General features: G+C 45.1%; 48 protein-coding genes and 2 tRNA genes. 31 read left to right on the top strand and 19 right to left on the bottom strand.

Annotated features, from left to right (window positions below; all coding sequences use genetic code 11):
- Window positions 1-273 precede the first annotated feature (273 nt).
- Window positions 274-660, top strand: coding sequence for an exosortase system-associated protein, TIGR04073 family (locus C7H79_RS09260; protein ID WP_106706997.1), 387 nt, complete (start codon window positions 274-276; stop codon window positions 658-660).
- Window positions 661-762: 102 nt separating this feature from the next.
- Here the strand turns inward: C7H79_RS09260 and C7H79_RS09255 are convergent.
- Window positions 763-838: transfer RNA gene (locus C7H79_RS09255), tRNA-Arg, on the bottom strand.
- 30 nt (window positions 839-868) lie between these two features.
- On the opposite strand from C7H79_RS09255, the gene C7H79_RS09250 reads away from it, so the two are divergent.
- The 3 genes from C7H79_RS09250 (at window position 869) to C7H79_RS09240 (ending at window position 3,125) form a co-directional block, all read left to right on the top strand.
- Entirely contained in the window at window positions 869-2,101 is a 1,233-nt protein-coding gene (locus tag C7H79_RS09250; RefSeq protein ID WP_106706996.1) for an MFS transporter, read from the top strand.
- A 15-nt stretch (window positions 2,102-2,116) separates the two neighbouring features.
- Complete coding sequence (locus C7H79_RS09245) at window positions 2,117-2,650, top strand: peroxiredoxin (protein WP_106706995.1); 534 nt, start codon at window positions 2,117-2,119, stop codon at window positions 2,648-2,650.
- 103 nt (window positions 2,651-2,753) lie between these two features.
- A complete protein-coding gene (locus C7H79_RS09240) occupies window positions 2,754-3,125 on the top strand; it encodes a TraR/DksA family transcriptional regulator (protein WP_106706994.1) in 372 nt (123 codons plus the stop codon).
- Window positions 3,126-3,145: 20 nt separating this feature from the next.
- On the opposite strand, the gene C7H79_RS09235 is transcribed toward C7H79_RS09240, so the two are convergent.
- From C7H79_RS09235 to def, 10 genes are all read right to left on the bottom strand, one after another.
- Window positions 3,146-3,694 (bottom strand): Smr/MutS family protein, encoded by a 549-nt coding sequence (locus C7H79_RS09235; RefSeq protein WP_172592398.1) that lies wholly within the window; start codon window positions 3,692-3,694, stop codon window positions 3,146-3,148.
- Between the two features lie 43 nt (window positions 3,695-3,737).
- A complete protein-coding gene (gene trxB, locus C7H79_RS09230) occupies window positions 3,738-4,688 on the bottom strand; it encodes a thioredoxin-disulfide reductase (protein WP_106706993.1) in 951 nt (316 codons plus the stop codon).
- 4 nt (window positions 4,689-4,692) lie between these two features.
- Entirely contained in the window at window positions 4,693-5,352 is a 660-nt protein-coding gene (locus C7H79_RS09225) for a dioxygenase family protein (RefSeq protein ID WP_106706999.1), read from the bottom strand.
- 351 nt (window positions 5,353-5,703) lie between these two features.
- Window positions 5,704-6,345 carry a DUF4114 domain-containing protein gene (locus tag C7H79_RS09220; RefSeq protein WP_106706992.1) on the bottom strand — a complete coding sequence of 214 codons (642 nt, stop codon included), beginning with the start codon at window positions 6,343-6,345 and terminating at the stop codon, window positions 5,704-5,706.
- A 1,075-nt stretch (window positions 6,346-7,420) separates the two neighbouring features.
- On the bottom strand, window positions 7,421-8,683 hold the full coding sequence (locus tag C7H79_RS09210) for a sigma-54-dependent transcriptional regulator (RefSeq protein WP_106706990.1): 1,263 nt from the start codon (window positions 8,681-8,683) through the stop codon (window positions 7,421-7,423).
- A 147-nt stretch (window positions 8,684-8,830) separates the two neighbouring features.
- Window positions 8,831-11,008, bottom strand: a complete 2,178-nt coding sequence (locus C7H79_RS09205) for an ATP-binding protein (protein WP_106706989.1) — start codon at window positions 11,006-11,008, stop codon at window positions 8,831-8,833.
- Window positions 11,008-11,607 (bottom strand): DUF4390 domain-containing protein, encoded by a 600-nt coding sequence (locus C7H79_RS09200; protein ID WP_242447221.1) that lies wholly within the window; start codon window positions 11,605-11,607, stop codon window positions 11,008-11,010. The genes C7H79_RS09205 and C7H79_RS09200 overlap by 1 nt, the downstream gene beginning before the upstream one ends.
- A gap of 7 nt (window positions 11,608-11,614) precedes the next feature.
- Window positions 11,615-12,892 carry a 16S rRNA (cytosine(967)-C(5))-methyltransferase RsmB gene (gene rsmB / locus C7H79_RS09195; protein ID WP_106706987.1) on the bottom strand — a complete coding sequence of 426 codons (1,278 nt, stop codon included), beginning with the start codon at window positions 12,890-12,892 and terminating at the stop codon, window positions 11,615-11,617.
- A gap of 3 nt (window positions 12,893-12,895) precedes the next feature.
- Window positions 12,896-13,837: a methionyl-tRNA formyltransferase gene (gene fmt, locus C7H79_RS09190; RefSeq protein ID WP_106706986.1), complete on the bottom strand. Its 942-nt coding sequence runs from the start codon at window positions 13,835-13,837 to the stop codon at window positions 12,896-12,898.
- A 111-nt stretch (window positions 13,838-13,948) separates the two neighbouring features.
- On the bottom strand, window positions 13,949-14,452 hold the full coding sequence (gene def, locus C7H79_RS09185) for a peptide deformylase (RefSeq protein WP_106706985.1): 504 nt from the start codon (window positions 14,450-14,452) through the stop codon (window positions 13,949-13,951).
- A gap of 95 nt (window positions 14,453-14,547) precedes the next feature.
- Here def and C7H79_RS09180 point away from each other — a divergent pair, with 95 nt between their 5' ends.
- From C7H79_RS09180 to C7H79_RS09165, 4 genes are all read left to right on the top strand, one after another.
- Window positions 14,548-15,582, top strand: coding sequence for a LysM peptidoglycan-binding domain-containing protein (locus tag C7H79_RS09180; RefSeq protein WP_106706984.1), 1,035 nt, complete (start codon window positions 14,548-14,550; stop codon window positions 15,580-15,582).
- Window positions 15,583-15,600: 18 nt separating this feature from the next.
- The gene (gene dprA / locus C7H79_RS09175) at window positions 15,601-16,698 is read left to right on the top strand and encodes a DNA-processing protein DprA (protein ID WP_106706983.1); all 1,098 of its coding nucleotides are present in this window, start codon (window positions 15,601-15,603) and stop codon (window positions 16,696-16,698) included.
- Window positions 16,699-16,760: 62 nt separating this feature from the next.
- Window positions 16,761-17,219 carry a Smg family protein gene (locus C7H79_RS09170; RefSeq protein WP_106706982.1) on the top strand — a complete coding sequence of 153 codons (459 nt, stop codon included), beginning with the start codon at window positions 16,761-16,763 and terminating at the stop codon, window positions 17,217-17,219.
- Window positions 17,220-17,369: 150 nt separating this feature from the next.
- Window positions 17,370-19,886, top strand: a complete 2,517-nt coding sequence (locus C7H79_RS09165; RefSeq protein ID WP_106706981.1) for a DNA topoisomerase III — start codon at window positions 17,370-17,372, stop codon at window positions 19,884-19,886.
- Window positions 19,887-20,153: 267 nt separating this feature from the next.
- Here the strand turns inward: C7H79_RS09165 and C7H79_RS09160 are convergent, their stop codons facing one another.
- The gene (locus C7H79_RS09160; RefSeq protein WP_106706980.1) at window positions 20,154-20,399 is read right to left on the bottom strand and encodes a hypothetical protein; all 246 of its coding nucleotides are present in this window, start codon (window positions 20,397-20,399) and stop codon (window positions 20,154-20,156) included.
- Window positions 20,400-20,696: 297 nt separating this feature from the next.
- Here C7H79_RS09160 and aroA point away from each other — a divergent pair, with 297 nt between their 5' ends.
- The 6 genes from aroA to pyrF all read left to right on the top strand — a co-directional run bounded on the left by aroA (window position 20,697) and on the right by pyrF (window position 26,016).
- Entirely contained in the window at window positions 20,697-22,019 is a 1,323-nt protein-coding gene (aroA, locus tag C7H79_RS18435; protein ID WP_147383577.1) for a 3-phosphoshikimate 1-carboxyvinyltransferase, read from the top strand.
- Between the two features lie 39 nt (window positions 22,020-22,058).
- A complete protein-coding gene (gene cmk / locus C7H79_RS18430; RefSeq protein WP_147383576.1) occupies window positions 22,059-22,739 on the top strand; it encodes a (d)CMP kinase in 681 nt (226 codons plus the stop codon).
- 130 nt (window positions 22,740-22,869) lie between these two features.
- On the top strand, window positions 22,870-24,582 hold the full coding sequence (gene rpsA / locus C7H79_RS09150) for a 30S ribosomal protein S1 (protein ID WP_106706979.1): 1,713 nt from the start codon (window positions 22,870-22,872) through the stop codon (window positions 24,580-24,582).
- Between the two features lie 9 nt (window positions 24,583-24,591).
- Window positions 24,592-24,885, top strand: a complete 294-nt coding sequence (locus C7H79_RS09145) for an integration host factor subunit beta (RefSeq protein WP_106706978.1) — start codon at window positions 24,592-24,594, stop codon at window positions 24,883-24,885.
- A 204-nt stretch (window positions 24,886-25,089) separates the two neighbouring features.
- On the top strand, window positions 25,090-25,299 hold the full coding sequence (locus C7H79_RS19225) for a LapA family protein (protein WP_106706977.1): 210 nt from the start codon (window positions 25,090-25,092) through the stop codon (window positions 25,297-25,299).
- A gap of 18 nt (window positions 25,300-25,317) precedes the next feature.
- Entirely contained in the window at window positions 25,318-26,016 is a 699-nt protein-coding gene (pyrF, locus tag C7H79_RS09135) for an orotidine-5'-phosphate decarboxylase (protein WP_106706976.1), read from the top strand.
- Between the two features lie 270 nt (window positions 26,017-26,286).
- Here pyrF and C7H79_RS09130 read toward each other — a convergent pair whose 3' ends face one another.
- Window positions 26,287-28,815 (bottom strand): beta strand repeat-containing protein, encoded by a 2,529-nt coding sequence (locus tag C7H79_RS09130; RefSeq protein WP_106706975.1) that lies wholly within the window; start codon window positions 28,813-28,815, stop codon window positions 26,287-26,289.
- Window positions 28,816-29,326: 511 nt separating this feature from the next.
- Here C7H79_RS09130 and C7H79_RS09125 point away from each other — a divergent pair.
- From C7H79_RS09125 to C7H79_RS09100, 6 genes are all read left to right on the top strand, one after another.
- Window positions 29,327-30,157: an ABC transporter permease gene (locus C7H79_RS09125; RefSeq protein ID WP_106706974.1), complete on the top strand. Its 831-nt coding sequence runs from the start codon at window positions 29,327-29,329 to the stop codon at window positions 30,155-30,157.
- Window positions 30,147-31,421, top strand: a complete 1,275-nt coding sequence (locus C7H79_RS09120; RefSeq protein ID WP_106706973.1) for an ABC transporter ATP-binding protein — start codon at window positions 30,147-30,149, stop codon at window positions 31,419-31,421. The genes C7H79_RS09125 and C7H79_RS09120 overlap by 11 nt, the downstream gene beginning before the upstream one ends.
- Window positions 31,414-33,237, top strand: a complete 1,824-nt coding sequence (locus C7H79_RS09115) for a GNAT family N-acetyltransferase (RefSeq protein ID WP_106706972.1) — start codon at window positions 31,414-31,416, stop codon at window positions 33,235-33,237. The genes C7H79_RS09120 and C7H79_RS09115 overlap by 8 nt, the downstream gene beginning before the upstream one ends.
- 128 nt (window positions 33,238-33,365) lie before the next feature.
- Window positions 33,366-34,535, top strand: a complete 1,170-nt coding sequence (locus C7H79_RS09110) for a glycosyltransferase (RefSeq protein WP_172592397.1) — start codon at window positions 33,366-33,368, stop codon at window positions 34,533-34,535.
- Window positions 34,501-35,280 (top strand): PIG-L deacetylase family protein, encoded by a 780-nt coding sequence (locus C7H79_RS09105; protein ID WP_106706970.1) that lies wholly within the window; start codon window positions 34,501-34,503, stop codon window positions 35,278-35,280. Before C7H79_RS09110 ends, C7H79_RS09105 begins: the two co-directional genes overlap by 35 nt.
- A 179-nt stretch (window positions 35,281-35,459) precedes the next feature.
- Entirely contained in the window at window positions 35,460-37,454 is a 1,995-nt protein-coding gene (locus C7H79_RS09100) for an HAD family hydrolase (protein WP_106706969.1), read from the top strand.
- Here the strand turns inward: C7H79_RS09100 and C7H79_RS09095 are convergent.
- The gene (locus C7H79_RS09095; RefSeq protein WP_172592396.1) at window positions 37,448-40,552 is read right to left on the bottom strand and encodes a glycosyltransferase; all 3,105 of its coding nucleotides are present in this window, start codon (window positions 40,550-40,552) and stop codon (window positions 37,448-37,450) included. The two genes, C7H79_RS09100 and C7H79_RS09095, sit on opposite strands and share 7 nt — an antisense overlap.
- 515 nt (window positions 40,553-41,067) lie before the next feature.
- Here C7H79_RS09095 and C7H79_RS09090 point away from each other — a divergent pair.
- On the top strand, window positions 41,068-41,463 hold the full coding sequence (locus tag C7H79_RS09090) for a DUF4398 domain-containing protein (protein WP_106706967.1): 396 nt from the start codon (window positions 41,068-41,070) through the stop codon (window positions 41,461-41,463).
- Window positions 41,460-42,239 carry an OmpA family protein gene (locus tag C7H79_RS09085; protein WP_106706966.1) on the top strand — a complete coding sequence of 260 codons (780 nt, stop codon included), beginning with the start codon at window positions 41,460-41,462 and terminating at the stop codon, window positions 42,237-42,239. The genes C7H79_RS09090 and C7H79_RS09085 overlap by 4 nt, the downstream gene beginning before the upstream one ends.
- A gap of 191 nt (window positions 42,240-42,430) precedes the next feature.
- Here the strand turns inward: C7H79_RS09085 and rsgA are convergent, their stop codons facing one another.
- Genes rsgA through C7H79_RS09070 form a run of 3 tightly spaced genes read right to left on the bottom strand, consistent with a single transcriptional unit; the run spans window position 42,431 to window position 44,915 of the window.
- Window positions 42,431-43,324: a ribosome small subunit-dependent GTPase A gene (rsgA, locus tag C7H79_RS09080; protein WP_106706965.1), complete on the bottom strand. Its 894-nt coding sequence runs from the start codon at window positions 43,322-43,324 to the stop codon at window positions 42,431-42,433.
- Window positions 43,321-43,662: a 4a-hydroxytetrahydrobiopterin dehydratase gene (locus tag C7H79_RS09075; RefSeq protein WP_106706964.1), complete on the bottom strand. Its 342-nt coding sequence runs from the start codon at window positions 43,660-43,662 to the stop codon at window positions 43,321-43,323. Before C7H79_RS09075 ends, rsgA begins: the two co-directional genes overlap by 4 nt.
- Window positions 43,659-44,915: a M48 family metallopeptidase gene (locus C7H79_RS09070; RefSeq protein WP_172592395.1), complete on the bottom strand. Its 1,257-nt coding sequence runs from the start codon at window positions 44,913-44,915 to the stop codon at window positions 43,659-43,661. The genes C7H79_RS09075 and C7H79_RS09070 overlap by 4 nt, the downstream gene beginning before the upstream one ends.
- A gap of 95 nt (window positions 44,916-45,010) precedes the next feature.
- Here C7H79_RS09070 and orn point away from each other — a divergent pair, with 95 nt between their 5' ends.
- Together orn and C7H79_RS09060 are read left to right on the top strand one after the other, a co-directional pair.
- Window positions 45,011-45,556 (top strand): oligoribonuclease, encoded by a 546-nt coding sequence (gene orn / locus C7H79_RS09065; protein ID WP_106706962.1) that lies wholly within the window; start codon window positions 45,011-45,013, stop codon window positions 45,554-45,556.
- Window positions 45,557-45,693: 137 nt separating this feature from the next.
- Entirely contained in the window at window positions 45,694-46,047 is a 354-nt protein-coding gene (locus tag C7H79_RS09060) for an EF-hand domain-containing protein (protein ID WP_106706961.1), read from the top strand.
- A gap of 68 nt (window positions 46,048-46,115) precedes the next feature.
- Here C7H79_RS09060 and C7H79_RS09055 read toward each other — a convergent pair whose 3' ends face one another.
- On the bottom strand, window positions 46,116-47,519 hold the full coding sequence (locus tag C7H79_RS09055; protein WP_106706960.1) for a M16 family metallopeptidase: 1,404 nt from the start codon (window positions 47,517-47,519) through the stop codon (window positions 46,116-46,118).
- 77 nt (window positions 47,520-47,596) lie between these two features.
- Here C7H79_RS09055 and ftsY point away from each other — a divergent pair, with 77 nt between their 5' ends.
- From ftsY to C7H79_RS09030, 5 genes are all read left to right on the top strand, one after another.
- The gene (ftsY, locus tag C7H79_RS09050; RefSeq protein ID WP_106706959.1) at window positions 47,597-48,622 is read left to right on the top strand and encodes a signal recognition particle-docking protein FtsY; all 1,026 of its coding nucleotides are present in this window, start codon (window positions 47,597-47,599) and stop codon (window positions 48,620-48,622) included.
- Between the two features lie 26 nt (window positions 48,623-48,648).
- A complete protein-coding gene (gene ftsE / locus C7H79_RS09045) occupies window positions 48,649-49,302 on the top strand; it encodes a cell division ATP-binding protein FtsE (RefSeq protein ID WP_106706958.1) in 654 nt (217 codons plus the stop codon).
- The gene (ftsX, locus tag C7H79_RS09040) at window positions 49,299-50,210 is read left to right on the top strand and encodes a permease-like cell division protein FtsX (protein ID WP_106706957.1); all 912 of its coding nucleotides are present in this window, start codon (window positions 49,299-49,301) and stop codon (window positions 50,208-50,210) included. The genes ftsE and ftsX overlap by 4 nt, the downstream gene beginning before the upstream one ends.
- A 116-nt stretch (window positions 50,211-50,326) precedes the next feature.
- A complete protein-coding gene (rpoH, locus tag C7H79_RS09035; protein WP_106706998.1) occupies window positions 50,327-51,175 on the top strand; it encodes an RNA polymerase sigma factor RpoH in 849 nt (282 codons plus the stop codon).
- Between the two features lie 77 nt (window positions 51,176-51,252).
- Window positions 51,253-51,345: transfer RNA gene (locus C7H79_RS09030), tRNA-Ser, on the top strand.
- 61 nt (window positions 51,346-51,406) lie between these two features.
- Here C7H79_RS09030 and C7H79_RS17920 read toward each other — a convergent pair.
- Window positions 51,407-51,574 carry a hypothetical protein gene (locus C7H79_RS17920; RefSeq protein ID WP_172592394.1) on the bottom strand — a complete coding sequence of 56 codons (168 nt, stop codon included), beginning with the start codon at window positions 51,572-51,574 and terminating at the stop codon, window positions 51,407-51,409.
- A gap of 79 nt (window positions 51,575-51,653) precedes the next feature.
- Here C7H79_RS17920 and C7H79_RS09025 point away from each other — a divergent pair, with 79 nt between their 5' ends.
- Both C7H79_RS09025 and C7H79_RS09020 read left to right on the top strand, forming a co-directional pair.
- Window positions 51,654-51,914: a type II toxin-antitoxin system ParD family antitoxin gene (locus C7H79_RS09025; protein WP_106706956.1), complete on the top strand. Its 261-nt coding sequence runs from the start codon at window positions 51,654-51,656 to the stop codon at window positions 51,912-51,914.
- Window positions 51,914-52,234 carry a type II toxin-antitoxin system RelE/ParE family toxin gene (locus C7H79_RS09020; protein WP_106706955.1) on the top strand — a complete coding sequence of 107 codons (321 nt, stop codon included), beginning with the start codon at window positions 51,914-51,916 and terminating at the stop codon, window positions 52,232-52,234. Before C7H79_RS09025 ends, C7H79_RS09020 begins: the two co-directional genes overlap by 1 nt.
- Window positions 52,235-52,301: the final 67 nt, after the last annotated feature.

Below are 52,301 nucleotides of genomic sequence, written 5' to 3'. Positions count from 1 at the left end.
ATCAGGAAAATTTTTGCTATTTCAATGAGCTCCGCGTCTCAGATGTATCATATGCTTCGAAGCTAGCTATGGTCTCGTTACAGAGGTATGAGAATTTGTGTAATTATTGATCTACTGATTTAATCATGTTCTGCCAGACACATCACGTTTATGCTTCATGCAGGAAATGGCCACTTAAATAAAAACATTGGACGTTGAGCGTATTCATCGACAATATTTAGGTGAGTGCTGTTAACATTTCTAGAAAATCTTACAATTAAAAGAGGAGTTTTGATGAGATCAATTTCCAAATTAGCTTTAATCGCTTCTATATTTCTTCTTTTCTCATCTCAAGCCATAGCCAATGAAGAAGTAATAGAAAATTCGTACTTCAGCAAGGCGAGCATAAAGCTTCTTGCCGGAGTGGCCAATTTGGCTACCGGATGGGTAGAATTTCCAAAAAACATCATCTTGACCGGGCAAAAAGATACACCAGTTTCTGGCTTGACTATCCTTACTTTAGGGGTATTGCAAGGTGCCTGGTATACCATTAATCGTACTGGATGTGGAGTACTGGATCTGGTGACTTTTATGATTCCAACCGATCCATTGGTTGATCCTGTTTTTGTATGGAATGATTTCTTGCGAGAGACAGAGTTTAAAGGATACCAGTTGAATTGATGGCATCCCTTGAAAACTCGAATATTCACTCTTTAGTCTTACTTAATCGGTTTATTGTCTTTAGCGAGCACCCCAATAAATGGCAAGAAGCTGCTGATTCATTGGTACCCTGAACACGAATCGAACGTGCGACCTACCCCTTAGGAGGGGGTTGCTCTATCCACTGAGCTACCAGGGCGTATATGGTATTTTACGCTAATTTCACAGCATGAATAAACCTGATCAACCGAATCATGTAAATCTATCTGTTGCAAAGAAACTACCCCAAACCGTAGTTGTTCTGGGATTAGTTAGTTTTTTCAATGACTTTGCTTCGGATATAGTAGTGCCGCTGATCCCGATTCTGTTGGCAACCGTGTTTGCGGCGGGGCCAGTTGCATTAGGACTGATCGAGGGTGTGGCGGATGCTCTGGCCAGCTTCCTGAAGTTATGGTCAGGGCGGCATACTGATATGAAGAGCGGAAGGCGCAAAGGCTTGGTATTGACAGGCTACATGCTTTCTAATTTGGCACGTCCACTGCTCGGGTTGGCGGGATCATGGGTGACAGTATTGCTGCTGCGTAGTGTAGACCGTGTCGGTAAAGGATTACGCAGCGCGCCTCGAGATGCGATGGTGGCTGATGCAACCCCCTCGCATATTCGTGGCTATGCATTTGGCTTTCATCGTGCATTGGATAACGCCGGAGCTGTAGCCGGGGGATTAACAGCTGCGGCTGTATTAGCATGGTCTGATTTAAGCTTGAGCGAAGTCATTTTGTGGTCGGCGGTTCCTGGGTTTGCTGCGATAGTGCTTTTGGGAGCGGGAATAAAAGAAAAGAAAGGTGATCGGATTCCACCAGAAAAATTACAACGAACACTTTCACCATTGCGGTGGTCTGCATTGTCGGTACCAATGCAGCATTATTTATGGGTCTTGATGTTGTTCACATTTGCGCGTGCTTCTGAAACTTTTATTTTGCTTTTCGGTCATGAATTAGGCATTAGCGTGGTTGAATTACTACTGCTATGGTCGGCACTGAATCTTGCCAAGGCCATCACTTCCACGCAAGGGGGTCAATTGGCGAATCATTTTGGACGTGGTGCTTTGATTCTGATCGGCTGGTCGGCGCTAGCCATTTCGTTTTTGGCGATAAGCCAGATCACAACCAGCATCGGGTTGTGGATGATAAGTATTTGCTATGGCTTATTCATGGGTATGAGTGAAGGCGCCGAGCGTGCACTGATTAGCGATTATGCATCGCCTGACGAGCGTGGCACTGCTTTTGGCTGGTATCATCTGGTCAGTGGCATCGCCGCCATCCCGTCAGGATTATTGTTTGGAGTCATATGGCATGTATACAATGCAGCAGCTGCATTTATATTTGCCAGCGTATTAGCGTTTTTGGCAATCGTACTGTTACGGGTGTGGGCTTGGCCTGCGCGACAAGGATATAACGAATAAGGATAAATAAATATCATGGAATGGTTAGCTATTACCTTGTCAATAATCACAATGGGAACTATGTTCTGGTTTTTTTCCACCAACAAAAAGGTTTTAAAACTGGGTCAGTCTGCACCTGAATTCAAACTGCCGGATCAATATGGACGAATGCATACTTTGGCAGATTGTCAGGGCAAATGGGTGGCGTTATATTTTTATCCGAAAGACGACACACCCGGGTGCACCAAACAAGCTTGCGCTTTTCGTGATGGCCTTCAACAGTTGACTGATTTGGGTGCCGAAGTAATTGGTGTGAGTGTGGACGACATAAATAGTCACGCCGAGTTTGCCAAGAAATTTCATCTGCAATTTACGCTATTGGCGGATACGACAGCAGAAACAGCAGCACGATATCATTCGCTCATTAATCTCGGCATTATCAAATTTGCCAAGCGCAATACTTTCTTGATCGACCCGCACGGAAAAATTGCACGCATGTATTTATCGGCCAGTGCGGCACGCAATTCCTCCGACGTGATTGCAGATTTGAAGCAGTTGCAAGCGATATAGCTCATGGTAGACTGTCTATGGATTTACGCTCTTTTGATTTTCATCAAAGATTGAAAATTACATCTTAGACAACATGTAAGATATAACAGAAGAAGGAGATAGGATGGCAAATTTTACTGAAGAGCAATTAGTCCAGCTGAAAGCGGCATTACATAAACGATATCTGGATTTGCAAAAGGAAATACGTAACGAGCTCGCTCATACTCAGGATATCAGCGATTCTGAAATGGCGGGGTATTTAAACAATATCCCTGATGACATTGATACGGCATTGGTCGACCGACAGATCATCGAAATGCGCGAACTGGAAATGTCAATGAAGTATCTGAGTGAACTGGAGTTCGGTGACTGTATCGATTGCGGGAACGGGATCGGATTTGAACGGTTGCTAGTATATCCGTCCGCACAGCGTTGTATTGAGTGTCAAACTCGATACGAAAAGGCTTTTCCGCAAGAGCCCAATCCTTCGTTATAACTGTCAATCGTTTTACAGACTCATGCTTTGGCTTTGAGCAAGATGAGAATAGCACCGCCGCCGCCGTCTTCCGGTTTTGCTTGGCAAAAAGCCAAAACGTCAGCACACTGCATCAGCCAATTTCCAACTCTCGTTTTTAAAACCGGCTCACGGTTTTTGGAACTCAAACCCTTGCCGTGAATGACACGAACACAACGAAATTTTTGCTGTACACAGTCATCCAGAAAACCACTTAATGCTTGTCTGGCTTCATCGCGCACATATCCATGCAAGTCGAGATCATCCTGAATCCTCCAGTGACCACGACGTAAACGTCGCAACGTTTGATGAGACATACCTGGCCGCACAAAAGCCCATTCATCGCCTGCCTCCATTTCGATGGAAACATAGTCTGTTAGCGCCTCTTCTGATGTCTCTGTTTCCTGATACTTTTTTTTGCGTGGAAACGGTGAGGCTTTGATACCACCGGAAACTATTTTATCTGAGGCTGGCAATGGAGCAACATCACTCATCGCTGCCTGAAACAGCGACATTTCATCCTCATTCACAACAGAATCATTTTTAGCCATCTAATTTTATCGACGAGCTGGTGCTGGATCTAAGATTCACTCGCTATTTCAAGTTATCCAGATATTTTTCCGCATCCAACGCCGCCATACAGCCGCTGGCAGCGCTGGTTACTGCTTGGCGATAAATGTGATCCTGCACATCACCAGCAGCAAATACGCCTGGAATAGTAGTCGCTGTTGCATTACCTTGAGCACCGCCGCAAGTAACAATATAACCATTTTCCATTTGCAGTTGCCCGGCAAAAATATCGGTATTGGGTTTATGGCCGATGGCGATGAAAACACCTTGCAAATCTATTGTCTGGGCGGAATCATCCTTAGTACTTCTTATGCGCATGCCGGTAACCCCGGATTGATCACCCAACACTTCATCCAGAACGTAATTAAGTGCCAACTTAATATTGCCGCTGCGGGTTTTTTCCATCAATTTATCAATCAGAATTTTTTCCGAGCGAAACTGATCGCGCCGATGCACTAATGTCACGTTGCGTGCAATGTTGGCAAGATATAATGCTTCTTCCACCGCAGTATTGCCGCCACCGATCACTGCAACATCTTGTCCTTTATAGAAGAAGCCATCGCAAGTTGCACACCCTGACACACCGCGTCCCATAAATGCTTCTTCGGATGGTAAACCGATATATTGCGCGGATGCGCCTGTGGCAATGATAAGTGCATCACAGGTGTATGTTCCTTGATCGCCGATCAAGGCAAATGGTTTTTCCGTCAGTTTTGCAGTATGGATATGATCAAAAATGATTTCTGTTTGAAAACGCTCGGCGTGTTTCTGAAATCGCTCCATCAATTCAGGGCCCTGCACACCCATAGCATCGGCTGGCCAGTTGTCTACATCGGTCGTAGTCATCAATTGCCCGCCCTGAGCCAAACCGGTGATCAAAACCGGATGCAGATTGGCACGCGCTGCGTAAACAGCGGCAGTATAACCAGCCGGGCCAGAACCAAGAATAAGCAATGAATTGTGTTTCGTCGTCATAAATTTATTTACGGAGTAAATCGAGGACGATATTGTACTCGTAAATGATTAAATTGCCTTGTTGACCGATCTCTTTGGCCATCATAGCCGATTGTTCAGTGACAGATTTCTGATTCAGTAACAAATCCTTTTTGTTCAATTCCTGATTGGGAAAATACATCTGCGTTGTCAACGGAATATAACCTGGCTTAAATATCTTTAAATGAATATGTGGAGGTCTAACCCAAGTTCCGCTGGCCGGGTAGGCGCCGGGCATTACTGTCTTAAAGCGAAACGAACCCTTGTCATCAGTCTTAATGACCGCCCACCCTTGGAAGTTTTGATCCAGCCTTGCTGGATTGGCATCGCGCGGATGACGGTAACGTCCATTGGCATCTGCTTGCCAGATATCTAGCAGTGCATTCTCAACCGGATTGCCGGATACATCGGTTACTTGTCCGCCAATCACAATATGTTGGCCACCAGCATTACCAACGTATCCATCGATCTGGGTTAAATCATTATCTTTATCTTTCTGTTTTTTTACTGGATAAAACGGCCCTTCTGTTTCGCTGGGCGTAGGTATTAGCGCTAAAACCTTAGCAAAACTACTGTTGCCAAGCGCACCGGCCACGCAACCCAGTAGGCTTAATTTAATCACTTTTCTTCGGGCAATTGTTTTCATGCTGAATGGCTCGGTCGATTTATGAATTCTAGTAAAGCTTTTAGAGCAGTGATATGAATAAAAATTCAGATGATAGAACAGGGTTAATCGACCTCTGACAAATTTAATACATAACGTCATTGCCATCCGTCATCCCTCATTTACTTGAGAACTTGTCTCAAGTTAGAGCACTGAGGCAAAAATGTCAAATGTGAGCTGATTCTACTTTCTTACTATTTTGAGGATTGAGAGAAACAGATATTGTGTTTAACTCTCTTTTCAACTGGATTTTAATGTAATTGAAAAATTCCCCCTGTGTGATGCACAGGGGGAATTGAAGAGGAAGAATGATACTGTTTCAGTTACTATGTACTATGCGTTAGTTTTTCTAGAGCGCACTGTAAAACCAATCAATCCAAGTCCTATCAGTAACATGGCATAAGCTTCTGGCTCAGGTACGGGACTTACGTGATTGGCTAATGATGTACTAACGTTTGTGAATACAAACGCTTCATCATTATAATCAAAATCTCCACCACCATATAAATCTTCAAATCCAACATAGGTACCAGCAGGAATGCCAAGAGCCGTGTCTCCAGAAAATGCGGCTGAGTAGATGTGATTCGTTCCATCAACATTGAATGCAGAATTGGAATTCCAGATATCTCCGGTATCAAGAACATTCAATTGGAATGAAAGAACATCTCCCGCACTGACGTAGCCAAGATTAACATAATCTCCTACGCTTGAAGTTTGATTGTTTAAAACTCCTGCAGATGACTCTGGTGTAACCACACCGTTCACGAGTAATGACAACGTATTGGTATAAGATGCCGAGCTTGATTGAAAGTAAGCGCCAATATAACCGGTTGTTGTTGCTGTAAAGGTGTAAGTATTAAGAACAAGGGTTCCTTCATCCGCATATGGAATCGCAGCCGCTTTTGCATGGGTTATCGAGAACAAGCCAGAACAAAGAACCAAAGACACTGCCATCAATCGTAAAGAATTTTTCATTGTATGCCCCAGAAACTGATTATTAATAAAATTGCACTAGATTAAGAAAATCCAGAAAAAGTTGATTATATTTATGGCTCGGCAATATCACGACAAATGTGATCACTAAGTTACCGTCTTCCAAACTTAACAACAGACTTAGTCAGAATTTCCCTACGTAACGAGATATTAAGCTCAATATTCAGTTTGGAATAGAGATGAATATCCTGAAATCATACTAAAATTAACGGGAAATTGTCCTATAAAAATCCCAACCCGATCGGACTGATTAATATATATTCTATACGATTAATAACTCTTGTCTGTTATCATTTCTCTTTTCGGTATTTAGATTTTACATATTCTTTCTTATCCAAAACACAAGGCATAGTTTAATATGTAATTGTTTTATTGCCATTATTTATTACCTGCCTCGTGAATCGAGGTGACGCTGGGAATGAGAGAAAGTTTAATTACATTCGATTTGATAAGCACCAAAGACAAGAGATTTATTTCATGAATACTAAATAATTAGTCAACTTGTCCTATAAAGCTCCTGGGCGGAGCTAGTAATTTATTGGGAGCTTTTTTTAATTCTTGGGCATAGCTTTGTGTGCAAGTTCTTGTGCGGACACTCCTCCAATTGTTACCTTATACCCAACCGCTCGTGCATGCAAACTGTTCCAGCGCTAGATTCTGTGCAGCGGACTCTATACCCAATACAATGTGTAACGCACTTATTCACGCAAGCGTATTTCTTCTGGATTTTGCTATTGCATATCCAGCAACTCAACTAGAATCAGCTAATCAGACAGAGTTTTTTCAAGCTGAAATCCCCTTGCAGGATATGAAATCAACTCAGTTTCGGTTAAAGTGGATTGGGATCCTGGGGATAAAAATGTCAGAAGCAGAAAGTGTGGTTACGTACTGTTAAGTAAGCTTATAAATAATTTGTGAATACGGCGCGAGTTGTCAAAAGACCGCGTATAAATGTATTCCATCAAACTTTGCAACACCTCATTTCTAGCCCCTTCCACAAGTCTTTTTCCAGCATCCAAGCCAATTCTGTAGAGTAATATCTCACTTACTGACAGAATCAGTTTCCGCGCAATTTAATCCCCAGTAATTTTATTTTGCGATAAAGATGTGTACGTTCTAATCCAGCCCGATCAGCCACGCGCGTCATATTCCCGTTTTCTTGATCAATCAACCTTTCAAAATAAGTTTTTTCGAATAAATCACGTGCTTCACGCAATGAAAGATCAAGGGGAATTTCTGGGGCAACCGATGCAGAAGCAGATTCTGGAAATACCATTGCCTGCTGCACAGCTTCCACTGAAATTTCATCACCGGTGGATGTCAACGCCAAAGAATGGACGACTCCGGTTAGCTGCGTAATATTACCCGGCCAATCATAATTACGCAGGCAATTCAGTGCTGCGGTAGTAAACTGAAGGGTTGATGGGGCCTCACCGGATTCCACAAAGCGCGATAAAATCTGATTGGCTAATTCAGGAATATCTTCCCGATGCGCCCGCAGAGCAGGAATACCAATACTTAAGCCACTTAGCACTTCGTATAACCTGGGATGATAAGCACCTTGCGCAGTCAACTCCGCCAGTGGGTGTGAAGTCGCGCAAACCAGTCGCACATTATATTTTTCAAGTTTGCTCAATAACAGCAACAAACCTTTTTGTGCTAATTTGCTGATTTCACCCACATCCTTAAGAAATAACAAACCATCACGTGCGGGCTCCAATAAATCCAGCGGAGATTCCGCTAATGGAGTCAATGTCTCGGGTTCTACCCACGGTGTATTAGGGCGATGCATGAAACGAGCACATATTTCAGCGCCTGCACCTGGCTCACCCATCAGCAGCACAGGTGCTTTCACATTGACAACTTGCTCCAATCTTTTCCGCAGATCTGCAATCAAGTTACCTTTGCCCAAACTGGCCAGAGAAAGCGCTGATTGCTGTTTACTTTGTCCGCCTCGCAAAGCTTTGCTGACAGTACTTAACAATTTCTGCAATGGTATCGGTTTCTCCAGATAACTAAATGCACCAATGCGCGTCGCTTCAACCGCCGTATCAATGGTGCCGTGCCCTGACATCATAATCACTGGCATTGTCAACATTCCATTACTGACCCATTCTTTTAGCAAAGTAATACCATCGGTATCAGGCATCCAAATATCCAGCAGCACCAAATCCGGGCGCGTCTGATTTCGCCAGAGACGCGCTTGCTCAGCATTTTCTGCCAGTGCCACACGGTACCCTTCATCACGCAAAATTTCAGACAGCAATTCGCGTATACCAATTTCGTCATCAACAATAAGTATTGTATTGTTTGTTATCATCTAGAATTCTCTCCATTACTGGAATCTAATCAGCTTGTTTAAATTGTCAAATTTCATGCTCATTTATGGATTCTCAGTTTTTTGATTGACGAGCACCAGAACATGAATGATTTTACTCGTCTTTTCTTAAATTACAGACTCGATAATTTAATTTAATGCCAATCTGTTATTCTCTGCAGCTTTATTTTTTTCCACCGTGGGTAGGATAATTGAGATTTGCGCGCCATGCGGCTTGATATTCTCGATATGAATAAGCCCATCATGTTCTTCAACAATTTTCTTGACAATCGGCAAGCCCAGGCCCGTACCCTTTAACTTGGTGGTGACATAAGGCTCAAAAACCCGCGCTCTGATCTCCTCCGAAAACCCGCAACCATTATCACGTACACTTAGCTGCACACCTCCATGCACTATTTCAGTTTTCACTTCTATCACGGGGTCCGCAGTATCAAATAATGCATCTTGTGCATTCTGTAATAAATTATGCAGTACTTGGCGCAGCTGTGCAGAGTCTCCTCTAACTCCCGGCAAGCCTTCCGTCAATGACTGTTTGATTTGTATGTATTTACCCTTTTCAGCCGCCATATTTGTAGCCTCGTAGAGCGACAGCACTTCACGAACCAACTGGTTAAAATCAAGCTGCAGCAATTCCAACTCTGGAACACGTGCATATTGATTGAACTCGTTGACCATTCTTTTGAGAGCCTCGACTTGATTAACAATAGTCTCAGTAGAACGCCTTAATATCTTGGCATCTTCTTCGTCGAGTTTTTTGATTAGTTTATGCTGTACCCGCTCCGCAGAAAGCTGAATCGGCGTCAACGGATTTTTAATTTCGTGTGCTAGACGTCGCGCCACTTCACTCCAGGCTACCGCGCGCTGCACCTGCAGTAAATTAGTAATATCGTCAAAGACCACCACACCCCCGCCACCCGATATCTTAGGCAAACGTGTGCCCCGCAACAACAGAACCTGATTGCGACCATCTTCCGGGCGTGTTAATTGACGCTGCCAGACATCCGTTTCTTCCGAATTAAAACCCGTTCTAATTTCAGCAATCAGCGAATTCAAATGCGGCTCATTGGCCACACATCCTTCAATAATTGAACCATCCAAACTGATCAAAGGTATTTGCAGTATCTGTTCTGCACTTCGGTTTGCTTTAGACAAGGCCAATTGATCATCAAATACTAATACACCGGATGAAAGATTTGCCAGAATACTTTCCAGATGCGCCCGAGCACTCTCTACTTCCTGCTGATTATGCTGCGCAATTGCTTGTGCCTCTTGTAATTGCTGCGTCATCAAATTAAAAGATTCTGTCAATACACCCAGCTCGTCGCTACTTTGAACCAGATGACGTCGGCTGTAATCACCTTGCGCAATGGCACGCGTCCCTTCTGCTAACATACCGAGTGGCGCGCTTAACTTCTCACTGAGCAATGATGCTGTTGCCAGCGCTGAAAATAACGATAATAATAATGCCAGAGTCAATGTCACGCTATACAACCGAGTTAAGCCGTGACGAGACAATGAAAGCTCCTGGTAATCTCGATACCCGGCTTGCACCCGCTCTGCGTCTTTGGCCAACTGTACAGGGACTGGCTGCAATAACTGTAAAACCCGGATATCCTCTTTCAAACTCAATACATTGACAGGCACAACCACACGTAAATATAAACCTTTGTCGGCTATCGTTTCAACTGCAGTGTAAGCTTTCTGGATCCTTACATGGCGCATAACCATAGCATTTGGCTTTTCAGGAAATAATGCCAGATTAGTTTCGCTTGAGAATGCAATCACCTTGCCATCTTGGTTGAATAAAGTCGATTCTTCCACCTGAGACTGCAACAATAACTCGTTAAGCACCAGCAAAGGAGGATTCGTAGTTCCTGCTAACATCAGAGCCGTGGCCTGTGCTTTTTTCTGCAATTCCTCCAACAAGTTATCCAGCATAGTATGCCCAAGATTCAATCCACCCTCCAAAGCCCGATCCACTTTCACATCAAACCAGGATTCGATACTTTTCTCAAGGAATTGCACTGATACAGCATAGACCAAAGCACCAGGAAGAATTGCCATCAGCGAGAAAACCAGCATTAATCGCAATGCCAGCTTAGATCCAAATACACCTGATTTAAGTCTGCGCCTGAATCGCCACAACAGGATTGCAACGATTGCCATGAGTAAGAGCACAAAGGCGACATTTATAACCAATAATAAGCGATATTTACGCTCAAAAAACTCCGTATTGGCACCTGCTGTAGCAAGCAAAAACAGCATGACTGCGCCCAACCCCGCACCAATAATGAGTACATACTTCATTACTGGCCTTTCATTTGGAACGGTTGCTCCGGTGTAGGTAATTTCATTCGCCACTCCAACTTGTCTGAACTCAGATCCCATCGACTGGAACCCAATGCCTCGACCTGGAATGGTTTGGGCATACGTGTCAGATCAAGCCATATACGCAGTGACGCGATATAATCAATGTCCCGTTTTAATTCTGATTTAACCGTCAAGGTAAAATCATGCAATCGACCCATAACCTGCAATGCTTCATTGAGCGTGTTAAAACTCTGTGAAAACGAGCCGTGATTTAAATGATACTGCCGCGTAAGTGCATAATACCTCAATCCGACTCTGTATTTACCGCGCACAATTTCTTCATCCAACCAATACCAGCGCACATCAACCAGACTGAATTTGAATACAAAATAAAGTACAATGCCTTTCTCAAGCGCCTGTTCCAAAGTCGGGTTAAGCGAAATTTCAGAATCCACACTGATTTCATAGTTCTCACCCACTGCCACTAAACTGACCGAATTTATCCGGATACCTTCCGCTTTTGCAGTGGCAGCTGGCAACATCAGAATCAACCACCAGAAAAATAAGCTGAAGCAAAGTAGCTTTGTCCGATTCATATGTTGATCAGGTTTTCTGCAGCAAGGTATAAAAGAAGCCGTCATGTTGAGTATCAGGTAACAGTTGCCCATCAACCATAGCTGCCCCGGAAATCGGTAGTCGGCATGCATCAGAATGATGTTTAAGAAATGTCTCAATCTGCATTGTATTTTCTTCTGCGAAGATTGAGCAAGTCACATAAAGCAACTTACCATCCTTATTTAGAATTTTCCACAATGCATCTAGAATTGCTTGCTGACTTGCTGCAAACTTGACCAAATCACTCTCTCGTCGCAGCCATTTAATATCAGGATGTCGACATACCACACCTGATGCAGAACAAGGCACATCAGCTAAAATACGATCATAGAGTTGCTTATCCCACCATTCATCAGGATTCGACGCATCACCGCAAATCAGCCGCTCTGATTCCAAACCCAAGCGCTCCAGGTTTTGCTGCACTTGAATCAGTCTCTTTGAATCATTATCCAATATCGACAGAGAGATATTAGCCAATTCCAACAAATGAGTGCTTTTACCCCCGGGAGCAGCGCAAGCATCCAACACCCGCATGCCATCGTGCACATCCAGCAATGGCGCAGCAAGTTGCGCACCCGCATCTTGTACGGTCACCAGGCCCATTGCAAAACCTGGTAAACACTCCACCCTGATGGGTTGACTCAATTGAAGTGTACCAGACCCTATCCATTCCACTTGAATCTCATTTTCTGCCAGTAAATTACAATAAGCCTCCACGCTGATCTTACGCCGATTAACCCGCAGAGTCATTGGCGGGCGCTTGTTATTCGCTCTCAGTATGGCAGTAAAATTTGTTGGATATTGCCGACGCAGTTTATCAATCCACCACTGCGGATGCGAATAGCGCCCAACTTCTTTTTCAGCGGCTTGCTTCAACAAATTTTCCTGTTGGCGGATAAAATTGCGCAGCACAGCGTTGACCAATCCCTGCATCGCGCTACCCTTCACTAAACAACGCGAAGCGGACACCGCCTGATCAACCACGGTGTGCTGCAACGCCCGGCTGTACTGCAATTGATATAAACTTACCAGCAGCAGATGATACAAACCTTTATCACGCAGCGGCTTCTTCAGCAGGAGCTCTAAAATTGCTTCCAGTTGACCATAAAAACGCAATGCACCGTAACTCAAATCCTGAATAGCGCCTCTTTGTTGCTTCGTAAGCGTGGATTCCACTTGCCAGACATCCTGCAACACTTCGGTTAGGCTTGCCCCAGCTAATACCTTACCCACTACAGAAGCCGCAGCAAGCTGTGTTTTGACCATATTTTATGAATAATTAACGGGTGTGAAACATTCACCTGGTTGAAAATTATTGCCAGCCAAAAAATCCGCTACATACATTTTCTTCCCCCCAGGTTTCTGCAACATTTCCACCTGTAACAAACCAGAGCCGCATGCTATAGATATACCCTCACGATCTGCCGCAACAATTTCACCTGGCTGCCCGGATTCACCTGTGATTGCTTTTGCCTGCCAAATCTTCAAAATCATTCCATGAAAAGACGTATAAGCTCCTGGAGATGGGTTAAATGCACGCACCACCCGATCGATCTGTTTGGCTGGAAGTTGCCAATCAATTTCAGCTTCAGTTTTAGTTATTTTAGCGGCATAACAAGCTTGTGTTTCATTCTGAATAACCGAAACAAGCTTACCCTGCTGTAATTGAACCAGAACTTCGACAATACTCTGGGCACCTAACAGACCCAGCTTATCATGCAATGATTGCGCGGTATCGTTCGACGTAATCTTCATATCGTGATTCAATAGAATGTTGCCCGTATCAAGTCCTGCATCCATTTGCATGATCGTAATGCCGGTTTCATCATCACCCGCAAGTATCGCCCGTTGAATCGGTGCAGCACCACGCCAGCGTGGCAATATCGATGCGTGAATATTCAAGCAACCTAGACCAGGAATATCTAATACTGCTTGCGGCAGAATCAATCCATAGGCCGCAACTATCATCACATCCGCTTGTAACGCCCGTAATTGCGCTTGTATTTCAGGCGTTTTAAGAGTCGGGGGCTGCATTAACGCAAGCTGATGCTGCTGCGCCAGCAACTTGACTGCACTGGCGGCTGTTTTCATCCCTCTTCCGGCCGGCCGGTCCGGCTGGGTTAAAACCATTACAACCTGATGCCCCGCACGGATCAATCCTTCCAATGCAACAGCAGCAAAAACAGGCGTTCCGGCAAAAATGATTTTCATACTAGTGCATTGATGACCATTAATTAAGACTACAGATTTTCAATGCCGTCGATGGAATAAGAAAATCATCCACAAAAAAACAAGTCGCTATTTTCATGCAAGCTCGCGCGGTTACATTGTACTACGCTGTTTTTTCTTTAATCTTGCCAAAGTGCGCGCTTGCTTAAGCCGAGACCAATATTCAACAAATACTTTTCCTGCCAAATGATCCATCTCATGTTGAATACACACCGCCAGCAATCCATCAGCATCCAAAACAAATGACTCGCCTTGTGCATTTAAGGCTTTTACTGTAACAAATTCAGCACGCTGTACTTTTCCATAAATACCTGGCACTGACAGACAGCCTTCTTCATAATCAGACATACCGCTGCTGGCAATGATTTCAGGATTAATCAGAACTAGCAATTGATCTCGCGCTTCAGACGTATCCATAACGATAACACGCTCATGGACATCCACTTGCGTTGCGGCTAACCCTATGCCGGGTGCTGCATACATCGTTTCTGCCATATCATTAATCAATGTACGGATTTTGTCAGTGACTTGCGCAACAGGAACCGCTACAGTATGTAGTTTTTCGTCCGGGTATTGTAGAATTTTTAAAATAGTCATGAAAAAATTATATAGATAAATAAACAAATACTGCATTTAGACCGTATTATTAGCCAATCATTTTGTATGATTAATAACTTGCACAGGAATCGTCCATGCGAAAGCCTATTATAGCTATGATTTTATTCCTGAGTCTGCTTTCTATTCCGCCAGCCAATGCTGAGAATAATATATTGCGGAGCGATACACCCTATCGTCATGTCGTTGTACCAGGCGATACATTATGGGGAATTGCCTCCAGGTTTCTTAACGACCCCTGGCGCTGGCCTGAAATCTGGGGACTCAATCGTGAACAGGTAAAGAATCCTCACAAAATCTACCCCGGCGATGCCGTAATACTGAAAAGAACACCCTACGGATATCGATTAAGCCTTGAGGACCCAGAAGACGGCATTAAAACAGTTAAATTATCTCCAAAAATTCGATCAGAGCTTTCAGATACTGCAGCCATACCCAGTATCCCGGCTGCAGCAATCGAACCTTTTCTCACACAACCCTTAGTTATTGAAAAGGATGGTCTCGACACCGCACCCTATATTTTGGGCTCCAGTGACAACCGAGTCGTTCTGAGCACAGGCAACACAGCTTATATCAGTGGATTACCGAACGACAAAGGCTCGGCATGGCAAATTTTCCGTCCCGGTAACGCATTGAAAGATCCCGACCAAAAAGATCGGATTCTCGGCTATGAGGCAACTTACTTAGGTAATGCCAAAGCCAGTTTATTTGCTGATGTCAGCACAGTAACCATTACTCGGGCCACGGAAGAGATTCTGAACGGAGATCGTTTGGTTCCTTCACCCGATAACATTTTCAATAACTATGCGCCCCATGCGCCGGATTTTCCAATCAATGGACGAATTATCTCAGTCTATGGCGGTGTCACCGAAATTGGCAAAGATTCTATCATTACCTTGAATAAAGGGAAAATGGATGGCCTGGAAATGGGCCATGTGCTTGCTGTTTACCGAAAAAGTCAAGCTAAATCTCTGGACGGGGAAACGGTACAGTTGCCTGAAGAGAGAACGGGATTGGCATTCGTATTTCGCGTTTTTGACAAAATAGCTTACGCTCTCGTTGTACAGAGCACACATTCCATTAAATTACTGGATGCAGTCAAAACACCCTGAAATAGCAGCTGTACATTCATGAAATATGCACCTGATATAGAATCATGGCTAAGTCTTAGTCTAATTGACGGTTTGGGCGGTGAATCTATTCGTCGGCTGCTGATTGCTTTTGGCAATCCTGCAGCAATCTTTTCAGCACACATCACAGCACTCGAGCGCATTGTAAAAAAAACAACGGCACATCGCATCAAGCAAGGTGCGGCTCGGGAAAATATTGTGAATGTACTTAAATGGCTGGAAGATCCCGTTAACGCAGTCATAACATTCGCCGACTCTGATTACCCAGCACAGTTACTCAATATTGCAGATCCACCTCCTCTGCTTTATTTTAAAGGCCGACGGGAACTGCTTCAGCGACCTGCGCTGGCAGTTGTGGGCAGCCGTAACGCTACGCCACAGGGTTTGTCCAATGCAGAAGCCTTTTCTGAATCTGCCAGTAATGCCGGGCTTTGTATTATCAGTGGCATGGCTCTTGGCATAGATACTGCCGCTCACCAGGGCGGCCTGCGTGGTTCTGCTGCCAGCATTGCCATTGTGGGCACAGGGTTAGACATCGTTTACCCGGCAAAAAATCACCCTCTGGCCCATAAACTTGCGAAAGATGGTGCGCTGATCTCAGAATTCCCCCTGGGAACGCCCGCCATAGGCAGGAACTTTCCGCGCAGAAATCGTATCATCAGTGGTATGAGCCAGGGTTGTCTGGTTGTAGAAGCTGCATTGCAAAGCGGTTCACTGATAACTGCACGTCAGGCACTAGAGCAAGGGCGCGAAGTTATGGCAATTCCAGGATCGATTCATTCGCCGCTGTCAAAAGGCTGTCATGCATTGATCAAACAAGGTGCAAAGTTGATTGAAAATACGCAAGATATATTGGATGAATTAAGTCATCTCGCGTTACACAATACCGAGCCAAACAGGGAAAAAGAATTCTCCAGTGAGAAATTAACCGAAAATTCTTTGTTACTCAATCATCTGGGATATGATACTGTTAACATTGACACCTTGTGCGCACGTAGCGGCTTGACTGCTGAGGTTGTATCAGCCATGCTATTAACGCTTGAACTTGACGGTCAAATTAGTAGTCTACCAGGAGGATGGTATCAACGAATTGAGTGACAATTGATGCCATTAACTAAAACCGTTCATCTGCAAACAGATCCGTATTTATAGACACAATTATGTTCGATATACTCGTTTATTTATTTGAAAATTATTTTGATTCAGGAAGCTATCCTGATTCTGCGACACTGACACGTAAACTCACCATGGCAGGATTTGCCGACGAGGATATTAGCGAAACACTTAGCTGGCTCTCTGAGCTGGAGCGTCATGATATTGGTACTTATCCGGCCAGCTTTGCCGAAAACAATTCCTTCCGATGCTTTACCGAATATGAAATAGAAAGAATCGATACCGAAGGGCGAGGATTTATTTTTTTTCTGGAACAGGCCGGCATCATCAATCCGCTGCAACGAGAGTTATTAATTGATCGTGTGCTGATGATGAATGAAAATTCACCCAGTCTAGAGAAGATTAAGCTGATTGTTCTGACAGAGCTTTGGATTCAGAATCAGCTGACCGACGATACTGTATTGGAAAAATTGCTGATAGTTAGTGACTCTCATTATCGTCATTAAGACTAAACCGCGTACTTTTGATACCGAATAACCGTTCGAGTGAATGCAGCAAACGCACTCGCCCTATAAGCTTGATTCATATCTCACAGTTAACAATCATAATCATGCGCGATCATACAGAGCCAGCAAATAATTTTTCTCGGAAAGCTCATGGGTAAATCTCTAATTATTGCTGAGAAGCCTTCGGTAGCGGCAGATATCGCGCGAGCACTGGGCAATTTCACCAAAAACACTGATTTCTTTGAGAATGATCAATATGTTATATCCTCGGCAGTGGGCCATTTGCTCGAACTGGTCATCCCTGAGGAATATGAAGTAAAACGTGGCAAGTGGAGTTTTACAAATTTACCCGTGATTCCACCGCATTTTGATTTGAATCCGATAGAAAAAACTTCCTCACGCCTCAAACTATTGAGTAAGCTCATCAAGCGTAAAGACGTGGATTCATTGATAAACGCCTGTGATGCCGGACGCGAAGGCGAGTTGATTTTTTATTACATTCTGCGCCATGTCGGCACCAACAAACCCGTGAAACGCCTTTGGTTGCAATCCATGACACCCGATGCGATTCGTCAGGGTTTTACCCAATTAATGGACAGCTCAGAAGTAAAGTCGCTTGCAGAAGCTGCTGTCAGCCGCTCAGAATCGGACTGGCTGGTCGGAATTAATGGCACGCGTGCCATGACTGCCTTTAACTCGCAGGAAGGAGGATTTCACAAGACCACCGTTGGGCGGGTACAAACCCCCACTTTGGCACTTCTTGTGGAACGCGAAGAGAAAATAAAAAAATTTCAGCCTCAGGATTACTGGGAAATTCACGCTACATTCACAGCCAGCAGCGGCAACTATAATGGCAAATGGTTCGATGAAAAATTCGTCAAGGATAAAATCAATCCAGAATCAAGAGCAGAAAGACTTTGGGAGCAGAAAAAGGCAGAAATTATTCGTGATAAATGTCAGGGAAAATCTGGCCATGTCGACGAAGAAAGCAAACCCAGCAAAGAAATCTGTCCATTGCTTTATGATTTGACCAGCCTGCAGCGTGACGCCAATAGCCGCTTTGGTTTTTCAGCCAAGGCAACCCTCGGCCTGGCACAAGCATTGTATGAAAAGCACAAGGTGTTGACTTATCCACGAACGGATTCACGTGCTCTGCCGGAAGACTATATCGGTACCGTTAAAGATACTTTGCAGAGCCTGGAAAACACCGATTATGGTAAATTTTGTCGACAGATACTGACATCAAACTGGGTTATTCCCAATAAGCGTATTTTCAACAACACCAAAATCTCAGATCACTTTGCCATTATCCCGACTTCATTAAATCCAACCAAGTTAAATGAAGCGGAAGCGAAGCTTTACGATCTGGTTACTAAGCGTTTCTTAGCCATCTTTTTTCCAGCCGCAGAATTTCTGGTTACCACCCGCATTACCAGGATTGAAAATGAACCTTTTAAAACTGAAGGTAAGGTCATGGTAAATCCTGGCTGGCAGGCGGTCTATGGGAAATCAATCAAATCAGATAATGCGGAAGATGACAGTACGCTCGTCGCCATTACCCCCGGTGAAACTGTCAACACAGAAACCATCAACATTCTGGCAAATCAAACTCGCCCGCCGGCGAGATTTAATGAGGCAACGCTGCTTTCCGCCATGGAAAGTGCCGGCAAACTCGTGGAAGATGAAGAGCTGCGTGCAGCGATGAGCGCAAAAGGCTTAGGTACGCCTGCGACCCGAGCTGCGATTATCGAGGGTCTGGTTTTCGAAAATTATATTCAGCGCGTGGGTCGCGAACTGCATCCCACGGCAAAGGCTTCTTCATTAATTACGTTATTGCGCGGCCTTAAAATTCCCGAACTTATTTCACCCGAATTAACAGGCAATTGGGAATTCCAGTTACGTCAGATTGAACAAGGCAATCTGAAACGCACCGCATTCATGGAAAAAATTGCCGAGATGACACGACATATAGTAGAGCAAGCGAAGACTCATCGTGGCGAAACCATAGCAGGTGATTTCGCCGTCTTGAAATCCCCTTGCCCGAAATGCGGTGGCATCGTACACGAAACCTATAAAAAATTTCAATGCCAGAAGTGTGATTTTGCGCTCTGGAAAATTCTGGCTGGCCGCCAATTTGAAGTTGAAGAAATGGAAACTTTGATCACTCAACGTGAAGTCGGACCCTTGCAAGGTTTCCGGAGCAAAATGGGGCAATCGTTTAATGCCATCATCAGACTTACGGATGCCCTAGAAATGAAATTTGATTTCGGTAATAATGATGAGAATCAAGAAGAAGTCGATTTCAGTGAGCAACTTTCGCTTGGAAAATGTCCAAAATGCAATCATGCAGTTTATGAACATGGCATGCAGTATGTATGTGAAAAATCTGTCGGGCCGACTCGTACCTGTGATTTTAAAACCGGAAAAATTATTCTTACGCGCCCAATTGATCGTGAACAAATCACCAAATTACTGGAAACTGGAAAAACTGATTTATTAACAAAGTTCATTTCCAAAAAAGGAAGACCTTTTTCGGCTTATTTGGTCAGAAATCCAGATGGTAAAATAGGCTTTGAGTTTGAACAGAAAGCCCCTAAAAAGACGACTGAAACAAAATCCAAATCCAAGCAGCCCAAAGCTCGATCAACCGGTGATATCACCCCTTAATCCGCTTAATCCAGGAAAAACGACAGCGCATCGTTCAATTATCCATCAACAACAACAGTCGGTCACAAGAAATCCCGGACATCCGGCAGGTCGTTGAAAAATGTTTTCGAGGCAACTGATACAAGGAAAAACAGGTAAGAAAGCGCAGTTTATGCTTAATAAATGAGCATTTTGAGCCTGCTTTTAGCCCCGTAGCAGCAACGCAGATAGTTTTTCAACGAACTGCTCTAGCAATTGCCCGGATTTTCCGCCATGCTGATTCCCGTTTTATAAATAAAAATTGAGGATATACTTACCCAATCCACTGGTGGCCATAATTATCATGATAAGCCCCCCTATAATGGCAGTGCCCTCTATGACGATCGATGCAAATGCGCGCGATGTACTCTCAAACTCTTCGTCACCCAAAGCATTTCTTCGTTTCTCTCTGCGTTCCTTCACCCACAATTGTAACCAGATGGCAACCGGAATCGCCAATAAAGAGAACATTAAAATAATTTCTGCGTCTTCCATTTATAAAACCTCTTTGTTATTAAAACAGCACGAAAAATCTATCTTTTTGATTTTCGCAAAAGAATCCAATACCAGTCACGCAATGTAAAAACCAGGCGTCCCGCGTTGGCTGATTGCTTTTCATTCAAAATTTACTGCGATAGATTACCTTAAACAAGATAGCATGATAAATATTTTTCCTGAGGATATAAATCGATCCGGATAATTTGAGCAAAATCAGGTTACTGATTCAATCAATAAAATTACGCCCTGAGCGTTCTTATGAGATATCATTCATGGTTTTTTATAGCGTATATCATGAAATGGCTTGACCTCCCATTAGCCAGGAAAGTTCAAGGCACCATACAGCTACCTGGATCAAAAAGCATTTCCAATCGGATCCTCTTGCTCGCTGCACTCGCGGAAGGCACCACACAAATCCATGATTTACTCGCTTCCGACGATACCGCGCATATGCTGGATGCGCTTGCCCAGTTGGGCGTGGCGGTTACTCAAATCGAAAAAAATGGTTATCGTATTAGCGGCATCAACGGAACCTTCCCAATTACCGATGCTGATTTATTCCTCGGCAATGCCGGCACCGCTTTTAGACCATTGGTTGCTGTCTTATCCTTAATGCATGGACATTATAGACTGTCGGGCGTACCCCGAATGCACGAACGCCCGATAGCGGACCTGGTTGATGCACTGCGACAGTTGGGCGCAAATATCAATTACCTGGGTAACCCCGGTTTTCCTCCACTGGAAATTAAACCATTTGCTCCGCAGAGCAGCAATGATATGCATGCGGTGACTGTAAAAGGTAATCTGTCCAGCCAGTTTCTTACCGGACTGTTGATGGCATTGCCTTTGAGTGGAAAAAGATCCATCATCGAGGTAACCGGCACATTGATTTCTCAACCTTATATCGAATTGACGCTGGCGCAGATGCGGCATTTTGGCGTACCCGTGGAACACACCGATTGGCGGCAATTTGTGATTCCGGCGCATCAAAAGTACCGTAGTCCGGGGCATATAAGTATTGAAGGCGATGCCTCGTCGGCTTCATATTTTCTTGCCGCGGGTGCCATCGGGAATGGCCCGGTAAAAGTGCAGGGCGTCGGCCGCAACAGTGTGCAGGGCGATGTTCGCTTTGCTGCGGCCCTGGAACAAATGGGAGCAAAAATCTCCATGGGAGAAAACTGGATTGAATCCAGTAGCGCGAATAATCGTTACAACGGAAAATTTCTACAAGCCATCGATCTGGATTGCAATCATATTCCCGATGCAGCCATGACACTTGCTGTAACCGCGTTATTCGCAGACGGCGTAACAATGCTGCGCAACATTGCCAGCTGGCGCTTGAAAGAAACGGACCGACTTGCAGCAATGTCCACAGAATTAAGAAAACTGGGTGCGATTGTTGAAGAAGGTACGGATTACTTGCGCATTACGCCTCCCGCTAATGGCCTGACCCCGCACGCGGCAATTGATACCTACGATGATCATCGTATGGCCATGTGCTTTTCACTGGCATCACTAGGCGCACCCGTGCGCATCAATGATCCTGAATGTGTGGCCAAAACATTCCCTGATTATTTTGAAAAACTGTCACAGATTGTTCACTTCGAAACCGAATAATTTTCCCTTGATCAACTCAGCAAAGTAATAAAATTCTTAATGAATACTGCAAAAATTCCCGTTATCACTATTGATGGCCCGTCCGCATCCGGAAAAGGCACTGTTGCTCAATTAGTCGCCAAAAAACTTGGATTTCATTACCTGGATAGCGGGGCGCTTTATCGTTTGGTTGCTCTGAAAACACTGTTATCCCAAGCTGACATTCACAATGCAGACCAACTGGCAGAGCTTGCCAAGCATTTGGATATCGTGTTTAAAAATGAACAAATCTATCTTGATGGCACCCTCGTCACCGAGGACATCCGCGCAGAACAGTGCGGTATACTGGCCTCGCAATTAGCCGCTTATCCGCAGGTTCGAGCAGCACTCACGGAACGCCAGCGTGCATTCCGTCAACCGCCTGGATTGGTAACCGATGGACGCGATATGGGGTCTGTAATCTTTCCTGACGCCACTTTAAAAATATTTTTAACCGCCAGCGCTGGGATACGCACACAAAGGCGATATAACCAGTTGAAAGAGAAAGGAATGGATGCTAACATTACAGACCTATTGCAGGATATCCAGAAACGGGATGAACGTGATAGTAATCGTAGCGTGGCCCCACTGGAGCAAAACGCTGATGCAAGATTACTCGACACTTCGGCATTGACCATATCTCAGGCACAAGACGCCGTCCTCTCTTGGTATAATGAGATGGTACATATAAACCGCGTTTGAATATGGATAAACTTCCTTCTTAGCGCCTGCAAGCAAAAAGAAAGAGATATTCATAGTTCAAATATTTTATTAACTAACCCAGTCCACTGGAACCCCAACCAGTTGGAATATCAATCAGGTATTTTTTATAATGACTACTGCTTCCACTGCAACCCAACCATCCCCCGAAAGTTTTGCCGCACTGTTTGAAGAAAGCCTTTCACGGCAGGAAATGCGTACCGGTGAAATTATCACCGCCGAAGTCGTGCGTGTTGACTACAATATTGTCGTTGTTAACGCAGGGCTTAAATCAGAAAGCTTTATTCCTGTCGAGGAATTTAAAAACGATCGTGGTGAAATTGAAGTTAAGCCGGGCGATTTTATTAGTGTTGCCATAGAATCTCTTGAAGATGGATATGGCGAAACCCGCCTTTCCCGCGACAAGGCCAAGCGCCTGACCGCCTGGCATGACCTGGAACAGGCAATGGAAAGCGGCAAGATTGTGACTGGTATGGTTAATGGCAAGGTTAAAGGTGGCTTGACCGCGATGATTAACGGCATACGAGCATTTCTACCCGGTTCGCTGGTAGACATTCGCCCGGTTAAAGACACGACACCCTATGAAAATAAGGAAATGGAATTCAAGGTCATCAAACTTGACCGGAAGCGCAATAACGTAGTCGTATCACGCCGTGCCGTGCTGGAGGCATCACAAGGTGCGGATCGTGAAACCCTGTTAGCCAATTTGCAGGAAGGCGCAGTGGTACAGGGCATCGTAAAAAATATTACAGATTATGGTGCATTCGTGGATCTGGGCGGCATTGACGGCTTGCTGCATATCACTGATCTGGCATGGCGTCGCGTTAAGCACCCTTCTGAGGTTGTCAATATCGGCGATGAAGTCAACGCCAAAGTGCTCAAGTTCGATCAGGAAAAGAACCGTGTTTCATTAGGCATGAAGCAATTGAGCGAGGACCCGTGGGTAGGTCTGTCACGACGCTATCCGTCACGCACTCGTTTGTTCGGCAAAGTAACCAACCTGACCGATTACGGTGCTTTTATTGAAATTGAGCAGGGCATTGAAGGATTGGTGCACGTATCAGAAATGGACTGGACCAACAAAAATGTTTATCCTTCCAAGATCGTACAACTGGGCGATGAAGTTGAAGTCATGATTCTCGAAATCGACGAAGAACGTCGCCGCATCTCACTGGGCATGAAGCAATGCCAGACCAATCCATGGGAAGAGTTTGCCGCCACCCATGACAAGAACGCCAAAGTGCGCGGCCAGATCAAATCCATTACCGACTTCGGCGTATTTATTGGATTGCCTGGCAATATCGATGGCCTTGTTCATCTCTCTGATTTATCCTGGAATTTACCGGGCGAAGAAGCCGTTGTTAACTATAAGAAAGGCGATGAAGTCGAAGCGCTGATACTGTCTATTGACGTCGAGCGCGAACGCATATCCCTGGGTATCAAACAAATGGAAGGTGATCCTTTCACCAGTTTCGTGGCCGAGCACGACAAAAACAGCATCGTAACCGGCACGGTCAAAGCGATTGATCCCAAAGGCGCTGTCATAGCGCTCACGGATGAAGTCGAAGGTTATTTGCGGGCATCCGAGGTCTCGCGCGATCGCGTTGAAGATATCCGTACCTGCATGAAGGAAGGCGATCAGGTTGAAACCATGATCATTAACATTGATCGCAAGAACAGGTCCATTAACCTTTCAATTAAGGCAAAAGATAAATCCGATGAGTCAAGCGCCATGCAAAAAATCAAAGCACCGGCGAATGCAGGAACAACCAGTCTGGGTGCATTATTGAAGGCAAAAATGGATAGTAAAAATACTGAGCAATAAGGACATTTCATGACGAAATCTGAATTAATTACTCGACTGGCAACTCGATTCCCGCAACTGGTAGCCAAGGATGCTGAGCTCTCGGTTAAAACAATTATTGATGCCATGGCCAAAAGCCTGGCGAGCGGCCAACGCATTGAAATCCGCGGTTTTGGCAGTTTCGATCTGAACTATAGGCCGCCGCGTATCGGACGCAACCCAAAGTCGGGTGAGAAGGTCAACGTTCCGGAAAAATACGTGCCACACTTTAAAGCTGGCAAGGAAATGCGCGAGCGCGTTGATTTCACGGACAAGAACGAATAGTAACCCGTAGCAGAAGACACTTAACTGTGCAGCATTTTCATCGCTGAAAGTGCTGCACAGTTACATCAAGTGCGCAATAATACTACAGTGCTACAGCTCCATGGATTCAAGCGTTTGCTTAAGTGCTGAAACATTAAGCACTCAGTTTGTTTTGAGCTTATAATTTACCTATTTCTCTAATAACCTGTACGGACTATACTCATTATGATGAATCTAGTTGCCTGGCTTTTTCGTATTGTAGTGTTTGTAATATTTGCTGTATTTGCATCCAAGAACTCGCAGCCTGTGATGCTGCAGTACTACATTGATCAATCTATTGAGCTGCCCTTCAGTGTTGCACTTCTGATATTTTTTGCACTGGGTGCGCTTATCTCCATGATTTTTGTCCGATGCCGCTGTAAACCGGGCAAGTAATCATCGTTTCTTTCCATCATGCATGAGCCTCGCATTATTGTGGCGCTGGATTATTCCAGTGCCGAAAATGCAATGCAGCTGGTTGATCAGCTCGATCCACAGCTATGCCGATTAAAAGTCGGAAAGGAACTGTTCACCGCAGCCGGCCCGCAACTCGTAGAGCGGCTCATGACCAAGGGATTCGATGTTTTTTTAGATCTTAAATTTCATGATATCCCTAATACCGTGGCCAAAGCTTGCCAGGCAGCCGCAAGTCTAGGGGTATGGATGGTAAATGTGCATGCATTGGGGGGACGCAAGATGCTCAATGCGGCACGTGAAGCGATAGCTCCGGGAACGACCAAGCTTATCGCTGTCACTTTGCTTACCAGCATGGATCAGGACGACCTTACCGATATTGGCCTGCAAGGTTTGCCCGATGAAATCGTCGAGCGTCTTGCGCGATTGGCTCATGACTGTGCGCTTGATGGCGTGGTTTGTTCAGCTCTGGAAACGACGCTTTTGCGCCGATTGCTGGGTGGCGACTTCTGTCTGGTAACTCCCGGCATTCGTCCGGCCAATGGGCAGTTTGATGATCAAACAAGAATCGCCATACCTCGGCAAGCCATCCTGAATGGAACAAATTACTTGGTCATCGGCAGGCCCATTACTCAGGCCAGCAACCCACTTTTAATGTGCCAGCAACTCAATGCGGAAATAACCGGTTTAATAGCCTGAAGGTTAAGTACGACAGCGTAGTTGTTGAATCTTTTATTAAGCTCATTTCAAACCAGCCTGCGTTCAATACCGTTAGTTCCGATGTCAATCTTGTTTCTCAGTTTAGCTCAACGTTTTTTCACTCTATCAAATACAATCACATTTTATATCAAATTGTTATTTTCCAAATTGCTGTTACTTAATAATTTCTCAAGAACTGGAAATAAAAAAGCCACCCTGAAATCAGGGTGGCTTTTAGCCTTCTTACTGGCTTTGTTTTCTAGTTACTTATTAGAATCCAAAGTTAGCCAATGAAATAGGTGATACACCATCTATCTCTATAACGAGATCATCTGTCGCTATAAAATCGCCATCCTTGTTCGCGTCGACAAACACATAAGTATTACCGCCGTTAGTTCCTATCGCCACACCGCGGTCAACACCGCCAGAAGCAAAGAAGTCTGTCCTAGTTAACACCGTGCCATCAACGACTGAATTTGCCAGAGCACCTTTATTAGCCAACGCTGAAGCTTGTTGGCCCGAAAATCCAAACGCACCTACATCAATGATGTCAAGTGGGCCCCCTAATGCTGTGGTGCCAAAATTGGAAATATGATCAAACCCGTCAACATCTGCATTAAGCTGTGAATCGCTGGCAGCATTAAAAATCAGAGTATCGGTGGCATCACCTACATTACTTAGAGTTATCTCATCCGCGCCGCCATTGCCGGTAATGGTATCGCCCCCTGCAGTTCCGGTATAGAAATCATTGGCGGAACCACCCAGAAATTCGACACCCCCGGGAACTGCGCTCGCATCAACTGTCAACCCGCCTGTCATCGTGCTGGCATCAATTCTAGAGAGTACAGGCGCTGTCAGGGTACCAATCTCCAAGTTGGCATTGCCGCTGATATTCAGCGTTTCAACTAAATCACCAGAAAGAGCGGCAATTTGATTGACATAGTCAGTATTTTCAAGCTCAGGATCAATACCGGAAATATTCGAAGCTATAGTAAAGCTTTCGATACCATCAGCAGTGAAATCAACTCCTGTTATCACTCCTTCTGCTGTACCATTATCAACACCGTCTAAAGCATTCAGTGTCAACGCTACGTCATCGGAAGTGCCTGTATCAGTTTTCAATGCGTAGGTTAAAGCATTAATAAGAACCAAATCTGTCGCTTCTTCCGCGTTGAAAGTCACGGTCGTATCTGCAGCTGCATTGGTTATATCTGCATCGCCCGTAAGCGTTGAGCCAATGGTGATTGCTCCCAGACCTGGCAGGTTGTCCATGTTATAGATACCTGTTCCGCCTCCAATCTCAAGCGTCTCAAAATTAGAATATACATTTTTAGCATCTGCATTGAGGAAAGTGCCATCGGTAACCCCAAGCGTGTCATCCCCATCGCCTGCATCCACTTTGGCTCCGACCGCAGATGGACCTACTGCAATCGTAAATGTGTCATCACCTGCGCCTAATTTAACAGCGGTTTTTGCTACCAGAGCTGCAGTATAGGTAATGTCATCATTGCCAGAACCGGTATTAATTGTTAGTGCGGCAGCATTAACGGTCGCGGTCACACCACCGGAATTACCGGTTGCATCCAATGTCTTCAATGCTGTAAATGGAGTCTGCAACTCAACGCTACCGGTACCAGTGATAGTTGCTGTTGTGGTAACACCACCAGAACCCTGAAGAATTTCATTCGTTCCTCGCGCAGCTACATTTAACGTTTTGACTCCTGTCAGCGATGAGATATCGGCATTCGAGTTTCTTGTATCAAGATTCAACGTTGTCGCGCTTGGGTCAAGAGTTACGATGGTTTGTGTCGATACAGGTACGACAAAATCACCCACCCGATCCAGATTCAGATTCAGATTGGTTGCAGTATTACCAGAAAATGTCACGTCCTGCTTTTGACTTCTAACCGTCAGATTCGCGGCAGCGCCTACACCATCAACGAGACCCGCACCGGTGCTTGATTGAACGGTGACCGCATTCACACCGGTTGCGTTAGTTAGATCAAGCGTTACGCCTGCTGCAAAGCGTGCAATTACATTTTCAACGCTGGTCAGTGAAGGTGCTGCGGTGCTTGCCAGAGTTGCGGTTAACGTATCGTTTCCAGCGCCACCATCCAATCTGTCAATGGATTCTAACGTGTTGACTGAAGTACCTACGTTACTCTGCTTAACCAGCCCTGTGAAGGTATCATCGCCGCTGGTGCCAATCAGATTATCCTCGCCCACGATCAAGTCAAACCCTTGTCCGTTACCAGTAGGCACACCACTATCAGCCAGTGCCTGTTGAACGTCTTCTGCCGTGTAAGGTGCATCTCCTGTGACTTTACTTAATACAGTCTGCAATATTGCTAAATCAGTTGAAGAAGCAGCTTTAGAATACGCTTCAGCAACCAATGCCTTATTCGACAGTAATGTAGCTGTCTCAGTAAATTCCTCAGGCGGATTATTGGACAAAAAAGTGACCGCATCAAACACAATTTTACCAAATCCAACGCCAGCATCAATCTGTGATGTGAAATAATCCTCAGCTTGAGTAGCTGCACTGCCTTCAACGCCATCAGCCGTCAAACCGAAATTTTGCATCAATACTTCAACTTGGGCATCAGTTGTCACTTTACCGCCCATAATGTCGTTGGTAAAAAGTGGCAGGGCAGCTAATTCATCAGCTAATTGACTGGTAGTACCGCCATTCTCTATGAAATTTGCCAAAAAAGTTAAATTACTACCGCCTGGTGCTGCATTGAACAAACCTGCAACAATCTTCAGAATTTCAGTTTGTTGTGTACTCGTTATAGCCATGGGAGCTCCCTTGTTATAAAAATTAAAAAATAAATACTAAAGTAAATTACTTGCAAGTTTTTCACTTTTCACTTTGTCTCTATGTGACTTCCACGCAACTCAAATTTTCCTAGCAGAAAATACCACAAAAGCCAAGTTAAAGTCCATTCTGCCCAAAACAAAACCTCTTTGCAAGTTTGAAACCGAAGTTTTCACAGGGCGTGTTGCTTTATTGCAACAATTATAACGTCATTAATTTACACTATTATTCCAATATGCAGGACAAGAGTGCGCTTATTCTAACAATCCATCTATTCCATTATGTGCATATTTCACAATTTAACCGTATTTGACATAAAGCGCCATTTTATAAGCGCTGTGAAGGAGTTGCCTGATATAATCATTCACTCAACGCGATCCGATCACAAACTACAACTAATATAGAGGAAAAGTGGTTCATCCTTGGTTGCTGATTAATTTTCAGCTTATTTATCTGCGATAATACACCCTTCAACATACTAAGCTCAGTTTCTTGCACCTGTTTAATACCCTCATTCTGAATCACTTCCGCAGCCTGTGGCAGCATGCCCCGCTTATTCTGCAAATGATCAAGCGTGAAGTGACGAGCCGATACCGCGGCTCAGTGCTGGGTTTATTATGGACATTCATCAATCCGGTGCTGATGTTGTCGATCTATACCTTTGTTTTCAGCGTCGTGTTTAAAGTGCGACTGGACCCGCAGCACCATGTCATCGATGACGATAAGTTTGCTTTTGCGTTGCTATTGTTCATTGGGTTAATTCTGTACAACTTATTTTCTGAATGTGTTTCGCGCGCTCCAGGATTGATACTTGCCAATGTAAACTACGTCAAAAAAGTGATTTTCCCTCTGGAGATCCTGCCCTTGGTGTCTTTAGGCTCTGCGCTGTTTCATGCCGGGATCAGTTTTCTGATATTGCTTGCTTTTCTACTCGTGATTCACCACCCGATTCAGTGGACGCTGATTTGGCTGCCGATCATTCTGCTGCCGTTTGCTCTGCTCACAATGGGTTTTTCCTGGCTGCTCGCATCCATAGGGGTTTTTGTACGCGATATCAGTCAATTTATTGGTCTGATTTTAACCATGTTGCTGTTTATGAGCCCCATCTTCTATCCCGCCTCAGCATTGCCGGAATCCATTCGTGATTACTTGTTTCTCAATCCCCTGACTTTCATTATCGAGCAAGCCCGGGCCGTGATACTTTATGGCCAATTACCGGAATGGCGCAACTTAGCCCTATACTATTTGCTCGCAATTTTCGTCGCCTGGGCAGGTTTGATCTGGTTTAACAAAACACGCAAGGGATTTGCCGATGTCCTTTAATGTTTCGGGTTATGCACCCGCTATTAACGCTGTCAAGCTGTCTAAATGTTATCAGTTGTATCAGCATCCGAAAGATCGATTAAAACAATTTTTATGGCCGCACAAATGGTGGGGGTCGCGTCAGTATTTTCGCGAATTGTGGGCACTGCACGCGATCGATTTAATGATTATGCCTGGGGAAGTCGTCGGGATCGTGGGTCAAAACGGCTCAGGAAAATCTACGTTACTGCAGTTGGTTTGCGGTACTTCAACCCCCACAGGCGGTGAAGTGCAGGTCAATGGCCGTATCGCGGCCTTGCTGGAACTCGGCGCCGGATTCAATCCGGAGTTTACCGGGCGCGAGAATGTTTTAATGAGCGCAGCGATCATGGGGCTCAATCAATCCGAGATTGCGGATCGCATCGAGCAGATTATCGATTTCTCAGGGGTGCGGGATTTTATTGATCAACCGGTCAAAACATACTCCAGCGGCATGTATGTGCGTCTGGCCTTCTCTGTGGCCATTAATGTCGACCCGGATATTTTGATCATCGATGAAGCCTTGTCAGTCGGGGATGGTGCATTTGCCCGCAAATCATTCACCCGCATCATGCAGATGCGGGATGCGGGAAAAACAATCTTGTTTTGCTCACATTCGCTGTTCCAGGTTGAGTCTTTATGCGCTCGAGCAATCTGGCTCAATAAAGGCAGGATTGTCTTAGACGGAGAATCGGCCCAAGTGGTATCGGCCTACCAGTCATTTCTGGACCAATGTGCAACGGACTCGGCAACCGAAGCAGCGTTTGCAGACAAAAATGCTCCGGCACAGCACCCCAGGCATCCAACCGGCAGCGCGCATCTGGATAAAGTACAACTCATCGCGGACAACACCGATACACTGCAGGCTGATATCGCCAGTGGTCAATCCAGCGTCCAGATCAATGTAAGTTTTGTTTCGGACCCTGCACTCCCGTGCCCGAATATCGCAATGACGCTCCATACCAAAGAGGGTCGGGTTATCACCAGTACGGCAACATGGGAAGATCAATTCGCGATTCAAAGAGCACCCGATGGTTCAGGACAAATCTGCCTCAGGCTGGAACAATTTCCGCTCCTCAAAGGCGAATATCTGGTTAACATCTATTTATTGTGTGAACGTGGCTTACATCTGTATGATTCAGCAGAAGCGATTGCAACCTTGCAAGTGAAGCAGGCAGGACGCCTGCAGGGATATTTTTCAATTCCGCATCAATGGGAAAATAACACCATCATTCAGCATGACTAAATTTATTAATCACAACCCGATACAAAGCACTCATCTCTATCGTCAAGCTGCTCATATGGCTGCTTCAGTGACAACAAAATCACCTTCTCCTTTTGAAGAGCTGGCCTTTCCATTCAACCTATACGCCCATGCGTTACACCTGTATCAAGGGGTGGCTTCTGATTTGCATTCTGGCTTGTTTCAAAATAGCAAATCCAGCATGGAGTCAGCGCAGCAATCAGCTCATGAGCTGCTGCTGTCGAAGCTGCCAACCCCGCCTTGCCGCATTCTCCTGGTGGGGATTGGTGCAGGAACCACCTTATCTTTACTCAGCCAGCGCGGTTATGATGTTCGTGACATCGTTGTCGATACCCAGCCCGTCACGCACATCAATAAAGATCCAGGACCGGAAGTCCCGGCCCGTTATCAATCGCTGGAAACTTCTATTCACGACCCGGAAAGCTTTGATATTGTTTTATTTAAGGAGTCCGCGCAATACCTCAATCAACTGGTAATTTTTAATAAGGCTCTGGATCTGTTAGCGCCATCCGGGCAATTAATCGTAATGGACGAATTCGCGCTGAAGCACGATACAACAACCTCGGTAAATCTTCATTCGCTCAGAAATATGGTCACGCTGACTGAACGATCCGGATTTGAATTGATTGAAAATTTGGATTTATCTGCCTTAGCGGTGCCAACACTCGACTATCTACTGCAAGCCATTTCAACCTACCGGCAAAGACTGATCAAAGATTTTTTTCTTAAGCCTGAACAACTGACACAACTTGAGCAATCCAATCAGATTAATCGGGAAAAATACACCAATGGGCAAAATGGTTACGCTTTGGTGCGTTTCAGGAAAAAAACCACGCCGCAATGGCGCTTACATCTTCTAAAAGCAGATCAGCAGCATGAAATGTTTGACTTGTTTGAGAAAACATTTCATCACCCCATGACGCCAGCTGTCTGGCAATGGAAGTATGGTTCACATTCAAACCTTGGAATGGGTGTATGGCGCAAGGATAAGCTGATTGCCCACTATGGCGGGCTGGCCCGAAACATTCTGTTTTTTGGACAGCCACAAACAGCGGTGCAAATCGCGGATGTCATGGTGGATGCCAATGAACGCGGCATACTCACCAAAAGAGGGCCCTTTTTCCTGATGACAGCGACCTTTCTGGAACATTACATTGGCTATGGCAAACCTTTTCTGATCGGCTTCGGGTTTCCCAACGAACGGCACATGAAGATCGCAGAGCGGCACGGATTATATGGTGAAGTTGGGAAAATGGTCGAAATTTCCTGGTCACCGTTATCAAAATTCCCTCATTGGCGCACCCGATTAACTCCTGTCACCGCCTTGGATGATGGGCACGTTACGCAGATCGTTAATGATTGCTGGCAGCAAATGGCCAGGGATTTGCAAACTGCAGTAGTGGGTGTTCGCGATTGCGCTTATGTAATACATCGCTATCTTAACCATCCTGCGCAGCACTACCAGGTAGTATTGATAAAAAACCGCTTCGGCGGCCGGGCGCGAGGGGTGCTGATACTGCGACATGATGAGCATGGGTGCGAAATCGTCGACATCATAGCGCCATTAATCGAGATTCCTCTGTTAGTTCTGCACGCTCGCCGACTGGCAGGTATCAGTGGCCATCGCCGAGTGTTTTGTCGTATTACAGAAAACTTTGCTGCTTGTTTTGCAATCGCTGGCGGTACCCAGCAAATGCTGGATATTCGCATCCCCGCCAGCACTTGGGATGCCGCTCCATCTATTGATTCTTTACGTAACCATTGGTGGTTAATGTCCGGCGATACGGATTTCCGCTAAATGAATCTGCATTCGGTTAACAGGCCGTTGGATCATGTGCTGTACTGCTGGTACGCATTTTGATACATGACCTACGATTGTGAACGGGATCGTCGCACCGTGAAAGATTGATTGCGATGAAAATCCTTATGGTTACACGTGAAACCCGATCGGATCAGCGTTACGGTCTCGGCCGCAGTTTGGCTCCCATTGTTGAAGAGTTTCGCCGCCGCGGAGTCGATGTGGATTATCTTTGCCAGGCCGATTTAGGACCACGCGCCATTTCCTGGCAACACCGCTTCCAACGTTTATTAAGTTCATTACCCGGCCCTAAAAATACTCACACGCATTTCCCTACGCTGTTTCAGGTTCTGCTGGAACGCTTTAATATGGGACGTCTTGCCGCAAAACTGGCGGCCTTGAAGAAATATACTCACGTGCACTGCCATGATCCCTATATCGCTATTGGGTTGCGTTTTTTCCTACGATTCTATCCGGGATATAAGGCAATCTGGGGAGTCACTGAACATGGTTTCGGCTGTTATACCCAGGCCATTCACGAAGATGGCGTGCAACTGGGCCAGCACGTAATGCGTATCATGCGCCGCTGGGAAGCCAATACACTGCTTGCAGCTTCTTGGGTAATCGCTCCCACTCGGCGCGGCATCCTCCAGATCGCACATGATTTAAGCATTCATCCGCTCCCTGCTCATTGGCATCACTTGGTTCACGCACGTCCGGTAGTTAACTGCTACCGTCGGAAAGACGCAAGAAATCGCCTTGGTTGGAACGAAACAGCAATCTATATTTTAAGCATTGGCCGCATCGCCCCAGTCAAGCAATATCCGTTACTGATCGAAGCTTGTGCCAGGCTTAAGTTAGAAAAAGAATTCCAGCTAGTCATTCTGGGTGAAGGAGATCACAGCACTTTGCAGAAACTGGCTCAGCAATCAGGATTTGCTCATGAAATACTTTTTGCTGTCGCTGAAGATATCGGTTTATATCTTTGTGCCGCTGATTTGTATGTCAGTGCTTCAGCTTCTGAATCTTTCGGATTGGCGAATCTTGAAGCTCTCGTAACAGGTACAGCGGCAGTGTGTACCACTGTGGGTGGCGTACCTGAAGTTGTAAAAGACGGTGCGCTTTTATCAGAACCAAACATCGACGCCCTGGCAGAAGCTATGCAGCGCATGCTGAGTGACCAGAAGCTGCGCGAAACAATTGCACAGCAAGGCTTGGCACGAGCGAACTCATGGCCGGATGTGATTAAAATTACGGATAGGTATGAAGCAATTTATCGCCAAGCTACAACAAACTAAAATAGCCCAATTAGAGCTCTGTCCATTGCCAACACCGCTTATTCCAATCCAGAACGGAAAAGTGCTCGTTTTCGCTCCTCATCCGGATGACGAAGTACTGGGCTGCGGCGGAACGCTGGCTTTACTCAGACAAAAGGAATGCGCTGTCAAAGTTATTTTCGTCACTGATGGCGCAGGTGCCGGTAGCCTTGATGCCGACGCACCTATCATTCGGCGCAAAGAAGCAGCAGAATCTTTAGCGGTATTAGGCATAAATGACATGGAATTTCTTGCCGAACCCGACGGTGGTTTCCGCAATTCCTCTCGCTTCGAAAGTAAAATTGATACACTACTGAATCAATTTAACCCGGATTGGTTGTTTCTGCCTTCAGTACTAGATTACCACCGCGACCATGTTGCCATTGGTCATGCTGTTTTGGCCTGCTGGCAGCGCTGGAAAGCACCGTCGCGCGCATTCATTTACGAAATATGGAGCCCGCTTCCCGCGACTCGAGTGGTGGATATCACCCGTGTGATTAATCTCAAAAAACAAGCCATATCTTGCTATGCATTACCGCTTTTACACTGTGATTATCTTTCCGCCATCATCGGACTGGCCAGTTATCGCGGTCTTTTTTTACCTAAAGGAGTGGGTGAGAATTACGCAGAAGCCTTTGTAGAGGCGGAAAAGAACGGATCTTTTGGAGGCTTGCAGTATAGAATGTTAAAATTGAGAATCTATCTAGAAGGCCTTTTGAAGAGTTAACTATTTGAAAATTTATAAAAATCTTCTTTGCTGACCACTAACCAATAATCTTGGTGACTTAATGCAGTAACAAACATCACTCATACTGTCTTTTATTATGTTGCGAGGACTCATTACATTTCGGTAAAGCTGTGTAATATAACACCACGTTGAAAAAATTCTTAAATCATCACGCTCTCATGACCAATCACCGATTTCTCCGCAAGGTATTGAGATACCAGAAAACCTACGGAGCAAAAGCGACAGTTAAACGTTCTATCAATGAAATTCTCAATCGAGTGCGTCGCTCGAATGGTCATTCGTACCCTCATAACGCATTGTTCGATCGTTCTGCACTATTGGCCAAGATTGAGCATCCGGACATCAGATTGGTAATTTTTGATATTTTTGACACCCTCATTACCCGTCCGCTTCTTAATCCGGAAAATACCAAACACTGGATTGCCAGGTGCATCAACTGTAAACATTATCCGGAACGGCGACATGCTGCAGAAATATCACTTCGTGATGCAGGAAATGCTGACGTTAGTTTAACCGGCATATGCACTGAATATGTGCGTCTTTTTGGCACTGCCGAAGGCGATGCAGAACTGCTGCAAGCAATCGAGGAATCGATGGAGCTGTCTCTTGCACAGCCATTGCTGGGTATGATTGAAATGCTGAAAATGGCAAAACAGGCTGGCAAAAAAGTTGTGCTGGCCAGCGATATGTTTTTGTCATCAGAAGCCATCACCCGCATGCTGAACAAGTGCAATATTCGCGAATACGATGCCCTCTACATTTCGTCTGAAATAGGGATGCGCAAATCTACAGGAGAACTCTTCCGTTACATTGTCGAGAATGAAAAAATAGTTCCAGAACAGATTGTCATGATCGGTGATCACCCCATTTCGGATCAACAGATTCCTGAACAACTTGGCTTTCATACCGCTGCTCTGGAAAGTCCAATGGCATTGACAAAATATTTTCCACGCCTCAATACCTGGATAGAAAAAGTAAAATCCACCGGATCTTCTGCTGATGAACTGGTGCTGGGCAATATTGTACGTACTTTTTTTCAAGTTCAACCCAGACAATTCGTACTGGATCGCGCATCACTGACTCAATGCGGACGATACGGCATTGGTTATGCGATCGTGGGTCCATTGTTAGCTGCTTTTAGCGAATGGCTGGTTGAGCAGGCACATGCCGATAACATAGACCGCCTCTATTTCCTTGCCCGCGAGGGACAGTTGATGAAGCAGATCCATGAAATATTGACTGCCGGATCCGATACACCGCAGTCTAATTATCTGGTGCTATCACGTCGAGCGATTTCAGTCGCGATGATTCGATCACATGATGATATTCTGGCGATTGCCCGTACAGATTATCAAGCTAACTCGTTGACTGAGTTTCTGTTGCGCCGTTTTGGCTTGAAGTTAGATAATACCGCATTAACAGCTTTGGAGCAGCGCGGCATCTGGTCACGCAAACGCCTGGTAGAAATTCAGGCGGGCCGGATTGATAACGCTTTACTCGCAGTACTGGATACTCTGTCAGACGAAATCTATCGTCGTGCAGCTTTGGAGCGTGAGCCCATGCTATCCTACTTGCAACAGGTCAAGTTAACGGAAGGATCAGCAGCACTGGTCGATGTGGGTTATGCAGGGACTATTCAAGACAGATTATGCGACCTTTTAGAACGAAAAATTCAGGGCTATTACATGGTGACTCGCGCAACTGCTGCAGAAGTTCGCACGCGTCATGGCGTCCGCATTTCGGGTTGTTTTGGAGAGGATTTAGCAACACCTGATCGTTCACCCTTACTACGTTATAACGTTCCTCTTGAAATGCTCATGGGATCAGACGATCCGCAAATCAGTCATTACTGCTATCAAGACAATCAATCTGTTATCGGCGTATACAATCCATTAAGTGAAGCTGAAAAAGCCTCAATTCCCTTACGTTCCGAACTACGGGCAGGCGCACTGGCTTTTGCTCGCGACTATCGATCTATGACAGATTCTGGTCTTGGAAAATTACGCATCGATCCGCGTCTGGTTGTGGAAATTTTCCGTGATTTTTGGGAAGGCGCCTCGGAGTTCGAGCGCGCTCAAATCATGAGTATAGCTAGCGACGATCATTATTGCGGAATGGGAATCGTACATTTCGCAACTTTCTTGCCTCACTGATTCATTCCAGTCAGCACACGCACCTCTTTTCTTTGCGCATGGAGTTGCAAGCGAAAACTATCCATTTGCGAAAGTAATTGTGCGGGTGCCGCTTGTTCGAGCACCAGGCCTGAAGAATAACTCGCAATGGCATCGGCGGGAGCACCCAAATTAAAGCAGCAAAGCGGAACACCACAGGCCATTAACTCATGCGCAACATAAGAAAATGTTTCCGGCCAGATTGATGGAAACAAAAAAATGTTTGCGCCGGACTGCTCTATAGTTGATGTCAGCAAGGTCCGCTCATAAGGACCTGTTTCATTCAAACAGGCTGCGGAAATGCCTGGAACCAAGGCACCAATCACGGTAACACGAATCGGCAAATGATGAGTATCAATCTCCTCGCACAACTGCTTCACGACATTCCAGCCTTTATGCCATGAAATCGATCCGACAATTCCTATATGAAGGGGTTTACTCAAATCCACCGCAATCTTGCGATGATGAAAGTGCGCTAAAGAATGTGGGCGCACCACGACCTTACTCGCATACTCCGGATAAATACGAATAAACAGATCACGTGTGCTATTCGAAAAAGCGATGATGTTATCTATCGCAGCCAATGCATTTGCCCAGGCCGCGCGCCACTCCATTAGGGATTCTGTGCCAACAGGAAAATCTATATGCAGGCGGCTGAAACAATGATTACAGGTTTCTTCATCGGGCAAATTACAAAAATTCCTTTCATTATTGATAAGAAATAAACTCGGACACAACATGAAGAAATCATGTAAAGCAATGCTTACAGGAATTTCCTTGAAATCGGGCTTATTAGCCAGCCAGCGGAGAAAGTTCATGGGTGCCCGATATGAGTAAAGATTGTTAATCAGCACACGTTCCGGCTGAATACCCGCAATAACTCGACCCCAATCGGCATAGTCGCTGAAATTCAGAGTGAGCTGATCATGGTTAGAAAGCCATTCAGCACGCAGTTCACCGGTACGGAAATCATCGAGCAAGTGCAGTACAGGAATACCGGCAGCTGTCGTATTCCTGATCAACTCACGACTATAGGCATAAGCTCCGCCCTCAATCTCATTATCAATAATAACCAAGGCTGGATGGCTGGCTTGTTTTGCCAGTACCATAAGATACAGAAAATCACGCATCGGACGAATCGGATCACGTCGAATAAAATCGTCATACTGCTCGAACAAACCCTGATAGCGTTGACGCAATATTGCCTCATTCCGATCCGCTAATTTCTGACGCTCTGATGATGAGAAAGATCCACCGTGCTCATGATACACAAACAGGTTGGGCGCTAACACATGCCGATAACCCAGTGCTTTAGCTTTTTCACACCAATCATTTTCTTCACGATAACCCTTTCCGAATACAGGATCAAACATCCCAATCTGCCTTGCTACTTCCAGACGAATAGCCATACAAAAGCCAACCCCGGTGGAAATTTCTATCGCTGCCGAATCTTCCAGTCTTGCCAGTACTCCATCCACTTCCTGCGCAGTCAACCCCTGCGGCACCGGATTATCAACGAAAAACTGCGGAAAACTACAAATTGCGCCCGCATTCGTGAATGGAGTAACACTTGCAACTCTTGGGTCCTGCAGAATCGGTGCAAACAATCGCTCCAGCCAGAATGGAGGTACCTGCACATCTGAGTTAAGCAGTACAAAATTATTCTCCACTTGCTTAAAAAGCGTGTTAACTGCGCCCACGAAGCCCAGATTATTTTCATTCAATACTAACAAGCTATTTGGAAAATCTTGCAATCGTCTTTCCAGCCATGGCTGTATGCGATCGTCTGTGCTGGCATCGTTACAAACCAGTAAACGAAATGACGTACTCCTTGCACGCTCCAGACTATCGAATAACGGCTCTAAAAATTCAAAACCATTGAAGATTGGAATCACAACATCAATTGGCACTGGCAATGGTGAAAGTGGAATAACATCGACACGCATTCGTGGTGCAGCTGCAATCGCCAATGTTGACATTGTTGTTGCATCCGCGGCTTGTGCAGACAAGGACAACTTTCGCCGCGCTGGCGCCATCTGACCCCTCAAAATCCAATTCACTATACGCAATTGCGAGCGCCAATCCAGCAGCCAGAATCCTCGCCATGCACGTTGAAACAATCGCAGCCAACGTCCCACCAGACGTAACGGGCGAGTAATGCGAAAGGAGTATGAATTTTCATAAAATTCAATAGTTTTAATCCGAGCTTGAATTTCATTATCCAACATCTGTTGCGTCTTTGTCAGCGTAGCCCTCTCCTCAGTCAAGATGCGCTTCAAGTCTTTGACTTGAAAATCCAGATAATCAGCATTAGCTTGCACTTCATGAAGTTTCGGATAGATACGGGCACGACAAACCACATCATAAAAAGTAGCAGCATTCATGCGCGCCTGCCATTTGAGGCACACTGCGCACTCGGCTGCTCTGGCCAGCTCAGGATTGCCGTGAATTGCAAATCCACTGCCTCCACCAATACGGTATATGGCAGTCATAACATCAACAAAAATAAAATTTCCGAGCTGTGCAACTTGAATCCAGAAATCCCAGTCCTCGCAGAGATCAAAATCTTCATCGAATCGCGCGCCGGCTTCGTAAGCCTGTTGACGAAACAACACGGAATGAATCGGTAAGAAATTTTCCAAATGCAGCGAAATTAAATCAAAAGGAGTCGCAAATTCACGCACAATCTTTCCGTTCAAATCAATTGCCTGCACACGTGAATAAGCAGCAATAGCCGCAGGGTTTGCAGACAAAGCTTCTACCAGTGTTGTCACGTGATCCGGATGCAGCAAATCATCATCGTCAAGAAAACCTACGAGATTCCCCTGAGCCGCCTCCAAGCCCGCATTCGCTGAAGCGCTGCGCCCCGCAGGCTCGCCATTCTGATTAATTAAATAGAGTGGAAAACGACCATAGCTTGAATCAAGATGAGTATGACTGCCTCCTTTGGCATTGACCACGATCACTTCGATGTTTGGGTAGGTTTGATTGGCCACTGAATCCAAAGCTTCGACAAGTGTCAAGCGATCCATGCTGCGGATAATAATGGTCACCAAAGGGGAAGAGTGTAGAGGGAGCATGTTCATTCAAGCTTAACAAACAGAAACACCACGTATTGGTGAAGATTCAATATATCTGAAACCACGCTTTTAATCTTTGATTATTATTCAAACTGAATTTCTCAGCTTACACAATTGTTGCCGATTATCGCATCAGTACAGTCAAAAAATTTATCGTATAATATGTTACGAGTCCGGAACATCAATTCTTCCTTCTGTTCCGTTTATGCATGAAGTCAAAGCGGATCAATATAAAAAAGAAAGCTATATCAACAAGAAACAGCCCAGGCGTTGATACGGGTTGGGATTTTAATGTATATCTTCTATCAATACCAACGATTTGAATCGCACAAAAATACTATCCTCTAAAAAAAGGAACAGCAAATCACTTTTATCATTTTCTCCCTGCTGAGCGTCTGATTCTTTTCAAGATCGATTAAATAATTACATTACCCTACAGCATTTTATCGAATGTGATACATTATCATTGCAAAAGTAATTGATATGGCGCAATAACTTAAATCAGGAGAATTAATATGATTCAACGATTTTCATATAAGGAACTACTGCGACTTACTACTGCAATTACCGTACTATTTTCATTGATTGCCTGTGCGTCACCCCCCATACCTCCAACTCAAGAATTAGCAGCTGCGGAACTCGCAATCAACAATGCCGATCGAGCACGTATTGCGGATCTCGCCTCGGCTGAGCTACGCGAGGCACGCACAAAGCTCAACGCAGCCCGGGATGCAGTCCGGCAGGAAAAAATGATCTTGGCTCAACAACTCGCTGAGCAGGCGCGTGCAGATGCCGAGCTGGCAGTAGCCAAGGCTGAAGCAGCCAAAGCTAAAGCAGTTAATGATGAAATGCAAAAAAATATCGATATCATGAAGCAGGAAATGCAACGCAACAGAGGAGTTCGGCAATGAGTACTTCAATCCATAAATTTACAAAGTTGATCACTCTCACTCTAACCCCTGTTATTTTTGCAGCATGCTCGGCAGTTCCGGAAAAACCGGTAGGTGCGGACGAAGTTAGAGACAAGCTAATACAACTGCAATCTGATTCGGAATTGGCGAGCCGTGCGCAGCTTGCGATTCAGGAAGCCGAGCTTGCCGTCCGTGCTGCCGAAACACCGATATTGCCTGAAGATATGGACCTTGGGAGGCATCTGGTGTATATGGCTGACCGTAAGGTCGATACTGCCATGTACAGGGCACAAACACGTTTGTTAGAAGATCAGCGTAAAATGCTGACTGAGCAACGCGCTAATGCGCGTCTTGATTCTCGTACGCGTGAAGTTGAGGACCTGCAACGTCAACTTGAAGCACTGAATGCAAAGAAAACAGACCGCGGCCTGGTCATAACACTGGGCGATATTCTGTTTGATACAGGGAAAGATACGCTTAAAGGTGGAGCAATTTCCCACCTTGCGGAACTAGCAACTTTTCTTAACGAGCATAAAGAGCGTACCGTGATCATAGAAGGTCACACTGACAATGTCGGCAGCGAAAATTACAACCTTGGCTTGTCACAAAGACGAGCCAATTCTGTGATGACTTATCTAGTTAGACGAGGTATAGCTCCTAATCGTATCGTGGCATATGGCAAAGGTGAGAACTTTCCCATCAGTGACAACGAATCCGCAGTCGGTCGCCAGCAGAATCGCCGCGTCGAAGTTATCATCTCAAATCCAGAGCCTTAAGAAATAAGTACAAATCATCGAAATACTGCCACCTGCATAACACAACAAGTATTGCTTGGTAGTATTTTGATGATCACGCCCAATTAGACCAGGGCTGCTAAATTTCCTTCGGTTCTGCCCCAGTAATTTAACCTCTCACAAACTCAAACTGACAACCGGACTGGGTTGGACAGGTTTGTACTGAAGCACCCCTATTTAAGCAGTCGATGATAATAATTCAGCCGCCTGGAGTTAATTTTTCCTTGTTGCACAGCCTGTATCACGGCACATCCGGGCTCTGCGATGTGACGACAGTTATTGAATTTACATTGCCCGAGGTAAGGATGGAATTCGATGAACCCCCAGGCCAAATTTTCTTCTACTATATGATTCAAACCAAATTCCTGAAAACCAGGAGAATCAATGATGGCGCTGGTCTCTTCAAGGGAGTAAAGTCGCGAATGTGTAGTCGTGTGGCAGCCGGAATCAAGTGCCAATGAAATTTCTGCGGTGGCGCGCCGAGCCTGCGGGATCAGCGTGTTAAGCAAGGTGGATTTACCCATGCCCGATTGACCGGCCAGCACACTGAGGTGGCCTGATAAATAGGGCCGTAACGCTGAAACATCCTGCAACGCGCATAAAGGCAACACGTGATAGCCTAAATCCTGGTATAGCGACAGTGTTTCCATCGCAATTTGTGTCGGTTCGACCAGATCGGCTTTATTCAACACAATCAATACCTCGATATTCTCGCTCTCCGCAGCAACCAGGCAGCGGTTTATCAATTCTTCGCTAAAGCTGGGAGTTGACGCAACGACAATAATGACTTGCGTCACGTTGGCGGCGATGATTTTTTCCTTGAACGCGTCGCTGCGATATAACAGCGAAGTGCGTGGATTAATCGCTTCGATAACCCCTTCCCCTGCGCTGGTAAGCTGGTACTCAACCTTGTCGCCGCATGCAATACCGCCTTTTTTGCCGCGCATGACACAAGAGATGATTTCGCCGCTAACTGTTTCAATCGAAAAGCTTCTGCCGAATGGGGCAATTACCTGTCCGGTTAAATACTTAGTCTGCTGCCTGGTTTTAGCGGAATGAAGGCTCAAATTGAGAATAACTTGTCGATTTTCGCCGCACAGATGAAATCATTTTCGGACAAACCGCCAATCGCATGGGTCGTGTACGTGACCACGCATTGATTGTAACCAACCAGCATGTCGGGATGATGATCTTCACGATGCGAAATCCATGCCACTGCGTTCACAAACGCCATGGTTTGATAATAATTCTTGAATTCATAGGTTTTGCTGATTTGTTTGTCCTGCAATTGCCAGTCATCAATTTGCTTCATGAAATCGGCAACTGCACTGGCAGACAACGGCGGCACACCGCCTTCACAAGGCTTACATTGTTTGGATGTTAAATCACAGACGATATTGTTCATGCTTGCTCCTGACTTTGTAAATGTGCCACCCGGATTGATGCCGGAGGATGTGAATCATAAAAAGCCGAATGCAGCGGATCTGGCGTGAGCGTCGCTGCATTATCCTGGTACAACTTGACCAGCGCATGAATTAAATCATTCGCCGATGAATTCTGTGCCGCATAAGCATCAGCCTCAAACTCATGTTTGCGTGAATAAATGCTCGATACTGGATGCAGCAAAAAGGTAAATACCGGCATCACCAGAAAAAACAGCAACAACGCCATCGCAGTCGACGGTACGGAAGCAACTTCGACACCCAAACCTTGGTAGAACCAACTCTGTCCCATCAAATAACCCAGAATCCAAAAGAATGCCAAGCTCATCGCAAATGAAATCACAATGCGTTTGATTACATGACGATGTTTGAAATGCCCTAGCTCATGCGCCAGTACCGCTTCGATTTCCGCAGGATTCAGCCGTGACAGCAGAGTATCAAAAAACACGATGCGCTTGGTTTTACCAAATCCTGTAAAATAAGCATTGCCATGATTGCTACGGCGCGAACCATCCATCACGAACAACCCACTGGCCTTAAAACCACATTTTTTCATCAGTTGCTCGATACGAGCCTTGAGGGTGGCATCTTCCAGCGGGGTAAATTTATTAAATAAGGGTGCGATCCAAGTGGGAAAAATAGCCAACACAAACAGATTGAACGCAATCCAGGCGAACCAGGCATACAGCCACCAACTTTCCCCCATTTTTTCCATCAACCACAGCACACAAAATAACAAAGGCACACCCAGTACTAAACCGAGTGCAGATTGCTTGATCAAATCGGTAAAAAACATCATCGGGGTCATTTTATTAAAACCGTACTGTTCTTCAATTACAAAAGTGCGGTAATAACTTAATGGAATTTCAGCGACACTCATAATAAAGAAAGTGCTGACGATCAGCGCCATACCATGCGCCAAAGAATCATTGAGCCAATTTGCCCAGAATTCACTCAGGATATTTAAACCGCCGCCCAGTGTAAATGCGAGTAACAGCCCTGCATGTAAGAGTATGCTTGGATATCCTGCGCGAGTTTTGGCACAGGTGTAATCCGCCGCCTTTTTATGATCAGCCAGACTGATCTGACTAGCAAATTCCTCCGGCACCCTGTCCTGATGGGTACGCACATGGCGAATATGCCTGACCGATAACCAAACCTGAGTTAACGTAGTAAGTAAAATCGCAATCAAAAAAATCAATGTAAAGGTCTGCATAATCTATAAATCGCATAAAAAGTTTATAAAAGTGACTGACTGATAACAATATGACACAATTCAACACACTGCATTCAACTATTAGATAAACAATTATGGCACAAGATAATAATAACCTCATCTGGGTCGACATGGAAATGACCGGACTCAATCCAGATACCGATCGCATCATTGAAGTCGCTTTAGTGATAACCGATGCACAGTTGAATACTGTTGCCGAAGGCCCGGTTCTGGTCGTGCATCAACCCAATGCAATACTTGATGGCATGGATAAATGGAACCAATCGACTCATTCTAAATCCGGCCTGATCGACAAAATCAAGGCATCTAAACTGACAGAAAACGAAGTAGAAGCACAGATGATCGAATTTTTAAAATTGCACGTGCCTTCGGGCACCTCTCCTATGTGCGGCAATTCAATTTGTCAGGACCGACGCTTTATGGTTCGTTCGATGCCACAGCTGGAAGCCTATTTTCATTACCGCAACCTGGATGTGAGCACTTTAAAAGAGCTTGTAAAACGATGGAAGCCGGAGATCGCAACTGGATTTTCCAAAGATGGTAAGCATGAGGCCCTGGCGGATATCTATGATTCCATTAATGAACTCAAGCACTACCGGCAACATTTCATAGTTGCCTGAGAATAGTTAAAAGATTCAGGCTTGTCGATTTATTTGATGCCCAGCATTACATTAATTTTCGAACTTTCGGGTGCTGTCCCTTTCTAAAAAAAGGATACTTAATCCTTTTTGCTAATTCATCATTCATGGAGAACAAGATGCATCTTACAAAAAAACTGCTTTCAACCGTCATCGGAACTGCTTTTTTAGTTACCCAGTTTATAACTCCAGTCATTGCTGCAGATACCGCTCAAGGTAGCAGTCAGCACGATCATGGTCACAAATGCGAACATAAAATGTCATCAGTGGATTCGAATAAGGATGGCAAAATCAGTAAAGAAGAATTTATGAAGCATCATGAAGCCATGTTTGAAAAGAACGATGCCAACAAAGATGGTTTTCTAGATGAAACAGAAAGACGCGACATGATGAAAAATATGCATAAACATATGCATGGTTATAGCAAACAGCCGAGTAACACTGATCATGCACATGAGAATGCAAAGGATTAATTGCTACAGTTGTGACTTTGACAGTGGTCTATTAATTTTTTCAAGACCACTGTCAAAGTTTTAATTTTCTAATGTCTTAAGCCGCTCGGCGCTCTGCTCGAAGCTTTCGGCTCCAATGGCTGCGGGTCCAATACGGCGACAGTCAAACCATCATCAATGAAATATTTTTTTGTCACATCGCGTATCTGCTCAGCGGTAACCGCTTTTAATTTCTCCAGAATGGTATCTGTGTCACGATACGATAATCCTGTACTTTCCAGCCTACCCAGTTGCATGGCCTGTGAAAAAATGGAATCCTGCTGGTACACATGACCAGCAATTACCTGCGCTTTTACTCGAGTAAGCTCTTCTTCCGTTACGCCCCCTTTGATAATCTTCTCGATTTCGGAACGCAGCGCTGTCTCCAATTCAGTCACTGTTTTACCAGCGCTAGGTACCGCGCTCAGAAAAAAAATGCTTGAACCACGCGCTATCGCGCCATAACCGGCACTGGCAGAATTAGCGATTTGACTCTCCCGCACCAATGACTTGTTCAGTCTGGCTGAAGCATGACCATCCAGCACCCCTTCCAATATTTCCAGTGCATAAGGTTCCCAGTCTTCATTAACATTTCTAATCGTCGGCACATGAAACCCCATGATGAGATAGGGCAACTCTGCCGACGCCTTGACAGTTATCCGTTTGGTACCTAATTGCGTCGGTTCGATTTGCGGTTTACGAGCATTAATCGCCAATAAAGGACGAGATTGAATGGAACCGTAGCTTTTTTGGGCCAGACGAAACACTTCGTCTGCGTCGACATCCCCGACGACTACCAATGTTGCATTATTGGGGGCGTACCAGCGGTCATACCATTCCTGAGCATCTTCCACAATCATGTTTTCAAGATCATTCATCCAACCTATAATAGGATTCTTGTAAGGATGGGACTGATAAGCGACGGCCATCATTCTTTCGTACAAAAGTGAGCGCGCTTGATCGTCAGTGCGTAACCTTCTTTCTTCCATCACTACTTTGATTTCCTTCTCGAATTCTTCCTTAGTGAGAACTAAGTTACGCATCCGATCGGATTCAAGTTCCATCGCCATTTGCAAATGGTTTTTATGCAATTGTTGGTAATATGCGGTGTAATCGTAACTAGTGAAAGCATTCTCACGCCCGCCAGCGGCCGAAATTTTTTTCGAAAACTCAGCATTAGGAACTTTTTTTGTACCTTTGAACATCATATGTTCCAGAACATGCGCCACACCAGTCACGCCATTGATTTCATCAATGCTGCCCGCTTTGTACCAGATTTGCGTAACCACAACTGGTGAACGATGATCTTGTTTTACAATCAATTTCAAGCCATTATCGAGCAAATATTCATGCGGATCGGCAAATGCTGATGTTGAGATCAGCAGATTTATTATCAATAATAATACGCAAATTGAACAAGAATGAAGAAAAGTGATACGGTAATCAGATTTCATTTTTACCAACCTAAAATGAGTAAACAGAATAAAATCGAGGTTTGAGAATTCCTCTGCATATTTGAGAGCCTACCAGAATGTTTAGTTTTTTTAAATCCAAAAAAAATCCTGCAGACCCGGACGAAACCTCAGCTAAACCCGTTGTCGAGCCAGAATCCAAACCAGAGGAATCGATCAGCTTTGCCAGTAAGCTTAAACAAGGTTTATCACGCACACGACAGAACCTAGGCAAACAGCTATCGAGCCTATTTAGCGGCGGCAAGATTGACGAAGAACTTTACGAAGAACTGGAAACTATCTTGTTGACCTCCGATATTGGAGTCAATGCCACGCATCAGTTACTTGAAAATTTGCGCAAACAAGTCAAGCGCGATGCACTAACAGATTCTATGCAATTAAAACAGGCGCTTAAGAAATCCCTGATTGCCATGCTGGAGCCGCTTGCTCAACCTCTGGATACTACCACGCATAAACCGTTTGTAATCATGATAGCGGGTGTCAATGGCGTAGGAAAAACAACTTCGATTGGTAAGCTTGCCAAATATTTTCAAACACAAGGTCAATCAGTGTTACTGGCTGCCGGCGATACTTTTCGTGCCGCAGCGCGCGAGCAATTAATCGCCTGGGGAGAACGGAACAATGTTACCGTAATTGCCCCGGACAGTGATCCGGGCAAAAAAAGCGATCCAGCTGCTATTATTTTTGACGCAGTCAACTCAGCCAAAGCGCGCGGTATAGATATTGTGCTGGCGGATACGGCTGGTCGCTTAACCACTCAGCTCCATTTGATGGAAGAAATTAAAAAAGTAAAACGTGTGATTTCCAAAGCTATGCCGGATGCACCACATGAGGTGTTGCTGGTATTGGATGCCAACACGGGACAAAATGCAATCACACAAGTGAAAGCCTTTAACGATGCCCTAAATGTCACTGGTCTGATCCTGACTAAACTGGATGGAACCGCAAAAGGCGGTGTAGTCGCAGCCATTGCAGGACAATATCCGGAAAACCCTCCGGCATTACGTTTTATTGGCGTTGGCGAAGGTTTGGATGATTTAAGACCATTTGATGCCGGAGAATTTGTTGAAGCACTGCTGGATTAAAAACGAACGATTCGATAACTGTAAATATGATCACCTTCAAAAATGTCTCTAAGCGTTATGCAGACGGCTACATTGCACTAAATAACATTGATCTTGCGGTGGAATCCGGTGAAATGGTATTTTTGACAGGCCATTCGGGCGCAGGTAAAAGTACATTATTAAAATTAATTGCTGCAATCGAACGCCCGACTTCAGGCGTGATCTCGATCAGCGGTCAAAATATCGCTCAACTCAAACCCGCTGCAATTCCCTATTTGCGCCGCAAACTCGGTTTCATTTTTCAAGATCACAAGCTATTGTTTGATCGCAATGTATTTGAGAATGTATTACTACCTTTGCAAATCAGTAATTTTGATAACAACACGGCAGCGTCCCGAGCGCGCGCCGCACTGGATAAAGTTGGCTTGTTAAAAAAAGAAAAAGTCATGCCCATCACATTATCCGGAGGTGAAAGGCAGCGTCTGTGTATCGCGCGCGCAATCGTTCATCGACCCATTATTCTGATTGCCGACGAACCTACGGGCAATCTGGATGTTGAATATGCCCGAGACATTATGACCATGTTTAAATCGTTCAACCAGGTAGGTGTTACCGTGCTGATCGCTACGCATGATGCCTCTCTGTTAGAAGACACGCAACATCGAATTCTGTCACTTAAACAAGGAAAACTAGCCGCATGATACGTGCATGGCTGACGCAACACGGATTTGTGTTTTTTTACACGCTCAAACGACTGGCCTCTACCCCTGTTACCGCTCTGCTCAGCATTACTGTGATGGGTATCGCGCTTAGCCTGCCAACCGGCATCTATGTGCTTATGGAAAACTTGCAATCAATGTCCGGACAAACAGCCAGTTCCCCCCAGATCAGTTTGTTTCTTAAACAGGATGCGCAGAAAGAAGATATTGATAAAATCCAACAACGCCTGCAAGCAGATTCACAGATCGTGGACTATCAGTTTATTCCTAAAGACGTTGCTCTTGCTCAGTTACAACAAAGTAGCGGGCTAACCGATATCACCACCCATTTAACCTATAACCCACTTCCAGATGCATTCATCGTCTATACTCAGGAGAAGGCATCAGATTCGCTGGAACAATTAAAATTGGCGATGCAAAGCTGGCCTGAAATTGCGCATGTACAATTTGACTCAGCCTGGGTTGACCGCCTGAACGCACTGCTTAAACTGGGACGCTCGATCGTATTCATGTTGGCTACATTGTTAAGTATTGCCATAATTGCGATCATGTTCAACACCATCCGTCTGCAAATTCTGACTAAACGTGACGAAATCGAAATATCCAAGCTGATTGGTGCAACCGACAGTTTTATTCGCCGCCCTTTTCTTTATTTCGGTGCTATCCAGGGATTGTCGGGAGGTATCGCTGCATGGCTTATCATTGTGCTGGGTATAGATGCGCTGAATGGAGAACTCCTGCCGCTGGCCCAACTGTATGAGTTTGATATACAACTAGAACACCTTTCCCTCCAAGACAGTATCAGCTTACTTTTGTTTTCTGCTTGGCTAGGATGGTTAGGCGCCCGCATTTCTGTCGCAAACCACCTCTGGCAAATCGAACCTAAATAAGTTGGGAATTTCATAGCGAAACTTTTTAAATACTTGGCACTCATAGGTTCAGAGTGCTAAAATATTTTATGCAGTTACGTTCGTTAATGAACATGTAGAATGGGGAGGTTATTATGATGACGAATGCTTTAACGCTACCAACGATGGGCGGAAGTATTGAAGGATATATTCAATCTGTTAATTCTTTTCCTATGCTTTCGCAGGAAAAAGAGGCAAGTTTGGCGCGGCGTTTACGGAATCATGGCGATATTGATGCTGCACAGCAGTTAATTTTGTCTCATCTGCGTTTTGTAGTAGCAATAGCACGAGGTTATAAAGGATATGGCCTTCCTCAGGCCGATTTAATCCAGGAAGGTAATATCGGTTTAATGAAGGCAGTTAAACGCTTCGACCCTGAACGAGGCGTGCGGCTGGTTTCTTTTGCCGTCCATTGGATTAAAGCCGAGATTCACGAATTCATTATGCGCAACTGGCGTCTAGTTAAAATCGCCACGACCAAGCAACAGCGCAAATTATTTTTTAACCTACGTAGTATGAAACATGGTTTGGATACGATGAATCCGCAAGAAGTAGAAGCAATGGCCGTTCAGTTAGGCGTTAAAACCGATGAAGTCGTCGAAATGGAAAAACGTTTCAACGGCTCGGACATTTCTTTGGAGCCCGCTTCTGATGAGGAAGACGACACATTTAGTCCAATAAGCTATCTGACGGATGGCACGGAACCCTCTCAGCTCCTAGAAAAAAAACAAACCACCAATCTGCGCGCAGAAGGATTGCAGCAATCACTTGATTGCTTGGATGAACGAAGTCGCCACATCATCGAAGCCCGTTGGTTAAAAGAAAAAGACGATACCGCAACATTACATGATCTAGCTGAGGAGTTAGGTGTATCGGCAGAGCGCGTTCGGCAGATTGAAGTCAAAGCACTACAGAAAATGCGCGGCATCATGGAAATTTCCGCATAAAGTAAGGTTTAAATTTCTCAAACAAGCACCCACTCGAACTCTCATAAAGCCTAGTGGGTGTTTCACTTGTTACAACCGGAGAGGTACCGAAGCGGTCATAACGGCGCTGACTCGAAATCAGATGGTCAGGTTTTCCTGGCACATGGGTTCGAATCCCATCCTCTCCGCCAAAGATCCAGTATCCACGAGGCTTTGCAGTATATAAAGTTGAAATTTCCATCAATTATCCCATCAAAAAGATTTTGATTTAATCATCTGATTTTGGCGATAGTTACCAGTAATCGCTCGATCCAAGCCTGATATCAGTAAATCATTTAGGTGTGCCACATTTAATTTGCAACCACTTATATTTATAAATTCCAGATATCCAGTGTCAATAACAATTTCATTTAATTTCAATTGATATCCTTGTTATGGCAATAATTGCCATTTTGTGTTATTAATTACACATTATGCGGCAAGATAAGGAGGGTTACCTATGCAAAGTATGAATATTTCTCTGCCTGATCCCTTGAAACAATTCGTGGATGGGCAGATCGCCCAGGGCCGTTACAGCAGTGCCAGCGAATATGTGCGCGAATTGATCCGCGCTGATGAGAAACGCAAAGCGGAAGAACAGCTTGAAGCTAAGTTGCTGGAAGGATTGAGTGGCCCAGAAAGCGAATTAACAGCGGCGGATTGGAGTGATATTCGCAAAGAAGCCTTAGCCAAGCTGGAAGCACGAAAGAAACAACGCTGATGCCTAAAATCTATCAACGCGCAGCAGCTAGGCGCGATCTGGTAGAGTATTTCGTTTATCTTTCGGAAAATGCGAACCTAGAAACAGCTGAACGCTTTCTGGCACAGACAGAAGCCAGCTTCAATGTTCTGGCTAAACAACCCCTGATCGGTGCACCATTAACGCTACGCGATCCAACATTAACGGGCATACGCAAGTGGCGAGTTAAAGACTTTGATAATCACCTAATCTTCTATCTACCACATCATGACGGTATATCGGTCGTGCGTGTATTACATGCGGCACGTGACTGGTGGAGCTTATTGGGAATCGAAGCTTAGTCGAGTTGGAGCGATCCATAAAACCGCTGTCTGCCATGCATCAAGAGTTAGAAGATACCTTTGCAAA

The organism is Nitrosomonas supralitoralis, from assembly GCF_003011925.2.
GTDB classification, from domain to species: domain Bacteria; phylum Pseudomonadota; class Gammaproteobacteria; order Burkholderiales; family Nitrosomonadaceae; genus Nitrosomonas; species Nitrosomonas supralitoralis.
This window is presented reverse-complemented; position numbering and strand designations above follow the sequence as displayed.

Coding starts and splice junctions, on each gene's coding strand:
- def (WP_106706985.1), bottom strand. CDS start 14,452: ATGACTATTTTAAAAATTCTACAATACCCGGACGAAAAACTACATACT.
- cmk (WP_147383576.1), top strand. CDS start 22,059: ATGAATACTGCAAAAATTCCCGTTATCACTATTGATGGCCCGTCCGCA.
- trxB (WP_106706993.1), bottom strand. CDS start 4,688: ATGACGACGAAACACAATTCATTGCTTATTCTTGGTTCTGGCCCGGCT.
- C7H79_RS09205 (WP_106706989.1), bottom strand. CDS start 11,008: ATGAAGTATGTACTCATTATTGGTGCGGGGTTGGGCGCAGTCATGCTG.
- C7H79_RS09145 (WP_106706978.1), top strand. CDS start 24,592: ATGACGAAATCTGAATTAATTACTCGACTGGCAACTCGATTCCCGCAA.
- C7H79_RS09115 (WP_106706972.1), top strand. CDS start 31,414: ATGACTAAATTTATTAATCACAACCCGATACAAAGCACTCATCTCTAT.
- ftsE (WP_106706958.1), top strand. CDS start 48,649: ATGATCACCTTCAAAAATGTCTCTAAGCGTTATGCAGACGGCTACATT.
- C7H79_RS09165 (WP_106706981.1), top strand. CDS start 17,370: ATGGGTAAATCTCTAATTATTGCTGAGAAGCCTTCGGTAGCGGCAGAT.
- C7H79_RS09170 (WP_106706982.1), top strand. CDS start 16,761: ATGTTCGATATACTCGTTTATTTATTTGAAAATTATTTTGATTCAGGA.
- C7H79_RS09095 (WP_172592396.1), bottom strand. CDS start 40,552: ATGCTCCCTCTACACTCTTCCCCTTTGGTGACCATTATTATCCGCAGC.
- pyrF (WP_106706976.1), top strand. CDS start 25,318: ATGCATGAGCCTCGCATTATTGTGGCGCTGGATTATTCCAGTGCCGAA.
- rpoH (WP_106706998.1), top strand. CDS start 50,327: ATGACGAATGCTTTAACGCTACCAACGATGGGCGGAAGTATTGAAGGA.
- C7H79_RS09055 (WP_106706960.1), bottom strand. CDS start 47,519: ATGAAATCTGATTACCGTATCACTTTTCTTCATTCTTGTTCAATTTGC.
- C7H79_RS09130 (WP_106706975.1), bottom strand. CDS start 28,815: ATGGCTATAACGAGTACACAACAAACTGAAATTCTGAAGATTGTTGCA.
- C7H79_RS09060 (WP_106706961.1), top strand. CDS start 45,694: ATGCATCTTACAAAAAAACTGCTTTCAACCGTCATCGGAACTGCTTTT.
- dprA (WP_106706983.1), top strand. CDS start 15,601: ATGAAATATGCACCTGATATAGAATCATGGCTAAGTCTTAGTCTAATT.
- C7H79_RS09075 (WP_106706964.1), bottom strand. CDS start 43,662: ATGAACAATATCGTCTGTGATTTAACATCCAAACAATGTAAGCCTTGT.
- C7H79_RS09210 (WP_106706990.1), bottom strand. CDS start 8,683: ATGATAACAAACAATACAATACTTATTGTTGATGACGAAATTGGTATA.
- C7H79_RS09200 (WP_242447221.1), bottom strand. CDS start 11,607: ATGAATCGGACAAAGCTACTTTGCTTCAGCTTATTTTTCTGGTGGTTG.
- C7H79_RS09105 (WP_106706970.1), top strand. CDS start 34,501: ATGAAGCAATTTATCGCCAAGCTACAACAAACTAAAATAGCCCAATTA.
- C7H79_RS09090 (WP_106706967.1), top strand. CDS start 41,068: ATGATTCAACGATTTTCATATAAGGAACTACTGCGACTTACTACTGCA.
- C7H79_RS09100 (WP_106706969.1), top strand. CDS start 35,460: ATGACCAATCACCGATTTCTCCGCAAGGTATTGAGATACCAGAAAACC.
- C7H79_RS09085 (WP_106706966.1), top strand. CDS start 41,460: ATGAGTACTTCAATCCATAAATTTACAAAGTTGATCACTCTCACTCTA.
- C7H79_RS09120 (WP_106706973.1), top strand. CDS start 30,147: ATGTCCTTTAATGTTTCGGGTTATGCACCCGCTATTAACGCTGTCAAG.
- C7H79_RS09180 (WP_106706984.1), top strand. CDS start 14,548: ATGCGAAAGCCTATTATAGCTATGATTTTATTCCTGAGTCTGCTTTCT.
- C7H79_RS09225 (WP_106706999.1), bottom strand. CDS start 5,352: ATGAAAACAATTGCCCGAAGAAAAGTGATTAAATTAAGCCTACTGGGT.
- C7H79_RS09020 (WP_106706955.1), top strand. CDS start 51,914: ATGCCTAAAATCTATCAACGCGCAGCAGCTAGGCGCGATCTGGTAGAG.
- C7H79_RS09235 (WP_172592398.1), bottom strand. CDS start 3,694: ATGGCTAAAAATGATTCTGTTGTGAATGAGGATGAAATGTCGCTGTTT.
- C7H79_RS09220 (WP_106706992.1), bottom strand. CDS start 6,345: ATGAAAAATTCTTTACGATTGATGGCAGTGTCTTTGGTTCTTTGTTCT.
- C7H79_RS09240 (WP_106706994.1), top strand. CDS start 2,754: ATGGCAAATTTTACTGAAGAGCAATTAGTCCAGCTGAAAGCGGCATTA.
- C7H79_RS09245 (WP_106706995.1), top strand. CDS start 2,117: ATGGAATGGTTAGCTATTACCTTGTCAATAATCACAATGGGAACTATG.
- C7H79_RS09250 (WP_106706996.1), top strand. CDS start 869: ATGAATAAACCTGATCAACCGAATCATGTAAATCTATCTGTTGCAAAG.
- aroA (WP_147383577.1), top strand. CDS start 20,697: ATGAAATGGCTTGACCTCCCATTAGCCAGGAAAGTTCAAGGCACCATA.
- C7H79_RS09260 (WP_106706997.1), top strand. CDS start 274: ATGAGATCAATTTCCAAATTAGCTTTAATCGCTTCTATATTTCTTCTT.
- C7H79_RS19225 (WP_106706977.1), top strand. CDS start 25,090: ATGATGAATCTAGTTGCCTGGCTTTTTCGTATTGTAGTGTTTGTAATA.
- C7H79_RS09110 (WP_172592397.1), top strand. CDS start 33,366: ATGGTTACACGTGAAACCCGATCGGATCAGCGTTACGGTCTCGGCCGC.
- C7H79_RS09070 (WP_172592395.1), bottom strand. CDS start 44,915: ATGCAGACCTTTACATTGATTTTTTTGATTGCGATTTTACTTACTACG.
- rpsA (WP_106706979.1), top strand. CDS start 22,870: ATGACTACTGCTTCCACTGCAACCCAACCATCCCCCGAAAGTTTTGCC.
- fmt (WP_106706986.1), bottom strand. CDS start 13,837: ATGAAAATCATTTTTGCCGGAACGCCTGTTTTTGCTGCTGTTGCATTG.
- orn (WP_106706962.1), top strand. CDS start 45,011: ATGGCACAAGATAATAATAACCTCATCTGGGTCGACATGGAAATGACC.
- rsmB (WP_106706987.1), bottom strand. CDS start 12,892: ATGGTCAAAACACAGCTTGCTGCGGCTTCTGTAGTGGGTAAGGTATTA.
- ftsX (WP_106706957.1), top strand. CDS start 49,299: ATGATACGTGCATGGCTGACGCAACACGGATTTGTGTTTTTTTACACG.
- ftsY (WP_106706959.1), top strand. CDS start 47,597: ATGTTTAGTTTTTTTAAATCCAAAAAAAATCCTGCAGACCCGGACGAA.
- C7H79_RS09160 (WP_106706980.1), bottom strand. CDS start 20,399: ATGGAAGACGCAGAAATTATTTTAATGTTCTCTTTATTGGCGATTCCG.
- C7H79_RS09025 (WP_106706956.1), top strand. CDS start 51,654: ATGCAAAGTATGAATATTTCTCTGCCTGATCCCTTGAAACAATTCGTG.